At 69.4% G+C, this 56,665-nt stretch carries 50 protein-coding genes and 1 riboswitch (2 of these 51 only partly in view); of the genes, 26 read left to right on the top strand and 24 right to left on the bottom strand.

The window, feature by feature from the left end; all coding sequences use genetic code 11:
- Positions 1 to 2,313: the 3' portion of a transglycosylase domain-containing protein gene (locus ABZ893_RS21805; protein ID WP_361406219.1), read on the top strand. 432 nt of this gene lie to the left of the window's left edge; the window shows 2,313 of its 2,745 coding nt (coding positions 433-2,745); its start codon lies beyond the left edge, outside the window; it ends in the stop codon at positions 2,311 to 2,313.
- Between the two features lie 150 nt (positions 2,314 to 2,463).
- Entirely contained in the window at positions 2,464 to 3,966 is a 1,503-nt protein-coding gene (locus ABZ893_RS21810; protein WP_361406222.1) for a glycosyltransferase 87 family protein, read from the top strand.
- An 82-nt stretch (positions 3,967 to 4,048) separates the two neighbouring features.
- Here the strand turns inward: ABZ893_RS21810 and ABZ893_RS21815 are convergent, their stop codons facing one another.
- The 3 genes from ABZ893_RS21815 to ABZ893_RS21825 all read right to left on the bottom strand — a co-directional run bounded on the left by ABZ893_RS21815 (position 4,049) and on the right by ABZ893_RS21825 (position 6,752).
- On the bottom strand, positions 4,049 to 5,080 hold the full coding sequence (locus tag ABZ893_RS21815; protein ID WP_361406225.1) for an alanine racemase: 1,032 nt from the start codon (positions 5,078 to 5,080) through the stop codon (positions 4,049 to 4,051).
- Positions 5,081 to 5,199: 119 nt separating this feature from the next.
- Positions 5,200 to 6,321, bottom strand: coding sequence for a peptidoglycan bridge formation glycyltransferase FemX (gene femX / locus ABZ893_RS21820; protein WP_361406228.1), 1,122 nt, complete (start codon positions 6,319 to 6,321; stop codon positions 5,200 to 5,202).
- 116 nt (positions 6,322 to 6,437) lie between these two features.
- The gene (locus tag ABZ893_RS21825; protein WP_361406230.1) at positions 6,438 to 6,752 is read right to left on the bottom strand and encodes a hypothetical protein; all 315 of its coding nucleotides are present in this window, start codon (positions 6,750 to 6,752) and stop codon (positions 6,438 to 6,440) included.
- 265 nt (positions 6,753 to 7,017) lie between these two features.
- Here ABZ893_RS21825 and rpsF point away from each other — a divergent pair, with 265 nt between their 5' ends.
- The 4 genes from rpsF to rplI all read left to right on the top strand — a co-directional run bounded on the left by rpsF (position 7,018) and on the right by rplI (position 8,733).
- On the top strand, positions 7,018 to 7,308 hold the full coding sequence (rpsF, locus tag ABZ893_RS21830; protein WP_052578287.1) for a 30S ribosomal protein S6: 291 nt from the start codon (positions 7,018 to 7,020) through the stop codon (positions 7,306 to 7,308).
- Positions 7,309 to 7,383: 75 nt separating this feature from the next.
- Complete coding sequence (locus ABZ893_RS21835; protein WP_361406232.1) at positions 7,384 to 7,974, top strand: single-stranded DNA-binding protein; 591 nt, start codon at positions 7,384 to 7,386, stop codon at positions 7,972 to 7,974.
- 57 nt (positions 7,975 to 8,031) lie between these two features.
- Positions 8,032 to 8,268 (top strand): 30S ribosomal protein S18, encoded by a 237-nt coding sequence (gene rpsR / locus ABZ893_RS21840; protein WP_003949403.1) that lies wholly within the window; start codon positions 8,032 to 8,034, stop codon positions 8,266 to 8,268.
- A gap of 18 nt (positions 8,269 to 8,286) precedes the next feature.
- Positions 8,287 to 8,733 carry a 50S ribosomal protein L9 gene (gene rplI / locus ABZ893_RS21845; RefSeq protein ID WP_361406235.1) on the top strand — a complete coding sequence of 149 codons (447 nt, stop codon included), beginning with the start codon at positions 8,287 to 8,289 and terminating at the stop codon, positions 8,731 to 8,733.
- A 193-nt stretch (positions 8,734 to 8,926) separates the two neighbouring features.
- On the opposite strand, the gene ABZ893_RS21850 is transcribed toward rplI, so the two are convergent.
- Positions 8,927 to 10,264 (bottom strand): MATE family efflux transporter, encoded by a 1,338-nt coding sequence (locus ABZ893_RS21850; protein ID WP_361406238.1) that lies wholly within the window; start codon positions 10,262 to 10,264, stop codon positions 8,927 to 8,929.
- Positions 10,265 to 10,722: 458 nt separating this feature from the next.
- Here ABZ893_RS21850 and dnaB point away from each other — a divergent pair, with 458 nt between their 5' ends.
- Both dnaB and ABZ893_RS21860 read left to right on the top strand, forming a co-directional pair.
- Positions 10,723 to 12,195 carry a replicative DNA helicase gene (dnaB, locus tag ABZ893_RS21855; RefSeq protein WP_361406241.1) on the top strand — a complete coding sequence of 491 codons (1,473 nt, stop codon included), beginning with the start codon at positions 10,723 to 10,725 and terminating at the stop codon, positions 12,193 to 12,195.
- A 69-nt stretch (positions 12,196 to 12,264) separates the two neighbouring features.
- Positions 12,265 to 13,650: a serine hydrolase domain-containing protein gene (locus ABZ893_RS21860; RefSeq protein ID WP_361406244.1), complete on the top strand. Its 1,386-nt coding sequence runs from the start codon at positions 12,265 to 12,267 to the stop codon at positions 13,648 to 13,650.
- Between the two features lie 83 nt (positions 13,651 to 13,733).
- On the opposite strand, the gene ABZ893_RS21865 is transcribed toward ABZ893_RS21860, so the two are convergent.
- The 3 genes from ABZ893_RS21865 to ABZ893_RS21875 all read right to left on the bottom strand — a co-directional run bounded on the left by ABZ893_RS21865 (position 13,734) and on the right by ABZ893_RS21875 (position 15,715).
- Positions 13,734 to 14,186, bottom strand: a complete 453-nt coding sequence (locus ABZ893_RS21865; RefSeq protein ID WP_361406247.1) for a GNAT family N-acetyltransferase — start codon at positions 14,184 to 14,186, stop codon at positions 13,734 to 13,736.
- 113 nt (positions 14,187 to 14,299) lie between these two features.
- Positions 14,300 to 14,758 (bottom strand): MarR family transcriptional regulator, encoded by a 459-nt coding sequence (locus tag ABZ893_RS21870; RefSeq protein ID WP_361406250.1) that lies wholly within the window; start codon positions 14,756 to 14,758, stop codon positions 14,300 to 14,302.
- Between the two features lie 90 nt (positions 14,759 to 14,848).
- A complete protein-coding gene (locus ABZ893_RS21875) occupies positions 14,849 to 15,715 on the bottom strand; it encodes a GNAT family N-acetyltransferase (RefSeq protein WP_361406253.1) in 867 nt (288 codons plus the stop codon).
- Between the two features lie 179 nt (positions 15,716 to 15,894).
- On the opposite strand from ABZ893_RS21875, the gene ABZ893_RS21880 reads away from it, so the two are divergent.
- Both ABZ893_RS21880 and ABZ893_RS21885 read left to right on the top strand, forming a co-directional pair.
- Positions 15,895 to 16,527 (top strand): HAD-IB family phosphatase, encoded by a 633-nt coding sequence (locus tag ABZ893_RS21880; protein ID WP_361406256.1) that lies wholly within the window; start codon positions 15,895 to 15,897, stop codon positions 16,525 to 16,527.
- A gap of 370 nt (positions 16,528 to 16,897) precedes the next feature.
- The gene (locus tag ABZ893_RS21885) at positions 16,898 to 18,268 is read left to right on the top strand and encodes a globin domain-containing protein (RefSeq protein WP_361406674.1); all 1,371 of its coding nucleotides are present in this window, start codon (positions 16,898 to 16,900) and stop codon (positions 18,266 to 18,268) included.
- Between the two features lie 47 nt (positions 18,269 to 18,315).
- Here the strand turns inward: ABZ893_RS21885 and ABZ893_RS21890 are convergent, their stop codons facing one another.
- The 4 genes from ABZ893_RS21890 to ABZ893_RS21905 all read right to left on the bottom strand — a co-directional run bounded on the left by ABZ893_RS21890 (position 18,316) and on the right by ABZ893_RS21905 (position 21,044).
- The gene (locus tag ABZ893_RS21890) at positions 18,316 to 18,798 is read right to left on the bottom strand and encodes an NUDIX hydrolase (protein ID WP_361406259.1); all 483 of its coding nucleotides are present in this window, start codon (positions 18,796 to 18,798) and stop codon (positions 18,316 to 18,318) included.
- A gap of 225 nt (positions 18,799 to 19,023) precedes the next feature.
- The gene (locus ABZ893_RS21895) at positions 19,024 to 20,169 is read right to left on the bottom strand and encodes a cystathionine gamma-lyase (RefSeq protein ID WP_361406262.1); all 1,146 of its coding nucleotides are present in this window, start codon (positions 20,167 to 20,169) and stop codon (positions 19,024 to 19,026) included.
- A complete protein-coding gene (locus tag ABZ893_RS21900) occupies positions 20,166 to 20,657 on the bottom strand; it encodes a low molecular weight protein-tyrosine-phosphatase (protein ID WP_361406265.1) in 492 nt (163 codons plus the stop codon). The genes ABZ893_RS21895 and ABZ893_RS21900 overlap by 4 nt, the downstream gene beginning before the upstream one ends.
- Before the next feature lie 9 nt (positions 20,658 to 20,666).
- Positions 20,667 to 21,044 carry a phage holin family protein gene (locus ABZ893_RS21905; protein ID WP_361406268.1) on the bottom strand — a complete coding sequence of 126 codons (378 nt, stop codon included), beginning with the start codon at positions 21,042 to 21,044 and terminating at the stop codon, positions 20,667 to 20,669.
- 80 nt (positions 21,045 to 21,124) lie between these two features.
- Between ABZ893_RS21905 and ABZ893_RS21910 the strand changes: the two genes are divergently transcribed.
- From ABZ893_RS21910 to ABZ893_RS21925, 4 genes are all read left to right on the top strand, one after another.
- Positions 21,125 to 21,442 (top strand): cupin domain-containing protein, encoded by a 318-nt coding sequence (locus ABZ893_RS21910; protein WP_361406271.1) that lies wholly within the window; start codon positions 21,125 to 21,127, stop codon positions 21,440 to 21,442.
- Positions 21,443 to 21,635: 193 nt separating this feature from the next.
- Positions 21,636 to 21,848 carry a DUF5326 family protein gene (locus ABZ893_RS21915; protein WP_361406676.1) on the top strand — a complete coding sequence of 71 codons (213 nt, stop codon included), beginning with the start codon at positions 21,636 to 21,638 and terminating at the stop codon, positions 21,846 to 21,848.
- A 382-nt stretch (positions 21,849 to 22,230) separates the two neighbouring features.
- Positions 22,231 to 22,989, top strand: a complete 759-nt coding sequence (locus tag ABZ893_RS21920; RefSeq protein WP_361406678.1) for a helix-turn-helix domain-containing protein — start codon at positions 22,231 to 22,233, stop codon at positions 22,987 to 22,989.
- A 100-nt stretch (positions 22,990 to 23,089) separates the two neighbouring features.
- Positions 23,090 to 23,551, top strand: coding sequence for an SsgA family sporulation/cell division regulator (locus ABZ893_RS21925; protein WP_361406274.1), 462 nt, complete (start codon positions 23,090 to 23,092; stop codon positions 23,549 to 23,551).
- A gap of 77 nt (positions 23,552 to 23,628) precedes the next feature.
- On the opposite strand, the gene ABZ893_RS21930 is transcribed toward ABZ893_RS21925, so the two are convergent.
- Positions 23,629 to 25,008 carry a YibE/F family protein gene (locus ABZ893_RS21930; RefSeq protein ID WP_361406277.1) on the bottom strand — a complete coding sequence of 460 codons (1,380 nt, stop codon included), beginning with the start codon at positions 25,006 to 25,008 and terminating at the stop codon, positions 23,629 to 23,631.
- A 71-nt stretch (positions 25,009 to 25,079) separates the two neighbouring features.
- A riboswitch (TPP riboswitch) is annotated at positions 25,080 to 25,236 on the top strand.
- Here ABZ893_RS21930 and thiC point away from each other — a divergent pair.
- On the top strand, positions 25,229 to 27,013 hold the full coding sequence (gene thiC / locus ABZ893_RS21935; protein ID WP_361406280.1) for a phosphomethylpyrimidine synthase ThiC: 1,785 nt from the start codon (positions 25,229 to 25,231) through the stop codon (positions 27,011 to 27,013). Its footprint overlaps the riboswitch before it by 8 nt.
- Positions 27,014 to 27,137: 124 nt before the next feature.
- On the opposite strand, the gene ABZ893_RS21940 is transcribed toward thiC, so the two are convergent.
- From ABZ893_RS21940 to ABZ893_RS21950, 3 genes are all read right to left on the bottom strand, one after another.
- Positions 27,138 to 28,001: a hypothetical protein gene (locus tag ABZ893_RS21940; protein WP_361406283.1), complete on the bottom strand. Its 864-nt coding sequence runs from the start codon at positions 27,999 to 28,001 to the stop codon at positions 27,138 to 27,140.
- A gap of 183 nt (positions 28,002 to 28,184) precedes the next feature.
- Entirely contained in the window at positions 28,185 to 29,363 is a 1,179-nt protein-coding gene (locus ABZ893_RS21945) for a metallophosphoesterase family protein (protein WP_361406286.1), read from the bottom strand.
- Positions 29,364 to 29,581: 218 nt separating this feature from the next.
- A complete protein-coding gene (locus tag ABZ893_RS21950; RefSeq protein ID WP_361406289.1) occupies positions 29,582 to 30,694 on the bottom strand; it encodes a LacI family DNA-binding transcriptional regulator in 1,113 nt (370 codons plus the stop codon).
- Positions 30,695 to 31,106: 412 nt separating this feature from the next.
- On the opposite strand from ABZ893_RS21950, the gene hisC reads away from it, so the two are divergent.
- From hisC to ABZ893_RS21980, 6 genes are all read left to right on the top strand, one after another.
- On the top strand, positions 31,107 to 32,186 hold the full coding sequence (gene hisC / locus ABZ893_RS21955) for a histidinol-phosphate transaminase (RefSeq protein ID WP_361406292.1): 1,080 nt from the start codon (positions 31,107 to 31,109) through the stop codon (positions 32,184 to 32,186).
- Between the two features lie 229 nt (positions 32,187 to 32,415).
- Complete coding sequence (locus ABZ893_RS21960; RefSeq protein WP_361406681.1) at positions 32,416 to 33,948, top strand: cytochrome ubiquinol oxidase subunit I; 1,533 nt, start codon at positions 32,416 to 32,418, stop codon at positions 33,946 to 33,948.
- Positions 33,949 to 33,968: 20 nt separating this feature from the next.
- Positions 33,969 to 34,973 (top strand): cytochrome d ubiquinol oxidase subunit II, encoded by a 1,005-nt coding sequence (gene cydB / locus ABZ893_RS21965; RefSeq protein WP_361406295.1) that lies wholly within the window; start codon positions 33,969 to 33,971, stop codon positions 34,971 to 34,973.
- A 28-nt stretch (positions 34,974 to 35,001) separates the two neighbouring features.
- Positions 35,002 to 38,739, top strand: coding sequence for a thiol reductant ABC exporter subunit CydD (gene cydD, locus ABZ893_RS21970; protein ID WP_361406298.1), 3,738 nt, complete (start codon positions 35,002 to 35,004; stop codon positions 38,737 to 38,739).
- A gap of 262 nt (positions 38,740 to 39,001) precedes the next feature.
- On the top strand, positions 39,002 to 40,789 hold the full coding sequence (locus ABZ893_RS21975) for a GAF domain-containing protein (RefSeq protein WP_361406301.1): 1,788 nt from the start codon (positions 39,002 to 39,004) through the stop codon (positions 40,787 to 40,789).
- A 423-nt stretch (positions 40,790 to 41,212) separates the two neighbouring features.
- Entirely contained in the window at positions 41,213 to 42,262 is a 1,050-nt protein-coding gene (locus ABZ893_RS21980; RefSeq protein ID WP_361406304.1) for a peptidoglycan DD-metalloendopeptidase family protein, read from the top strand.
- Positions 42,263 to 42,335: 73 nt separating this feature from the next.
- On the opposite strand, the gene ABZ893_RS21985 is transcribed toward ABZ893_RS21980, so the two are convergent.
- From ABZ893_RS21985 to ABZ893_RS22010, 6 genes are all read right to left on the bottom strand, one after another.
- Positions 42,336 to 43,301, bottom strand: coding sequence for a Cof-type HAD-IIB family hydrolase (locus tag ABZ893_RS21985; protein WP_361406306.1), 966 nt, complete (start codon positions 43,299 to 43,301; stop codon positions 42,336 to 42,338).
- 86 nt (positions 43,302 to 43,387) lie between these two features.
- Entirely contained in the window at positions 43,388 to 44,326 is a 939-nt protein-coding gene (locus tag ABZ893_RS21990) for an LLM class flavin-dependent oxidoreductase (RefSeq protein ID WP_361406309.1), read from the bottom strand.
- Between the two features lie 153 nt (positions 44,327 to 44,479).
- The gene (locus ABZ893_RS21995) at positions 44,480 to 45,022 is read right to left on the bottom strand and encodes an RNA 2'-phosphotransferase (RefSeq protein ID WP_361406312.1); all 543 of its coding nucleotides are present in this window, start codon (positions 45,020 to 45,022) and stop codon (positions 44,480 to 44,482) included.
- Between the two features lie 124 nt (positions 45,023 to 45,146).
- Positions 45,147 to 46,088 (bottom strand): MerR family transcriptional regulator, encoded by a 942-nt coding sequence (locus tag ABZ893_RS22000; protein ID WP_361406315.1) that lies wholly within the window; start codon positions 46,086 to 46,088, stop codon positions 45,147 to 45,149.
- A gap of 443 nt (positions 46,089 to 46,531) precedes the next feature.
- Positions 46,532 to 48,313, bottom strand: a complete 1,782-nt coding sequence (locus tag ABZ893_RS22005; RefSeq protein WP_361406318.1) for an SDR family oxidoreductase — start codon at positions 48,311 to 48,313, stop codon at positions 46,532 to 46,534.
- Positions 48,313 to 49,155, bottom strand: a complete 843-nt coding sequence (locus tag ABZ893_RS22010) for a M24 family metallopeptidase (RefSeq protein WP_361406321.1) — start codon at positions 49,153 to 49,155, stop codon at positions 48,313 to 48,315. Before ABZ893_RS22010 ends, ABZ893_RS22005 begins: the two co-directional genes overlap by 1 nt.
- 243 nt (positions 49,156 to 49,398) lie before the next feature.
- Here ABZ893_RS22010 and ABZ893_RS22015 point away from each other — a divergent pair, with 243 nt between their 5' ends.
- From ABZ893_RS22015 to ABZ893_RS22035, 5 genes are all read left to right on the top strand, one after another.
- The gene (locus tag ABZ893_RS22015) at positions 49,399 to 50,439 is read left to right on the top strand and encodes an ABC transporter ATP-binding protein (protein ID WP_361406684.1); all 1,041 of its coding nucleotides are present in this window, start codon (positions 49,399 to 49,401) and stop codon (positions 50,437 to 50,439) included.
- Positions 50,429 to 51,334, top strand: coding sequence for an ABC transporter permease (locus tag ABZ893_RS22020; RefSeq protein WP_361406324.1), 906 nt, complete (start codon positions 50,429 to 50,431; stop codon positions 51,332 to 51,334). The genes ABZ893_RS22015 and ABZ893_RS22020 overlap by 11 nt, the downstream gene beginning before the upstream one ends.
- Positions 51,331 to 52,242 carry an ABC transporter ATP-binding protein gene (locus ABZ893_RS22025; RefSeq protein ID WP_361406327.1) on the top strand — a complete coding sequence of 304 codons (912 nt, stop codon included), beginning with the start codon at positions 51,331 to 51,333 and terminating at the stop codon, positions 52,240 to 52,242. The genes ABZ893_RS22020 and ABZ893_RS22025 overlap by 4 nt, the downstream gene beginning before the upstream one ends.
- 9 nt (positions 52,243 to 52,251) lie before the next feature.
- Positions 52,252 to 52,971: an ABC transporter permease gene (locus ABZ893_RS22030; protein WP_361406329.1), complete on the top strand. Its 720-nt coding sequence runs from the start codon at positions 52,252 to 52,254 to the stop codon at positions 52,969 to 52,971.
- Positions 52,972 to 53,044: 73 nt separating this feature from the next.
- A complete protein-coding gene (locus ABZ893_RS22035) occupies positions 53,045 to 53,269 on the top strand; it encodes a hypothetical protein (protein ID WP_361406332.1) in 225 nt (74 codons plus the stop codon).
- A gap of 332 nt (positions 53,270 to 53,601) precedes the next feature.
- On the opposite strand, the gene ABZ893_RS22040 is transcribed toward ABZ893_RS22035, so the two are convergent.
- The 3 genes from ABZ893_RS22040 to pheA all read right to left on the bottom strand — a co-directional run.
- On the bottom strand, positions 53,602 to 54,426 hold the full coding sequence (locus ABZ893_RS22040) for an HAD family hydrolase (protein WP_361406335.1): 825 nt from the start codon (positions 54,424 to 54,426) through the stop codon (positions 53,602 to 53,604).
- Positions 54,427 to 54,450: 24 nt separating this feature from the next.
- The gene (gene serS / locus ABZ893_RS22045; protein ID WP_361406338.1) at positions 54,451 to 55,722 is read right to left on the bottom strand and encodes a serine--tRNA ligase; all 1,272 of its coding nucleotides are present in this window, start codon (positions 55,720 to 55,722) and stop codon (positions 54,451 to 54,453) included.
- A gap of 786 nt (positions 55,723 to 56,508) precedes the next feature.
- On the bottom strand, positions 56,509 to 56,665 hold the end of the coding sequence (gene pheA / locus ABZ893_RS22050; protein WP_361406341.1) for a prephenate dehydratase. It continues 779 nt past the right edge of the window; only the last 157 of its 936 coding nucleotides appear in the window; its start codon lies off the right edge, out of view; it ends in the stop codon at positions 56,509 to 56,511.

The following is a 56,665-nucleotide window of genomic DNA, read 5'->3' on the forward strand; positions in this document are numbered from 1 at the left end:
GTCACGGGTGTGGGCGTCGGCCTCGCCGGAAGTCTCATGATCGCGGCCGGTGTCGGCTACGCCATGGTGAGCATCCCGAACGAGGCGGACGCGGCCAAGGCCCAGAACAACGTGTACTACTGGTCCAACAACAAGCAGATGGTCTCGACCGGTGGTGAGACGAACCGTCAGATCATCACGTACGACCAGATCCCCAAGGCCATGCGGTACGCCGTCATGTCCGCCGAGAACAAGACGTTCGAGACGGACAAGGGCGTCGACCCCATGGGTATCGCCCGCGCGGTCGTGAACATGGCCAAGGGCGGCCAGACCCAGGGTGGCTCGACCATCACCCAGCAGTACGTCAAGAACGCGATGCTCGACGATCAGTCGCAGACCATCACGCGCAAGATCAAGGAGCTGTTCGTCGCCATCAAGGTGGGCCGCACGGTGCCCAAGGAGAAGGTGATGGCCGGGTACCTGAACACCGCGTACTACGGGCGCGGTGCCTACGGCATCCAGGCGGCGGCCCGTACGTACTTCAACCAGGACGCCTCGAACCTGAACCCGAGTCAGTGCGCGTTCCTGGCGGCGGTGCTCAAGGGCGCCACGTACTTCGACCCGGCCGGCGCGCCGGAGATCGACCCGCTGCAGGCGACGGCCGAGAAGAACAGGGACCGAGCCACGAAGCGGTGGACCTGGATCCTCGACGAGGAGGTCAAGGACAAGCACCTGGACGCCGCGACCCGGGCGAAGTTCACGGAGTTCCCCAAGCTGCAGAGCCCGCGTGCCAACGCCGCGTTGGGTGGCCAGATCGGCTACCTCGTGGACCTCGCCAAGGCCTACGCGATCAATAACAGCGGCGGCAAGATCACCGCTCTCGACCTGCAGAAGGGCGGCTACGAGATCCACACCACCTTCGACAAGAACAAGGTGGACAAGCTCGAAGCGGCCGTGAAGAAGGTCCAGCAGCAGAACATCAACGAGAAGCTCCGCCCGAAGACGGACAAGTACGTCCAGTTCGGCGGTGCCTCGGTGAACCCGAAGACCGGCGCGATCGAGGCCATCTACGGCGGCGCCGACGCGACGAAGCACTTCACCAACAACGCGGACCAGACGGGTGCCCAGGTCGGCTCGACGTTCAAGCCGTTCGTGCTGGCCGCCGCGATGAGGGACGGAATCCGCGACCCCAAGCTGGGCGAGGAGCAGGACGACAACACGCGGACGATCGTCTCTCCGAAGAGCCTCTACAGCGGCAAGAACGAGCTCAAGATCAAGAAGTACGACGGTCAGGTGTGGACGGACCGGGAGGGCAAGGAGTGGCTCCAGAGCAACGACGGCCACCGTTCCTACAACCCGCCGACCTACCAGATCGATCTTCGTGAGGCGATGCGCGAGTCGGTCAACTCCGCCTATGTCCAGCTCGGTATGGACGTGGGCCTGGACAAGGTGAAGCAGGCCGCGAAGGACGCGGGCATCAAGGACGACAGCTTCGCCAGCGCCAACTACCCGTCGTTCTCCCTCGGTACCTCCGACCCGAGCGCGATCCGCATGGCGGGCGCGTACGGCACCTTCGCGGCCAGCGGTCAGCGCAACGACCCGTTCTCCGTGAGTTCGGTCGACCACGAAGGCGCGACGGTCTACCAGCACGAGCAGAAGCCCGCCAGGGCCTTCGACTCGTCGGTCGCCGACAATGTCACCGACGTTCTGAAGACCGTCGTCGACAAGGGAACGGGTACCAACGCCAAGCTGCTGGGCCGCGATGTCGCGGGCAAGACGGGTACGACCGACGGCAACAAGTCGGCCTGGTTCGTGGGGTACACCCCGCAGCTGTCGACGGCCATCACGATGTACCGGATGGACGACAACGAGAACAGCAAGCAGCGCCAGTTCCTGGAGATGTACGGCACTGGTGGCCAGGAGAAGATCCATGGAGCTTCGTTCCCGTCCGAGATCTGGCACGACTACATGTCGCAGGCCCTGATGGGACAGCCGGCTGTGCCGTTCCCGACGCCCCAGCCCATCGGCAAGATCGTCGGCGCCACCCCGAGCCCGAGCCCGACTCCGTCGCCGACCGCCTCCCCCACGGAGTCCCCGTCGACGGAACCGTCGCCCACCGAGTCCTCCCCCAGCCCCTCGCCGTCGCCGAGCGAGACGTGCAGCGGCTGGTCGTGGAACTGCAAGAACAACAACGGCGGGACGTCCAACGGCGGCACCGGCGGGACGCCGTCCAGCGGAGTCACCACCGCGCCGTCGACGCCGGGAGGCAGCAACGGCGGCAACAACGGCAACGGCAACGGAGGAGGAGGGTTCTTCGGAGGCCCGACGGGCTAGCCGAGGAGCGTTCCACCGCGTGTGTTTCACGTGAAACGCACCGTGTTTCACGTGAAACAGAGCGTGACGAAGGTCAAGTGAGGGCCGCCGCACCGAACGGGTGCGGCGGCCCTCGCCCCGTTCTCAGGTGCGTACGGCAGGATGTGCGACATGCCTAGTGCAGAGACCAAGCGCACTCACGTGCAACAGCCGGATCCGGTACGGCCGACCAAGGAGGACGAGGTCGCCGCTGCGGGGAGCGCGCTGATCGGCGGACCGATCGGACGATGGGCGCTGCTCGGGAGCTCCTGGTGGACCCCCGTGAGAGTCATCGCGCTGGTGATGCTGGGCATGTTCGCGCTGGGCATGGTGCAGAAGTTCCCCTGCTACGACGGCGGGTGGTTCTTCGGCGCGAGTTCGCAGTACACACACGCCTGCTACTCGGACATCCCGCACCTCTACCAGGGGCGTGGTTTCGCCGACGGTCTGGTGCCGTACTTCGACAAGCTGCCGGGCGACATGGACTACCTCGAGTACCCGGTGCTGACCGGTGTGTTCATGGAGGTCGCTTCCTGGATGACCCTGGGCGGCGGATCCATCCAGCATCTGGAGAAGATCTACTGGATGATCAATGCCGGGATGCTGATGATCTGCGCGGTGATTATCGCCGTCTGCGTCAGCCGCACCCACCGGCGGCGCCCCTGGGACGGCCTCCTGGTGGCCCTGGCGCCCGCGTTCGCGCTGACGTCCACCATCAACTGGGATCTGTTCGCCGTGGCTTTCACGGCGGCCGCGATGCTGATGTGGTCGCGGGGCCGGGCGATCGCCTTCGGCGTCCTGCTGGGGCTGGCCACAGCCGCGAAGTTCTACCCGTTCCTCGTGCTCGGTCCGCTGCTGCTGCTCTGCTGGCGGGCCGGACGGTGGCGGGACTTCGGCAAGGCTCTGGGGGCCTCGGTCGGCGCGTGGCTCGTCGTGAACCTGCCGGTGATGCTGCTCGCGCCCGAGGGCTGGTCGAAGTTCTACCGGTTCAGTCAGGAGCGCGGCGTCGACTTCGGGTCGGTCTGGCTGATCATCCAGCAGCGCTGGAACGTACAGATCACCCCTCACGACGCCAACAAATACGCGATGGTGCTGATGGTCCTGGCGTGCCTGGGCATCACGGCACTCGCCCTGACAGCGCCTCGCCGGCCTCGCTTCGCGCAGCTCGCCTTCCTGGTCATCGCCGCGTTCATCCTCACGAACAAGGTCTACTCACCGCAGTACGTCCTGTGGCTGATCCCCTTCGCGGCGCTGGCCAGGCCGCGCTGGCGGGACTTCCTGATCTGGCAGGCGTGCGAGGTCGCGTACTTCATCGGGATCTGGATGTACCTCGCGTACACCACGAGCGGTGACAAGCACCGGGGGCTGCCCGCGGACGGGTACCACCTGATCATCCTCGTCCACCTGCTCGGCACGCTCTATCTGTGCGCGGTGATCGTGCGCGACATCCTGATGCCGGAACGGGACGTGGTCAGACGCTCCGGGGCCGACGATCCGTCCGGGGGTGTCCTGGACGGGGCGAAGGACGTGTTCGTGCTCGGACACGCCGCCCATCCCGCGCGGCACGCGGCGCACAACGAGGAGCGGCCACAGGTCAGTTGGGGCTGGGAGACGGACGAGAGGCGTTCGCCCTGAGCGAACGTGCGGAAGGGCCGGACACCGTGAGGGTGTCCGGCCCTTCCGTTTGCCGTCAGGTCCGGCTGTCCGCGGAGTGCGGTCAGCGGTCGACGATCCGGTCGAACTGCGTGGTGGTGTGCCGCAGATGGGCCACCAGCTCCTCGCCCACCCGGGGCTCAGGGGCGTCGGACGGGACGAAGAGGATCGAGACCTGCATGTGCGGGGGCTCCGCGAACCAGCGCTGCTTGCCGCCCCAGACGAACGGCGACAGGTTCCGGTTCACGGTCGCGAGACCCGCGCGGGCCACGCCCTTGGCGCGCGGCATGACGCCGTGCAGCGCCTTGGGCGCCTCCAGGCCCACGCCGTGCGACGTGCCGCCGGCGACGACGACGAGCCAGCCGTCCGAAGCGACCTTCTGCTGGCGGTAACCGAAGCGGTCGCCCTTGGCGACGCGGGTGACGTCCAGGATCGCGCCGCGGTACTCGGTCGCGTCGTGGTCGCCCAGCCAGAGCCGCGTGCCGATCCGCGCGCGAAAGCGGGTCTGCGGGAACTGCTGCTGCAGACGGGCGAGTTCCTCGGCCTTGAGGTGGCTGACGAACATCGTGTGCAGCGGCAGCCTGGCCGCGCGCAGGCGGTCCATCCAGCCGATGACCTCCTCGACGGCGTCGGAGCCGTCGGTGCGGTCCAGGGGCAGGTGGATCGCGAAGCCCTCGAGCCGGACGTCCTCGATGGCGGCGTGGAGCAGAGGCAGTTCCTGCTCGCTCACGCCGTGCCGCTTCATCGAGGACATCACCTCGACGACGACGCGGGCGCCGACGAGGCCGTGCACGCCGTCGACGGAGGAGACGGAGCGGATCACACGGTCGGGCAGCGGCACGGGCTCCTCGCCCCGCCGGAACGGGGTCAGGACCAGCAGGTCACCGCTGAACCAGTCCTTGATCCGGGCGGCTTCGTAGGTCGTGCCGACGGCGAGGACGTCCGAGCCGAAGCGCGTGGCCTCGTCCGCGAGCCGTTCGTGGCCGAAGCCGTAGCCGTTGCCCTTGCAGACGGGGACGATCCCCGGGAACTGCTCGAGCACGTGCTTGTGGTGTGCCCGCCAGCGCGCGGTGTCGACGTAGAGCGTGAGCGCCATGGCCGGTCCCGGAACCTTTCTCGTGGCTGCGGTGTATCAGAGGTATGAAGAAACTTTGGAGCTACGTGAATTGTGCCGGGTCCGCCCGGACCGGGTGGACCCGGCCGGGCGGGCGGGGATCAGCGCCTCGACATGTAGATGTCGAGGGCCTTGTGCAGCAGCTTGTTGAGCGGGAAGTCCCACTCGCCGAGGTACTCGGCAGCCTGCCCGCCGGTGCCCACCTTGAACTGGATCAGACCGAACAGGTGGTCCGACTCGTCGAGCGAGTCGCTGATGCCGCGCAGGTCATAGACCGTCGCGCCGAGCGCGTAGGCGTCGCGGAGCATCCGCCACTGCATCGCGTTCGAGGGCCGGACCTCACGGCCGATGTTGTCCGAGGCGCCGTAGGAGTACCAGACGTGGCCCCCGACGACCAGCATCGTCGCCGCCGACAGGTTCACACCCTCGTGGCGGGCGAAGTACAGCCGCATACGGTTGGGGTCCTCGCTGTTGAGGGCCGTCCACATGCGCTGGAAGTAGGACAGCGGGCGCGGCCGGAAGTGGTCACGCACCGCGGTGATCTCGTAGAGGCGCTGCCACTCCTCGAGGTCCTGGTAGCCGCCCTGGACGACCTCGACACCGGCCTTCTCGGCCTTCTTGATGTTGCGGCGCCACAGCTGGTTGAAGGCCTTGTGCACGTCCTCGAGGGAGCGGTTGGCCAGCGGCACCTGGAAGACATAGCGGGGCTGGACGTCGCCGAAGCCGGCACCGCCGTCCTCACCCTGCTGCCAGCCCATGCGACGCAGCTTGTCGGCGACCTCGAAGGCGCGCGGCTCGATGAAGTCGGCCTCGATGTCCCGCAGACGCTTCACGTCCGGGTCCTGGATGCCCTTCTTGATGGACGTGGCCTCCCAGCGCCGGATGATCACCGGCGGGCCCATCTTCACGGAGAAGGCGCCCTGCTGCTTGAGGTGCGCCAGCATCGGGCGCATCCAGTCGTCCAGGTTCGGAGCGAACCAGTTGATGACCGGGCCCTCGGGGAGATAGGCGAGATACCGCTTGATCTTGGGCAGCTGGCGGTACAGGACCAGGCCCGCGCCGACGATCTCGCCGGTCTTCTCGTCGAACCAGCCGAGGCTCTCGGACCGCCACTCCGCCTTCACGTCAGCCCAGGCCGGGACCTGCATGTGGCTCGCCGCGGGCAGGCTCTGGATGTATGCCAGATGCTGCTCTCGGCTGATGGTCCTCAGGGTCAGGCTCATTCGGGGCGCTCCTCGGGCTGGTGTGTCCCCATGGGTACAGGGGCTCCGGCTCTCGCGCCGAAGCCTACTGCGCCCTGCGAGCGCCCCGACTGGGCCTATGCGACGTTGTCGGCGCGTCAGCCGATGAGACCGCCGAACAGACCACCGTGGGCCATGCCGATGAAGAAGCCGACCGCCGAGGCACCGAGACCCAGGATGAGTCCGAAGCGCTCACGCGTCGTCACCGAGATGAACTGGCCGTACATGCCGGTCAGGATGCCCACGAGCCCAGCCCAGGAGCTGATCAGATGGAGGTTGTGGAAGAAGGCGGTGATGACAGCGATCGCCCCGAGCGTCACGGTCACCGCGAGCAGCGCGTCCTGGACGGGATGGGGCTTCCCGTCCGTGGCGAGGAGAGATGTCGCGGTGTTGGGTCGCATTGCCTGTGCCATGGGGCACCTCCTGCGGAAGGCGGCGCATCGTAGCGCCATACACACCCGATGTGTACAGATTGCGGCCTCCACCCGTCGGATTTCAACCCGAAGCCGTGGTGCGGGTACTCTGTACCGTCTGCACCGGTGTCTGCCCATGCCCTGATCAGGGTTCCCCGTCAGCGGGACCCGATTGTCAGTGGCGGCCGATACCGTTGCGTACGCATCACGACCCTCCTGCCACGGAACGACCGTGGCCGCTGAGTCCAAAGGAGGTGGGTTCCACATGCGTCACTACGAAGTGATGGTCATCCTCGACCCCGATCTCGAGGAGCGCGCTGTCTCCCCGCTGATCGAGAACTTCCTTTCTGTTGTCCGTGAGGCCAACGGAAAGGTCGAGAAGGTCGACACCTGGGGTCGCCGTCGTCTCTCGTACGAGATCAAGAAGAAGCCCGAGGGCATCTACTCGGTCATCGACCTGCAGGCCGAGCCTGCGGTCGTCAAGGAGCTCGACCGCCAGATGAACCTGAACGAGTCGGTCCTCCGGACCAAGGTCCTCCGTCCCGAGACCCACTGAGCTTCCTAGCTCAGCGGCACTCGGGTTTCGAGTAGCAGCAAGCAGCCCGCAGCAAACCCGCCGAGAGGTTCCCCCATGGCAGGCGAGACCGTCATCACCGTCGTCGGCAATCTTGTCGACGACCCCGAGCTGCGCTTCACCCCGTCCGGTGCGGCGGTCGCGAAGTTCCGTGTCGCGTCCACCCCCCGCACCTTCGACCGTCAGACCAATGAGTGGAAGGACGGCGAGAGCCTGTTCCTGACCTGCTCGGTCTGGCGCCAGGCGGCGGAGAACGTGGCCGAGTCGCTCCAGCGAGGTATGCGCGTCATCGTGCAGGGCCGGCTGAAGCAGCGGTCCTACGAAGACCGTGAGGGCGTCAAGCGCACGGTCTACGAGCTGGACGTCGAGGAAGTCGGCGCCAGCCTGAAGAACGCCACGGCCAAGGTCACCAAGACCACGGGCCGGGGCGGCCAGGGCGGATACGGCGGCGGTGGCGGCCAGCAGGGCGGCGGCAACTGGGGCGGTGGCCCCGGTGGCGGTCAGCAGCAGGGTGGCGGCGGTGCTCCCGCCGACGACCCCTGGGCGACCGGTTCGCCGGCCGGCGGCGGCCAGCAGGGCGGCGGGGGCGGCTGGGGCGGAAGCTCCGGCGGCTCCGGTGGCGGCTACTCGGACGAGCCCCCCTTCTAGGCCTCACGGCCAAGGGTGGGCCGCACCCACACTTCTTGATCACACAGGAGAATCACCATGGCGAAGCCGCCTGTGCGCAAGCCTAAGAAGAAGGTCTGCGCTTTCTGCAAGGACAAGGTCACGTACGTGGACTACAAGGACACGAACATGCTGCGGAAGTTCATTTCCGACCGCGGCAAGATCCGTGCCCGCCGCGTGACCGGCAACTGCACGCAGCACCAGCGTGACGTCGCCACGGCCGTGAAGAACAGCCGTGAGATGGCGCTGCTGCCCTACACGTCCACCGCGCGATAAGGGAAGGGTGACCGAACAATGAAGATCATCCTCACCCACGAGGTCTCCGGCCTCGGTGCCGCCGGCGAGGTCGTAGACGTCAAGGACGGCTACGCCCGCAACTACCTGATCCCGCGGAACTTCGCGATCCGCTGGACCAAGGGTGGCGAGAAGGACGTCGAGCAGATCCGTCGTGCTCGCAAGATCCACGAGATCGCGACCATCGAGCAGGCCAACGAGATCAAGGCCCGCCTCGAGGGCGTCAAGGTCCGTCTGGCCGTTCGCTCCGGTGACGCCGGTCGTCTCTTCGGCTCCGTGACCCCGGCCGACGTCGCTTCGGCGATCAAGGCTGCCGGTGGCCCCGAGGTCGACAAGCGCCGCATCGAGCTCGGTTCGCCGATCAAGACGCTGGGCGCCCACGAGACGTCGGTGCGTCTGCACCCCGAGGTTGCCGCCAAGGTCAGCGTCGAGGTCGTCTCCGCCTAAGCACTGCGCTTGGCAGAGCTGAAGCAAAACGTTGGGCCGCACCCATTGGGGTGCGGCCCAACGCGTTTCTCGTGAGCTGTCAGCTTGTGCCGGTGGCCCGGTGGCCCGGTGGCCCGGTGGCCCGGTGGCCCGGTGGCCCGGTGGCCCGGTTTCACGTGAAACCGGGACCGGTGCGGGTCAGGGGAGAGCGGGGTCAGGGTGTGGCGCCGGTGACGATCCAGCGGCCGGAGCGTGAGCGCAGCCACAGGGTCAGCATCCGTACGGTCATCATCAGCGTCATGGCGCCCCACAGTGCGGTGAGCCCTCCGCCGAGCACCGGCACCAGCAGGGCGACCGGCGTGAAGACGGCCAGGGTGACGAGCATGGCCCCGGCGAGGTATCGACCGTCGCCCGCTCCCATCAGGACTCCGTCGAGGACGAAGACGATCCCGCAGATGGGCTGGGAGAGCGCCACCATCAGGAGTGCGGGCAGCGCCGCGTCCTGCACGGCCTGGTCATTCGTGAACAGTGGGATGAAGAGCGGTCGGGAGACGATCACCAGGAGTCCCAGGACGACTCCCGAGGCGATGCCCCACTGCACCATGCGGCGGCAGGCCTCGCGTGCTCCCTGCGGATCGTCGGCTCCCAGATAGCGACCGATGATGGCTTGGCCCGCGATGGCGATGGCGTCGAGCGCGAAGGCCATCAGGCTCCACAGGGAGATGATGATCTGGTGCCCGGCGATGTCCGCGTCTCCCAGCCTGGCGGCGACCGCGGTGGCGATCATGAGGATGGCGCGCAGGGAGAGGGTGCGCACGAGCAGCGGCGCGCCTGCCTGGGCGCAGGCGCGGATGCCTGCGATATCCGGCCGAAGGGAAGCTCCGTGGCGCCGGGCGCCGCGGATCACGACGTAGAGATAGACCGTGGCCATGCCGACCTGGGCGATGACGGTTCCCCAGGCGGAACCGGCGATGCCGAGGTGGGCGCCGTAGACGAGGCCTGCGTTGAGTGCGCCGTTGGCGACGAAGCCGCCGACCGCGACGTAGAGAGGGGTCTTGGTGTCCTGGAGGCCGCGCAGAACTCCGGTGGCGGCCAGGACGACGAGCATGGCCGGGATGCCGAGCGACGAGATCCGTAGATAGGTGATCGCGTAGGGCGCGGCCGTGTGTGAGGCGCCGAACAGGTCCACGAATGCGGGAGCTGTGGGCAGGACGATGGCGATGACCGCGGCGCCGAGCAGCAGGGCGAGCCAGATTCCGTCCATGCCCTGTCGGATCGCGGACTGGAGATCTCCGGCGCCGACGCGGCGGGCGACGGCGGCGGTGGTCGCGTATGCCAGGAAGACGAAGACGCTGACCGCCGTCATCAGGAGGGACGAGGCGACGGCGAGGCCGGCCAGTTGGGAGGTTCCCAGATGGCCGACGATGGCGCTGTCGGCCATCACGAAGAGTGGCTCAGCGACAAGTGCGCCGAAGGCGGGGACGGCCAGCGCGATGATCTCGCGGTCGTGCCGGCGCCGGGTGGCTTTGGGCGCCGCGGGAGCCTGTGTCATGGGCACCAATGTAATCTTCCACAGGTAAGAGATGCAATCGCCTTAGGATCCTTACATCTCGGCCTCTCCGGCGTGGCGTGGCACACCATTCGCAGCGATCTTGGGTCGAGTGCAAAAGTATTTTTCCTGCACAGCCGGTGGACTATAAAACTGCAGGTCAGGCACGTTTCTTCGCGGCCCCTGAGTGCTTGTTCACAGGGCTGTCCACCGTGTCGTGCACAGGTTTTGCGGAGTTCTCCACAGCGAGAGGCCCTTCATCCACACCGCCTGTGGATAACCAGATTGGCTGAAGGTGCCGAGGGGCCTACCGTGGTGCGGCGCCCGCCACGTCCTCAGGCCTCGGAAACCTCACAAAACCGACGCAACAGAACCGGAGTCGGGCCCCGTAATTGTCAGTGTCGTGCCGTAAGAAAGAGGGCACGGCTAGGTCCGCCCGGCGGACTGGAGGAGGTGGCCCGGTGAGTATCTCCGAGCCTTTGGACGACCCCTGGGCCGACAGCGGTCCCAGCGACCGTCTGCCCGCCTCCCGCCAGCGCCGCAACGGGGGGCGGGGACGCGAGGAGCAGCACGACCGCGGTGACGGCGGCTGGGACGACGGGGCCCCGTCGTTCGAGCGCGTCCCGCCCCAGGACCTCGACGCGGAGCAGTCCGTCCTCGGTGGAATGCTCCTGTCCAAGGACGCGATCGCCGACGTCGTCGAGGTGATCAAGGGCCACGACTTCTACCGCCCCGCCCACGAGACGATTTTCACCGCGATCCTCGACCTGTACGCGAAGGGCGAGCCGGCCGACCCGATCACGGTCGCGGCCGAGCTCACCAAGCGCGGCGAGATCACCAAGGTCGGCGGCGCATCGTATCTGCACACCCTCGTGCAGACGGTCCCGACGGCGGCGAACGCCGAGTACTACGCGGAGATCGTTCACGAGCGGGCGGTCCTGCGCCGGCTGGTCGAGGCGGGCACGCGCATCACGCAGATGGGATACGCGGCCGACGGCGACGTCGACGAGATCGTGAACAGCGCGCAGGCCGAGATCTACGCGGTCACCGAGCAGCGCACGAGCGAGGACTACCTCCCGCTCGGCGACATCATGGAGGGTGCCCTCGACGAGATCGAGGCGATCGGCTCCCGCAGCGGCGAGATGACCGGTGTGCCCACCGGATTCACGGACTTCGACTCCCTGACGAACGGTCTGCACCCCGGCCAGATGATCGTCATCGCGGCCCGTCCGGCCATGGGTAAGTCCACGCTGGCGCTCGACTTCGCGCGCGCCGCCTCGATCAAGCACAACCTGCCCAGCGTCATCTTCTCCCTGGAAATGGGCCGCAACGAGATCGCGATGCGTCTGCTGTCAGCGGAGGCACGGGTCGCGCTGCACCACATGCGCTCGGGCACCATGACCGACGAGGACTGGACGCGGCTCGCCCGCCGGATGCCCGAGGTGTCGGCGGCGCCCCTCTACATCGACGACTCCCCGAACCTGTCGATGATGGAGATCCGCGCGAAGTGCCGCCGCCTCAAGCAGCGCAACGACATCAAGCTCGTGATCATCGACTATCTGCAGCTGATGCAGGCCGGTGGTTCGAAGCGCTCCGAGAGCCGCCAGCAGGAGGTCTCGGACATGTCGCGAAACCTGAAGCTCCTGGCCAAGGAGCTCGAAGTCCCGGTCATCGCGCTCTCGCAGCTGAACCGTGGCCCCGAGCAGCGTACGGACAAGAAGCCGATGGTGTCCGACCTGCGTGAATCCGGTTCGATCGAGCAGGACGCGGACATGGTCATCCTGCTGCACCGCGAGGACGCCTACGAGAAGGAGTCGCCGCGCGCGGGCGAGGCGGACATCATCGTGGGCAAGCACCGTAACGGTCCGACGGCGACGATCACGGTGGCCTTCCAGGGCCACTACTCGCGCTTCGTGGACATGGCGCAGACCTGATTCCTCCCGCCGCCTCTGAGCAGGCGAAAAGCGGTCGACGGGCGGCGTGTGCCGGGGTGGACTTGGGGGATGACAACACCTCCTGAAGAACTGCTGCCCGCGACGCTTCGGGCGCTGCTGCACCGCATCGCCACCGCTCAGGCGGAAGGCCGTTCCCCTTCGCTGGTTGCCGCGGTCGTCCGCGACGGTGAGCTGGTGTGGAGCGGCGGTCGTACCTGTGTGGACGGGCACGCTCCGGACGAGAACGTGCAGTACCGGATCGGCTCGATCACCAAGACGTTCACCGCCGTACTCGTGCTGAGGCTGCGTGACGAGGGGCTGCTGGACCTCGGGGACCCGCTCGAGAAGCATCTGCCGGGTACGGGCGCAGACCAGGTCACGATCGCCGAACTCCTCGCGCACACCGGTGGGTTGGCGGCCGAGACGCCGGGGCCGTGGTGGGAGCGCTCGTCGGCCTCATTGCGTCCTCAGCTCTCCGATGTGCTGGGCGAGCAGCCGTTCCGGCATCCGGCCGGCAAGCAGCACCACTACTCCAACCCCGGCTACACGCTGCTCGGTTCGCTGGTGGAGGCGCTGCGCGGGGCGCCGTGGGAGGACGTCCTGCGCAGCGAGGTCCTGGAGCCGCTCGGCCTGCACCGGACGAGCGGGCAGCCGCTGGCCCCGTACGCGGGCGGCTGGGCCGTGCATCCCTGGGCCGACGTGATGATGCCGGAGCCGGCTGAGGACCTGGGGCTGATGGCTCCGGCGGGACAACTCTGGTCGACGGCGGCGGACTTGGGGCGGTTCGCGAGCTTCCTGATGGCGGGGGACGACCGGGTGCTGAGCGCGGAGTCCGTACGCGAGATGCGGACGCCGGCCGCGCCGACGCTGCCAGGGGACTGGGACTCCGCCTACGGGCTCGGTCTGCAGCTCTCACGCAGTCATGGGCGGCTGCTGGCCGGGCACGGCGGTTCGCTGCCCGGGTTCGTGGCCGGGCTGTGGCTGAGCGAGGAGGAGGGGTTGGCCGCGGTCACGCTCGCCAACTGCACGTCCGGCGTTCCGGCTTCGACGGTGAGCAAGGATCTCCTCCGTATCGTCGCCGACGCCGAGCCGCGCATTCCGGAGCCCTGGCGGCCGCTGCCGGAGGTCGACCCGGAGGTGCTTGAGCTAGCGGGCCCCTGGTACTGGGGGACGCAGACCACGGTGCTGCGGCTCACGGCTGACGCAGGCGTCTCCCTCGGGCCGCTGGAGGGCGGCGTGCGGGGCTCGCGGTTCCGGCCGAACGGTGACGGCACCTGGACGGGGCTCGACGGCTACTACGCCGGGGAGCTCCTGCGCGCCGAGCGGCGGCCCGACGGGTCGGTGAGCCATCTCGACCTCGGGTCGTTCGTCTTCACGCGTGAGCCGTACGAGGAAGGGGCTCCGGTTCCCGGCGGAGTGGATCCGGAGGGGTGGCGAGGGCTGCCCAGGTCCTAGTCGAGCTGTGGAGGCGTGGGGCTGTTTCACGTGAAACAGCCTCACCCCTTTCGATGACAGACGCCCAAGGCTTCGTCGTGATGTCAGAGCTGGAGCTTGAAGCCGATGTGGGATGCCTCGAAGCCCAGACGTTCGTAGAAGCGATGGGCGTCGGTCCGGGTCGCGTCGGAGGTGAGCTGCACCAACTGACAGTCCAGGCGGCGGGATTCGTCCACCGCCCATTCGATGAGCCGGGTGCCGAGCCCGCTGCCCCGCTCGTCCGCGTGGACCCGGACACTTTCGATGATCGAGCGCGTGGAGCCCTTCCGCGAGAGCCCGGGAATCACGGTGAGCTGCAGGGTTCCGACGAGGCGTTGCCCGCGCACGGCGACGACCAGGTGCTGGTTGGGGTCCTCGGCGATCCGCGTGTGTGCGTTCAGATACGGGGTGAGGTCGTCGGGTGACTCGCGGCGGGCACCCAGCGGGTCGTCCGCCAGCATCGCCACGATGGCCGGGATGTCGGCGGCTGTGGCGGGTCGTATCTCAAGATCTCCCATGGGCCGCAGCTTATGTGGCCACCTGGTCGTCAGGCCGAGGCTTAACCGGCGAACCGGCGAACCGGCGAACCGGCGAACCGGCGCCTGGCGGCATGGTCGAGTCGGGTGGCGGGTCAGGCCGGCATCCGGACGGCTTCCACCGCGCGTACCAGCGGGGCGAGCTCGGGGGTCTTCGCCGCCTCGTCGAGTGCCTCGCGCAGCGCGGTGTCATTGGTCGGCCGTGCTTCGGCGAGCAGAGCCAGGCCTGCCTCGCTCACGTCCGTGTAGATGCCGCGCCGGTCGGTCGGGCAGAGGTAGCGGGCCAGCAGGCCGCGGTCCTCGAGGCGGGTCACCAGGCGGGTGGTGGCGCTCTGGCTGAGGACGACGGCGTCCGCGACCTGCTTCATCTGCAGGTGCCCGCCTACTCCGTCGTGCTGGCGGCTCAGCACGTCGAGCAGCGAGTACTCGCGCACGCTCAGGTCGTGTTCGGCCTGCAGGGCACGCTCGATGTGGCCCTCGATCCTCCCGTGCAGCAGGGAGAGCGCACACCAGCCCTGAGCCAGGGCGGTGAGTGCGGGGTCTGTGGCGGTCATGGCTCTTGGTCCTCCATCCCGAAGCGACAGATCCAAGGGTAATCCACGTTCGAAATTGCCCGCGTCTGCAAGTAATGACCTTTTGTGAGTTCAGCCCGCAGCGACCGTCACCGGAGCGAACCGGCGGGTCCAATCTCCGGGGAGGTCAGGGACGCCAAGAGCCATCACGGCGTTGAAGCTCGTCGCTTCCACGCCGCGCTCCTTGATCCACGTCAGCAGTTCCTCGTGGCGGACGTCGATGTCGGTGCGCAGAGGGAGATTCGTGCCAGCGGCGAGCGACGTCACGAGGGCCTTCGCGGTCTCGGTGTCGCGGGCGATCAGCGGGCCGATGACGTGGGTGTCCATGTTGGGCCAGGCAGCCGCGTAACCGATGAGCTCACCGCCGTCCTCGGCCACGCGGAGCTGGTCGGCGAACGCCGGGAGGCGGGTGACCATGTGCGTACGGTCGGAGCCGAAGACGGCTTCGTCCAGCCGAAGGATGGCCGGGAGGTCCTCCGCCGTGGCCGGGCGCGTGGCGACGGACGGCGTGGGGCCGCCGGGGGTGAAATGACCGCGGACCATTTCCGCGCGCCCGATGGTCTTGAAGCCCAACTCCTCATAGAGCGGGCGGCCGTTGGAGGTCGCGTGCAGGGTGAGCGGTGTGGGCTGCGCCTGCTCGACGATGTGTCGCATGAGGCGGCGGCCGATGCCGCGGCGCGCGTGGCGCTGGGCGATGAGCACCATGCCGATGGCGCTCAGCGTGGGCCTGTCCGGCGGGCCGTAGTCGGTCACGACGCAGGCGCTGACCAGGCCGCCGTCGGGGTCGTCGATGCCGTGTCCGGTACCGGCCGCGAGCAGGAGGCCCCACTTGTGTTCCTCACGGGGCCAGCCGCGGTCCTCGGAGAGGTCGGCGCACGCGGTGACGTCGCGCCGGGTGAGCCGGCGAATGGGCAGGTCGGAGAGGGGAGGTGTCGACACGCAGGTCAGGCTGTCGGATCTGACGGCTCCACGTCCACCGCTTTGCGGGCGGCGGGCGGTCGTTTCGGTCACGTCATGTCGGGCGACACGGCTTGGCACGGTTTCACGTGAAACACCCTGCTGGGTATGCCCACGGGCTCTGACGAGGGCAGCGACCCCGGCTACTACCCTCCGCGTTCATGAAGCGACTGCATCTCTTCGACATGGACGGAACGCTGCTCTACGGGACCACGGCGTCCCTGGAAATCTCGCGCCAACTCGGGCTCGAAGCCGAGACGATGACCCTTGACCGTGAGATCGGCGCGCAGCGCATCAGCTCGCAGGAGTTCGCGCGACGCGTGCACGCGCTGTGGGCGGGACTCACCCTCGACCACGTGACGGCCGCGTTCGAGGGCGCGCCGTGGCTGACGAACATCCGGGAGACGTGGACGGAGATACGGGCGGGCGGCGACTACTGCGCGGTGGTCTCGCTCTCGCCGTCGTTCTTCGTGGAGCGCCTGACAGGGTGGGGTGCCCATGCAGCGTACGGCTCGCGGTTTCCCGCGGTGCCCTTCACCGAGCCGGTCGATCCCGCGGGCGTTCTCAGTGGCGCGTCGAAGGTCGAGATCGCGGACCGGCTTTGCGAGGAATTCGGCGTGAACCGGGATCATTGCATTGCTTACGGCGATTCACTGTCCGACGTGGAACTCTTCGGCGTCGTGCCGGTATCGGTCGCGGTCAATGCTGATGAGCATGTCACGGGACTGGCGACGTACTCGTATGCCGGGCGGGATCTGAGTGAGGCGTACGAATTGGTGCGGCACGCCGGTTAATCGAGGGATCGCAGGGCCAATTCCCTTGCCGAATTCGCTGGTTGACCAGGGAGACTTGTGTGTTCGGCGGCTGCCGGTAGTGTCGACTCCGGTCCGCGGCAGGGGTGCCGGGGGCAACCAAGGTCGCGCACGCAGGCTGGACAGCGTATCGGGGCGGAGGGATCGAGGACCCGCACTTTCCGCCAATCAGTGCGTGCGGCCACTCTGGATGGCATGTTGCCGGATGCGAACTGCGGGCAATGTCACATTCCTTCCTTACTTGTCCGTAGCCGCCGCGAATGCGGTTTGACTTGGGCCGTTGCACTCTGGCGCGGCAGAAACGGGGGAAAGACCGGCTTCCGATCGTGGGAGCACGCAGACCGACCAAATGATGTTCGAGGCGAGGCACAGCATGGACGCTCCGACCACTGAGTCGGCCGACTCCGGTTCCGGCGGGGGCGGTTGGTTCACGCCGCGCCCGGGACCGGCGGCCGGCGCGAGCACGGGCCAGGAGGCGCCGTCAGAAGGGCGCGAGGCCACGCCGCTACGGCCCGTCGGCCGGCCCGAGCGAATAGCGGACGCACGGTCCGAGACAGTGCCTGCACAGAGTCTCGCCCCGGCCGTGGAAGCCGCCCGCGAGCGAGAGGCTTCCCCCGACGCCCGGCTCGTCCGCCGGACGTTGCAGGAGGTCGCCCAGTACGGTGACAAGGTCACCTCGTACTTCTACGCCCTGCTCTTCGTGCGCCACCCCGAGCTGCGGCCCATGTTCCCCGCCTCGATGGACGCCCAGCGCGACCGGCTCTTCAAGGCGTTGCTGACGGCGGCCGAGCACGCGGACAACAAGAGCGTCCTCGTCCCGTACCTGAAGAACCTCGGCCGTGGACACCGCAAGTACGGCACGCAGCCCGAGCACTACCCCGCGGTCGGCGAGTGCCTGATCGGCGCGCTGACCCAGTACGCGTCGACGACCTGGGACAAGGTGACGGAGGCGGCCTGGGTCCGCACGTACACGACGATCTCCCAGGTCATGATCGACGCCGCGGCGGAGGACGAGCTGCGCGCGCCCGCGTGGTGGTACGCGGAGGTCGTCTCGCACGACCTGCGGACCCCGGACATCGCGGTGGTCACGGTCCGGCCCGATCAGCCGTACCCGTTCCTCGCCGGGCAGTACACGAGCCTGGAGACGCCGTGGTGGCCGCGGATCTGGCGGCACTACTCCTTCGCCTCGGCGCCCCGGTCCGACGGGCTGCTTTCGTTCCACGTGAAGGCCGTACCGGCCGGCTGGGTGTCCAACGCGCTCGTGCACCGCGCCCGCCCCGGCGACGTGCTCCGCCTCGGTCCGCCGGCCGGTTCGATGACGGTGGACCACCGCACCGACAGCGGCCTGCTGTGCCTCGGCGGAGGAACCGGGATCGCGCCCATCAAGGCCTTGGTCGAAGACGTCGCCGAGCACGGCGAGCGGCGTCCGGTCGAGGTGTTCTACGGCGCCCGTACCGACCACGACCTGTACGACATCGACACGCTGCTACGGCTCCAGCGGAGCCACTCGTGGCTGTCGGTACGCCCGGTCATCGACCAGAAGGCCCACGTGCAACTACCCGACGCGGTGCGCGGGTACGGCCCGTGGAACGAATTCGACGCCTATCTGTCGGGTCCGCCCGGCATGATCCGCAACGGCATCGACGCCCTGCGGGACATCGGGATTCCGGTGTCCCGCATCCGCCATGACTCCGTGGAGGAACTGGTCGCGGCGGGCAACTGAGGGGGCAGCGGCATCTGCCCCAGGGAGCCCCGCTCCCGACCCCTCCGTCAGCCCAGATCCGGGGCGTGCATCGCCCGGACGCCTTCGATGTTGCCGTCGAGGTAGTGGCGCAGTGAGAGCGGTACGAGATGGACCGAGGCGATGCCGACGCGGGTGAAGGGCACCCGCACGATCTCGTACTCGCCGCACGGCTCCTCGATCTCGGGGCCGTGCCGCTCGCTGAGGTCCATCGACTCGAGCCGGCAGACGAAGAAGTGCTGGACCTTCACGCCGGTGGCGCCGCCGTCCTCGCCGATGTGCTCGACGGTGTCCACGAAGCAGGGCACCACGTCGATGATCTTGGCGCCGAGCTCCTCGTGGACCTCGCGATGCAGGGCTTCGACGACAGTCTCGTCCTCGGGTTCGACCCCGCCGCCGGGGGTCAGCCAGTACGGATCCATGCCGGGCTTGGTCCGCTTGATCAGGATCAGGTCGTCGCCGTCGAGCAGGACGGCGCGTGCGGTGCGCTTGACCACGGGTCGGACGGTCATGGGAGAAATGTGGCCCCGCTGGTTCCACGTGAAACATTCCCCACCGACCTGGCCCCCAGGTCAGTGCCGATCGACGACCGCAAGCAGTAGCGGCGCGTGACCCGTGCGCCCGTGCCATGACCAGGGAGCCGGTCCGTACGACGGTGGCGGGCGCCCTGCCACCACGCGAGATGGAGTGCTGACGCGCAGTCAACTGGCCGCGTCCACCGCCGTGGAAGACGTCCCTCAAAGGCCCTGGGCGGCCGTCTCGTCGAGTGCGCGCAGTACGTCCGCCACCAGGTCGTCCGGGTCCTCCGCGCCGGCGGAGAAGCGGATGAAGCCCTCCGGGACGTCGTCTCCGCCCCAGCGGCGGCGGCGTTCGGCCGTGGACCGTACTCCGCCGAAGCTCGTCGCGTCGTCCACCAGGGTCAGGGCTTCCATGAACCGCTCGGCGCGGGTGCGCGTGGGGAGCGTGAAGGAGACCACGCATCCGAAGCGCCGCATCTGGCGCGCGGCGACCTCGTGTGAGGGGTCGTCGGGCAGGCCCGGGTAGCGCAGATTCTCGACGTCGTCGCGGTCGCGCAGGGCACGGGCGAGGGCGAGCGCGTTGGCGTTCTGCCGCTCGGCCCGCAGGTGGAGCGTGGCGAGGGAGCGATGCGCGAGCCAGGCCTCCATCGGGCCCGGGATCGCGCCGACGATCTTGCGCCATCTCCGTACCGACGCGGCCAGCTCCGCGTCGCGGCAGGTCACGTAGCCGAGAAGGATGTCTCCGTGGCCGGTGAGCTGCTTGGTGCCGCTGGCCACGGAGAAGTCGGCGCCGAGCTCCAGGGGGCGCTGCCCGAGCGGTGTGGCCAGGGTGTTGTCGACGGCGACCAGGGCGCCACGCTCGTGTGCCGCGTCGGCGAGCCGGCGCACATCACACACATCGAGGCCGGGGTTCGACGGCGTCTCGATCCACAGGAGCTTCGCGCGGTCCAGGGCGTCGAGCTGCGCGTCGCCGGCGGTGGGAGCCATGTGGACCTCGACGCCGTACGCCCTGAGCTGTTCGGCGACGAGCGGGAACACCTGGTAGCCGTCGCTCGGCAGTACGACCGTGTCGCCGGCCTTGAGCTGGGAGAACAGCACCGCCGAGATGGCGGCCATGCCGGAGGCGAAGACGAGGGTGTCGACGTCCTCGTGCCCCGGCGCCTCGAGTTCGCCGATGGCCCGCTCCAGGTGGGTCCACGTCGGGTTGTCGTCCCGGCCGTAGGTGTAGGGCCCCGAGACATCGCCCGGGAGGTGGAAGTGTGCGGCGAAGACAGGGCCTGGGAGCGTCGGTTCGTTCTTGTGGGCCTCGGGCAGTCCCGCCCGCACCGCGCGCGTGCCGTCGCCGAGCTGTGCCGATTCCGTCATGCCGATCGTCCCTCCGCCGCCGTGCTCACCGCGTCGAGCAGCCCGTCGCTCGCCGCCTCGACCATTTTCAGACACTCCTCGAACCCGTCGATGCCTCCGTAGTACGGGTCCGGCACATCAAGATCCGTACCCGCCGACGGGTCGTACGAGCGCAGCAGCCGGACCTTCTCCGCGTCCTCGGGAGTCGGTGCGAGGCGGCGCAAGGTGCGAAGGTGGCCGGCGTCGAGGGCGATCACGAGGTCGAGGCCGGCGAACCACGAAGCACGGAACCGGCGTGCCTCGTGGTCGGCCTCGTAGCCGGCGGCTTCGAGCACCGAGACGGTGCGCGGGTCGGCGCCGTCGCCCTCGTGCCAGCCGTCGGTGCCCGCGCTGTCCACCTCCACGAGGCCGTCGAGACCGGCCTCGTGGACCCGTGCGCGGAAGACCGACTCGGCCATGGGCGAACGGCAGATGTTGCCGGTGCAGACGAAGCACACACGGAAGGGCATCGGGCGGGCTCAGTCCTCGTCGGGCAGGGCGACGTGCAGCGCCCAGGAGACGACCGAGATGATCAGGCCGCCCAGGACGGCGGTCCAGAACCCCTCGACGTGGAAGCTCAGGTCGAACTTGCCTGCCAGCCACGAGGTCAGCAGCAGCATCAGGGCGTTGACCACGAGGGTGATCAGGCCGAGGGTCAGGATGAACAGCGGGAACGTGAGCACCTTGACGATGGGCTTCACCAGGAAGTTCACCAGGCCGAAGAGCAGCGCCACTATGAGGAGCGTGCCGACCTTCTTGCCGGTGCTGTCGCCGGTCAGCGTGATCTTGTCGAGCAGCCACACGGCGACAGCCAGGGCCCCCGCGTTGGCGATCGTCTTGACTACAAAATTCTTCATGTGTCTGATCGTGGCAGACGAGACGGGATCATGAGAGCGACCGGGTCAGGCCGTTCACAGGCAAGGGGCGGACAAGAGGGATGAAGGCATTCCGGCTGGACGAACTGGAAGCGGAGCGCGCCGCGAACGACGGCGCCTATCTGCAGTTCCTGCGGGAGCGGAACATGTCGGTCGGGCTGTACGCGCTCGACGCGGGGGACCAGGACCCGCAGCGGCCGCACCAGCAGGACGAGGTGTACGTGGTCGTCAGCGGCCGTGCGTCGCTGACCGTCGGCATGGAGACGACCCAGGTGGCGCGCGGCAGCGTCGTGTACGTGCCGGCCGGGGTGACGCACAAGTTCCATCACATCAGCGAGGACTTGAGGGTTCTGGTGGTGTTCTCTCCACCTGAGAGCTGAGGGCGCGTCTCGGGGTCCCCTAAGGGTTCGCTCAGGGAACGACAAGGGGTCCGAGGGCCCCACGGGGCGCCTCGACGTGCCAGCATCGAATGCAGACGGGCCGGTCCTGCGGACACGCGGACCGGCACTCAGGCAACAGACATTCAGCCGCATCGAAGCGGTGCGGCTCCGGAGAGAGGTCAGGACGATGGCGGTGCGGGAGATCTTCGAGGGGATGCCGTGGTGGGTCAAGTGGATCGCGGTGCCGGTCATCGCCCTGGTCGTCTTCGGCGGGCTGATAGTCAGCGTCCTGGGCATCGTGATCCACCTGCTCTTCAAGGTGCTGCTCTTCGTGGCCCTGGTCGGTGGACTCATCTACGTCGTAAGGAAGTTCATGACGGGTTCGTCCTCGCGCAGCGACTGGTAGCGCCGGTCAAGCGCGGTTCGCTCGCGCGGGGGAAGTTTCCCCGCGCGGCCCTTCCGGAGTGGTGGCCAGGGCTAGAGTCCCGGACTCGACGGTCGCACCCCCGCGATCCCGAGAAGCGGGGGCCCACCCGCTTCGGGAGTGAATCTTGGCCACGGCTGAACCCCTTTCCGCCGCCCCGCTGTCCGCCGACACCACGCACCGTGACACGACACGTTCCGGTACCCGGCCACCTGCCACCAGGTCCCCCGCCACCAGGCCGGCCGGCACCAAGCCTCCCGACGCCACGTCCCCGGACCCGGCACGCCCATCCCCCAAAGGCCACCCGCACGTCTGCGAAGAAGGCCACGACGAGGCTGGGGCCGACGAGGCTCGCGCCGAGGGTCTGACCGCCGCCCCGCCCACCCTCATCGGCTCCGTCCAGCGCGCGATGCGCCTCCTCGAAGCCGTCGCATCGCACAGCGACGGCGCCCCCGCGAAACAGCTCGCCCGGGAGGCGGGCCTCGCGCTCCCCACGACGTACCACCTGCTGCGCACGCTCGCCCACGAGGGCTATCTCCGCAAGGAGAAGGGCGTGTTCACGCTGGGAGCGGCGACCGAGCAGCTGAGCAGCAGCGCCGCACAGCAGAATCGCCGAGGCATGATCACCGATGGCCTGCGGCACTGGCGCGACGCCATCGGCATCCCCGTGTACTTCGCGGTCTACCGGGAGGGCGAGATCGAGGTCGTCTCCGTCGCCGACACGCCCGGGAATCCCGCGGTTTCGGAATGGGCCGACTTCCGCGAGACGGGACACGCACATGCCATCGGCCAGTGCCTGCTGTCCCAGCTCGACGACGAGGGCCGACGGGGCCACCTCGATCGTTACCCAGCGTATTCGATCACCCCGTACACGGTGCGTGACGACCGGACGCTGCTCCGACGCCTTGCGGGGCTTGGGCGGATGCAGCCTGTGGTGGAGCGTCAGGAGTATGCGCTGGGCACGGTTTGCGCCGCTTTTCCCATCACTGTGGGGTCCACAGCAGCCACGATCGCGGTCTCGTTGCCCGCTCATCAGGCCGGCCGGCTGCTGCCCGCGGCACGTCAGTTGCAGCACGAAGTGGGCAAGCTGATGGGGACACTCGCCTTCTCTATCAGCATCTGAAAACTCACTCCTTGTGATCTCGCATGTACTTTAAGCAAGATGCGAAGAGCGTCGGGACGGTTGTTCCCGGCCGATCGACGGCAATTTGACGGGGTAGGCGATGCGCGAGTCGGCACAGTCGGTACAAGCAGAGGTCATGATGAGCTTCCTCGTGTCCGAGGAGCTCTCCTTCCGCATCCCGGTGGAGTTGCGGTATGTCGCCGCTGATCCCTATGCCGTGCGGCTGACCTTCCACCTGCCCGGGGACGCCCCGGTGACCTGGGCCTTCGGAAGGGAGCTCCTGGTGGACGGGATCGCGATCCCCTGCGGTGACGGCGATGTGCGGATCGAACCGGTGGAACTGGTGGGCAGCGAGGGCGAGATGCCGGGCGAGGTGCACATCAAGCTCCAGGTCGGCGGCGACCAGGCGCTGTTCAGGGCGGGCATCGCTCCGCTCATCGCGTTCCTCGACCGCACCGACAGGCTCGTCCCGCTCGGTCAGGAGCGGGCGCTGGCCGACTTCGAGACGCATCTCGACGAGGAGCTCGACAAGATCCTCGCCGAGGAGCAGAGCGCGGGCTGACCTGCACCGGGATTCCCCGAACGTTCAACTGACGTAACGCTTCAGCAGACCGGTGCCCTTGGAGTGCCCGCAGGGGTTCAGCGCTTGCGGCGCCGGCCTCTGCCTCCGCGTACCGCACCAGCCGCGGCAGGTGCAGCGGATGTCGGGGAAGCCGGGCGGTCGGCAGGGGACACGCGGTCGGCGGAGACCACCAGGGCCGCGAGTGCCGTCGTCACCGGAACCGAGGCGACGAGGCCGATCGAGCCGACGAGGGTCCGGACGATCTCCTCCGCCACCAGTTCGCTGTTGGCGACGGACCCCACACCGCTCTGCGCGATCGAGAAGAGCAGCAGCAGCGGCAGCGCCGCGCCCGCGTACGCGAGGACCAGGGTGTTGACCACGGACGCGATGTGGTCGCGGCCGATGCGGATGGCCGCGCGGTACAACCCGCGCCGGCCCATCGTCGGGTCCGCCTGGTGCAGCTCCCACACAGCAGAGGTCTGAGTGACCGTCACATCGTCCAGCACGCCGAGCGAGCCGATGATGACGCCGGCGAGCAGCAGACCGCTCATGTCGATGGACGGATAAAGGCCGTGGATCAGGCCGGTGCTGTCGTCCGTGTTGCCCGTCAGCGCCGCCCAGCCGATGAACAGCGAGCCCAGCAGGCCGATCAGGAACAGCGACACGAGTGTGCCGAGCACCGCCACCGAGGTGCGGGCCGTCAGTCCGTGGCACATGTAGAGCGCGATCAGCATGATGGCGCTCGCCCCGACCACGGCGACCACCAGTGGATTCGACCCCTGCAGGATCGCGGGCAGGATGAAGAAGGTCAGCACCATGAAGCTGACGGCCAGGGCGATGAGCGCCATGACGCCCCGCAGCCGTCCCACGACGACCACGACCAGTGCGAAGATGCCGGCCAGCAGCGCCATCGGGAACCGGCGGTTCACATCGGTGACCGAGTACTGGAGTTCCTTGGGCGCGTCGGGCGCGTAGGCCACGATCACCTGCTGCCGTTCGTGCAACTGCCGTGGTGAGTCCGGCTGCACGATCTCCGTGAACGTACGGCCCGTGTCCTTGCCGCTGTCGATGCGGACCGTTGCCTTCCCGCACGTGCCCTTTGCCGGTTGCCCTGCCGAGGGGCCTCCAGAGGTCGGCGTGCCCGGCGCGGGAGCGCCGCCCGAGGCGTTCACGGAGCCGCAGTCGACCTTGTCGACACGTGTGACGGTGGCCTGCTGGGTCTGCCGGTCGAACCCGACGCCCGAACGGGAGTGGGGTGGTGCGCCACCGGGCCACAGCACCACGAGACCGACGACGACCGCCACGGAGAACGGGATGAGTACCGCGGCGATGACCTTCCGCAGATGCCGGGAAACGGGCGCGGCGGGGCCGTGGCTGTGGGAGTGCCCGTGGCCCGAATGCCCTTGATTCTGCGGGGGAAGCGACGGCGGGAGCGGGGGCTGCTGCGTGCTGGTCACCGCCCGATCATCGCAAGAACGGCAGGGGCCCTCTGTTCAGCGCGCCAGATATGACGCTAGCGTGGGGGCACCTTTGCACACGCGGGAGCTCGGAGCACCGGGCTGAGAGGGCGCTGACCTCCGCTTCGGCGATGTTTCACGTGGAACATCGTCCGACGGAAGCCGCTGCGTCGACCGCCGAACCTGTTACCGGGTAATGCCGGCGTAGGGAGTAGGTCTCATGACCACATCGGACGCACGCACGCCTGCCTCCAACCAGTCCGCAGGGACGGGCGAGGCCGGGAAGTCCATCGGCTGGCACAAGGGGTACGTCACGGGCTCACGCCCCGACCTCCAGGTGCCGGTCCGCCAGGTGCACCTCACCAACGGCAAGGCGGTCACGCTCTACGACACGTCCGGGCCGTACACCGATCCGACCATCGACACCGATGTCCGCAGGGGCCTCGCGCCGCTGCGGGAGAACTGGATCATCGGCCGCGGCGACACCGAGGAGTACGCGGGCCGCCCGGTCCGCCCCGAGGACGACGGGATCAAGCACACCTCGCCGCGCGGCGGCCTGCGCAACCTCGACGCGGTCTTCCCCGGCCGCCCCCGGCAGCCGCGCCGCGGCCGCGGCGGCCAGGCGGTGACCCAGCTCGCGTACGCCAGGCGCGGGGAGATCACGCCCGAGATGGAGTACGTGGCCCTCCGGGAGAACGTGGAGCCCGAGGTCGTCCGCGAGGAGATCGCCGCGGGTCGCGCGGTCCTGCCGGCCAACGTCAACCACCCGGAGATCGAGCCGATGATCATCGGCAAGCGATTCCTGGTGAAGGTCAACGCCAACATCGGTAATTCCGCGGTCACTTCGTCCATCGAGGAGGAGGTGGAGAAGATGACGTGGGCGACCCGTTGGGGCGCCGACACGGTCATGGACCTCTCCACGGGCCGCAACATCCACACCACCCGCGAATGGGTCCTGCGCAACTCCCCCGTCCCGATCGGAACGGTCCCGCTCTACCAGGCGCTGGAGAAGGTCGACGGCCGCGCCGAGGAGCTGACCTGGGAGATCTACAAGGACACGGTCATCGAGCAGGCCGAGCAGGGCGTCGACTACATGACGGTCCACGCCGGTGTGCGCCTGCCGTACGTCCCGCTCACCGCGAACCGCAAGACGGGCATCGTCTCGCGCGGCGGCTCGATCATGGCGGCCTGGTGCCTCGCGCACCACAAGGAGAGCTTCCTCTACGAGAACTTCGAGGAGCTGTGCGAGATCCTCGCGGCGTACGACGTCACGTACTCGCTCGGCGACGGCCTGCGGCCCGGCTCCATCGCGGACGCCAATGACGAGGCGCAGTTCGCCGAGCTCCGCACGCTCGGTGAGCTCAACTCCATCGCCAAGCGGCACAACGTACAGACGATGATCGAGGGCCCCGGGCACGTCCCGATGCACAAGATCAAGGAGAACATCGACCTCCAGCAGGAGATCTGCGAGGAGGCGCCGTTCTACACGCTCGGCCCGCTGACCACCGACATCGCACCGGCCTACGACCACATCACCTCCGGCATCGGCGCCGCGATGATCGCGTGGTGGGGCACGGCGATGCTCTGCTACGTCACGCCCAAGGAGCACCTGGGCCTGCCGAACCGTGACGACGTGAAGACCGGCGTCATCACGTACAAGATCGCGGCCCACGCGGCGGACCTCGCCAAGGGCCACCCGGGCGCCCAGGAATGGGACGACGCGCTGTCCGACGCGCGGTTCGAGTTCCGCTGGGAGGACCAGTTCAACCTGGCCCTCGACCCGGTCACGGCAAGGGAGTTCCACGACGAGACCCTCCCGGCCGAACCCGCGAAGACCGCCCACTTCTGCTCCATGTGCGGGCCGAAGTTCTGCTCGATGAAGATCTCGCAGGACATCCGCCGTGAGCACGGCGGGACGAAGAGCGAGATCGAGGCGGGCATGGCGGAGAAGTCCAAGGAGTTCGCCGCCGCCGGCAACCGGGTCTATCTGCCGATCGCGGACTGACAGGTCTGGCTGCCGATCGCCGACTGACAGGTCTGGCTGTCGGTCGCGGACTGATCTGGCCCGTATACGGGTGAGCGGGGCGCTCGTGCGTGAGCGTCCCGCTCAGGGGGAAGTGCCGTGCGCCCTAGTCCGGCTGGTGGTCCGGGCCTCCGTAGTCGGGGCTGCTGAAGTCCGGGCTGGAGTAGCTCGGGCGGCCGGAGGAGCCGCCTTCCGTCGCCGGGCTGCTGAACCCCGGCCTGTTGTACCCGAGGTGCGGTATACGGTTCACGGCTCCGGGAGGGCCGCCGCGGGTCGCGGGGGCCGTCGGAGGATCCGCGAGCGCCTCCCGGAGGAACGGCACTATGCCGCGCTCCAGGAGCACCAGACCCCAGGCCTCTCTGGCCCGGTCGACCTCCTCACTGGAATCGTTGTGCGCGCCGGCCTGCAAGGACGTCGCACCGTTGCGCAGGGCGGTGAGCAGCAGTGCGACACCGGCGACGAGGATGCCCGCCGCAGTGAGCGCGGCGAACACCCAGCCGGCCGTCAACAGGGTCTGGGCGAAGGCCTGTTCCGGGTTGAACAGCTTCAGCAGGTACCCGACGAGCAGGAAGATCACGGCGGCCGTCCCGGCAAGCACGGGAGCGAGCACAGCGACGACGGCAGTCACGCCGGCTCCGGTCTCGGTCGCCTCTCCCATGGCTGGGGCCAGGCCGGTCGTGCCCTCGCCGGACTCGGCCGGAACACCCTCCTCGTCCTGCCTGGGCACGGGCTGCGGCGCGGCCCGCAGATCCGCGCGGACCTTCACGTAGTTCTGGTACTCGGTGGCGGCCGCGGCCGTGATCAGAGCGGTGGCGTTGAGCGCCATGGTGCGTAGTTGTTCGGGGTTGAGCCGCTGGCCCAGGGCGGCGAGATCGGGCCGGTCGGGTGCGGTACGCAGCGCCTCATCGAGGATCCGCTCGAACTCGGGGCGGTCCTCGTTCAGCAGGTGCGGAGCGCTGTTCATGTGCATCCCCCGATGCTCCGTAGGGCTTGGGGGCTCGCATGGTTGCGAGCCGTCTGGCAGAAACGGAGGGGAGCCTGCTACGGATAAACCGATGGTAGAGCGGTGAAGGCACGCGGTGACAGGGGATTTCCCGAATTTGGCCCGGTGGTCCGCCTGCGCCCCCGTGCGCTGCGTCTGCCCGGGTAACCGCTAGCTATCCATGGGGAGTTGCTGGACCAGCAGCTTTCCGGCCATGGTCACGCCGCCGTCCATCGCGATCGCGAGTCCGCCGGCGTACACGTGCGGGCCTTCGACCAGGGGGCGGCTGTCCTCGGAGCCGTCCGCCGCGTCCTCGGTGCCGACCTCGCCGAGGAGGTACGGGATGGGGCTGTGGCCGTGGACGACGCGCGTGCCGCCATAGGCGCCGAGCAGTTCGCGTACGGCGTCCGGGCCGGATTCATCGCGGAAGGCGAAGCGCTTGGTGAACTTGCGGAAGAGGTCCCAGCACTCGTCCGCGTCGTTACGGGTGAGGGTCTCGCGGACCGTGTCGTTGACCGCTTCGATCGAGTCGCCGTAGTCGAGGTACGTGGTCGTGTCGGAGTGCATCAGGAGGTGGTCGTCCTCCAGCTCGATCGCGTCGAGCCGGGACATCCACTGCAGATGGACGTCCTGGAGCCGGTCCATGTCGGCCTTCTGCCCGCCGTTGAGCAGCCAGGCCGCCTGGAAAGTGGCAGTGCCCGCCCCGGAGTTGACCGGCGTGTCGCCGAAGCGCTTGGCGCCCAGGAGGAGCAGTTCGTGGTTGCCCATCAGGGCCTTGCAGTAGCCGCCGGCGGCCGCGGCCTCCGCGGACAGCCGCATCACGAGGTCGATGACGCCGATGCCGTCGGGCCCGCGGTCGGTGAAGTCGCCGAGGAACCACAGCCGGGCGGTGCCCGCCGACCAGTTGCCCTCGGCGTCGATGAGGCCCTTCTCGTGCAGGGCCTCGGTCAGTTCGTCGAGGTAGCCGTGCACGTCGCCGACGACGTACAGCGGACCGAGACCGTCCGCGGACCGGGGCGCCGGCTCGGCGTCGATGTGCACCTGGACCGTGTCACCCCGATGGATGACCGGCAGATCGCGCTGTGTCGGCGTGTAGCCCTCGGGCTCGTCGGCCTCGGGGGCCTCCGCTGAGGCTTGCGGGTACGCGGACGCCGGGAACGGACCGTCCTTGTACAGGACGTGCCGCCGGGGGTCGGGCTGTGCGGGTACCGGCACGGACAGGACGGGGGCCTCGAGGTCGGGGCCGGGCTCCTGGACGTATGCCGGTACGTCGTGGACGTACGCCGGAACGCGGAAGTCGCGCAGCGTCGCCGTGCGCACCTCGGGTCCCTGACCGGCCCCCTGAGTCATCGACCCCTCCACCACCATTGCGCCGCCTCTGCACCCGATCGGACTGCCTGGTCGCAGCGGCCCGCGGTGTCGTCCGCCCATCATAGGAATGCGGCTCGCGCTGTGTGGTGCACCAGGGGTGGTGAATCGGATCCGGGCGGCAGTTCGCCGTGCTTTTCTCCCGAATTGGTACGGGCTTTTCCGGGTGGTCTTCGGGGAGACCACCCGGAAGCCGTCGTTCAGTCCTTGCGCGGGGAGCGGGGCGGGCTGACGGTGGTGCGCGGCGGACGGCGCTGGGACGAGGTCCTCACGATCAGTTCCGTCGGCACCACTTGTTCGACCGGCCGGTCCGACGCGACGCCTTCGATGGCGTCGATCAGGAGCTGGACGACCGCCGTACCGATCCGCCGCGGTTTGAGCGACAGGGTGGTGATGGGCGGTTCGGTGGTGGCGTACACGGTCGATTCGCTGCAGCAGACGAGCAGCAGGTCGTCGGGGACGCGCAGGCCGTACCGGCGGGCGGCGGCGAGCAGGTCCGTGCCGTTGGGGTCGAACAGTCCGTACACGGCGTCGGGCCGGTCGGGGCGGGCCAGGAGCCGGTCGGCGGCGACGGCCCCCGCACACGGGTCGTGCGCGGGATAGGACTCGTACACGGGTTCCTGTCCGATCCGTTCGCACCAGTGGAGGTACGCGGAGGTGGACAGATGGGTGTACGTGTCCGTGGTCGTGCCGGTGAGCAGTCCGATGCGGCGGGCCCCCGCGTCGGCGAGGTGGTCGAGGATGCCGAGGACGGCGGCCTCGTGGTCGTTGTCGACCCAGGCGGTGACGGGGAGGGTGCCGGCGGGGCGCCCGTCCGAGACCACGGGCAGGCCCTGGCGGACCAGCTCGGTGACGACCGGGTCGTGGTCGGAGGGGTCGATCACGACGGTGCCGTCGAGGGCGACGTTCGACCACACGTCGTGGCGTGAGGTGGCGGGCAGAATGACTAAGGCGTAACCGCGGGCCAGTGCCGCCGATGTGGCGGCTCTCGCCATTTCCGCGAAGTACGCGAACTCGGTGAAGGTGAAAGGTTCATCCCCGTAGGTCGTCACGGTCAGGCCGATGAGGCCGGACTTGCCGGTACGGAGCGTTCGGGCCGCCGCGGAGGGGCGATAGCCCAACCGGTCGGCGACCTCGCGGACATGGCGTCGGGTGGCGTCCGGGAGCCGGCCCTTACCGTTGAGCGCATCGGAGACAGTCGTGATGGAGACCCCGGCGGCGGCGGCAACGTCTCTGATCCCTGCGCGTCCTTGCCGGGTGCTCCGGCGGGTGGTCTCCGCCCGGCTCACCTGGTGCTTCCCTGCTGCTGTCATGGCGAGCCGATAGTAGGGCTCATGCGGCGGGGTGGCGGGAATGCATATGCACCTGTTGGCAGGCACGTTTCTGCATGGCCTGGACCAGTCAATGCCCATGGAAAGCAAGGAAGTTCGGCGTTCAGGCGTTAGGACGGCACTTGTCGGCGCGCATAGGCCTGCCAAGTCGGCGATGTTGCGAGTAGGTCTCAACTCACCTTCACGGGGGACGCGCGCCACGGCGCGTGCCACCGGCGCGCGACGGACCGGGGAGCGCTCCCCCTCGTCCGTACGCCTTCGCCTGGCCGGTGGCGGACCTCGTGGGTGGTGGCGGACCCTGGAGCGGATGACGCGGGGCCCTGGCCCATTGGGGTCTGCCGTGAATCCTCTTAAGGTGAGCAGTATTGAAATGGTGGTCGCGAGGAGGACTGCGGTGAGCGAGACGAGCCCCAAGCTGCGTGCCGAGCTGGAAGGCATCCCCGTCTACAAGCCGGGCAAGCCCGCTGCGGCCGGTGGTCCGGTGGCGTACAAACTGTCCTCGAACGAGAACCCGTATCCGCCGCTGCCCGGTGTGATGGAGAGTGCTCTCGCGGCGGCCGGGTCCTTCAACCGCTACCCCGACATGGCCTGCACCGGGCTGATGAACGAGCTGGCGGAACGCTTCGCCGTGCCGGTCACGCACGTGGCGACGGGCACCGGCTCGGTCGGTGTGGCGCAGCAGATGCTCCAGGCGACGAGCGGTCCCGGCGACGAGGTCATCTACGCCTGGCGGTCCTTCGAGGCGTACCCGATCATCACGCAGATCTCCGGGGCCACGGCGGTGCCGGTGCCGCTGACGTCCGGTGACGTCCACGACCTCGACGCCATGGCCGACGCGATCACCGACCGCACGCGCCTGATCTTCGTGTGCAACCCGAACAACCCGACCGGCACGGTGGTGCGCCGGGCCGAGCTGGAGCGGTTCCTGGACCGGGTGCCGAGCGATGTCCTGGTCGTGCTCGACGAGGCGTACCGCGAGTTCATCCGGGACGCCGAGGTACCGGACGGCGTCGAGCTCTACCGGAACCGGCCGAACGTCGCGGTGCTGCGGACGTTCTCCAAGGCGTACGGCCTCGCCGGGCTGCGGGTCGGTTTCGCCATCGCGCACGAGCCGGTGGCCGCCGCGCTGCGCAAGACGGCCGTGCCGTTCGGCGTGAGCCAGCTCGCCCAGGACGCGGCGGTCGCGTCGCTGCAGGCCGAGGACGAGCTGTTCGGCCGGGTCGGCTCGCTGGTGTCCGAGCGCACGCGCGTGGTCGCGGCGCTGCGGGAGCAGGGCTGGACGGTGCCGGAGACGCAGGCGAACTTCGTGTGGCTGCGGCTGGGGGAGCGCACGACGGACTTCGCGGCGGCGTGCGAGCGGGCCGGTGTGGTCGTGCGGCCGTTCGCCGGCGACGGGGTGCGGGTCACGATCGGGGAGACCGAGGCCAACGACGTCTTCCTGCACGCGGCGGCGGCGTTCTTCAAGGAGATGTAGCCCGGCCCTTCGGCGGTGGGTGCCGGGGTTGGGGTGACATGGGGGGTTTCCCGAAGTTAAGGGGGACCCCCCTTTGGGTTGTCCGGAGCTAGTAGTACATAATGCTTGTGAATGTGAACGCGTTCACAAGCGCGTCCGGTTCACCCGAAGATCAGTGGGATTAAAGGGGCATACTGCCGCTGTGACCACGGCGACGTAAGGAGATGACGCAGTGGACTCCACCACGGTGATGGCCCTTGCGCCGGAAACTCTGGCGCGATGGCAGTTCGGCATCACGACCGTCTACCACTTCCTGTTCGTGCCCTTGACCATCTCGCTCGCCGCTCTCACGGCGATCCTGGAGACGGCATGGGTGCGGACGGGCAAGGAGCACTACCTCAGGGCGACCAAGTTCTGGGGCAAGCTCTTCCTGATCAACATCGCCATGGGTGTCGTCACCGGCATCGTGCAGGAGTTCCAGTTCGGCATGAACTGGTCCGACTACTCGCGCTTCGTCGGTGACATCTTCGGTGCACCGCTCGCTTTCGAGGCGTTGATCGCCTTCTTCTTCGAGTCGACCTTCATCGGCCTGTGGATCTTCGGCTGGGACAAGCTCCCGAAGAAGCTGCACTGCGCGACGATCTGGATGGTGTCGATCGGCACGATCCTGTCGGCGTACTTCATCATGGCCGCCAACTCGTTCATGCAGCATCCGGTCGGCTACAAGATCGTGAACCGGGACGGCGTCAAGCGTGCCGAGCTGACCGACTTCCTCGCCGTGCTCACGCAGGAGACGGTGCTGGTCAACTTCTGGCACGTCATCAGCGCGTCCATCCTGGTCGGCGGCGCCTTCATGACCGGCATCTCGATCTACCACCTGCGCAAGAAGCAGCACGTCCGCACCATGCGCAAGTCGCTGCGGCTCGGCCTGGTCACGGCCATGGTCGGCACGCTCCTCACCGTCGTCAGCGCGGACACGCTCGGCAAGGTGATGTACGAGCAGCAGCCGATGAAGATGTCGGCCGCGGAGGCGCTGTGGGACACCACGAAGCCCGCCCCGTTCTCGATCTTCGCGTACGGCGACGTCGCCAAGGGCCACAACACCGTGGCCATCGAGATCCCCGGAGTGCTGTCGTTCCTCGCCAAGAACGACTTCAACGCCGAGATCCCCGGCATCAACGACATCAACAAGGCGGAGCAGGCGAAGTACGGTCCGGGTGACTACCGGCCCAACATCCCCACCGCCTACTGGTCGTACCGCTGGATGATCGGCTTCGGCGGGGTCTCGATGGCGCTGTGCACCGCGGGTCTGTGGCTCACACGGCGCAAGTTCTGGCTGGCGCCGGCGCATCGCACCGGCGAGGACGACGTGCCCAAGCTGATGCTCACCAAGAACACGGAGCTGACGCCGAAGCTCGGCAACTGGTGGTGGCGCCTCTCCCAGTGGACGCTGATCTTCCCGCTCATCGGCATCTCCTGGGGCTGGATCTTCACCGAGACCGGGCGCCAGCCCTGGGTGGTCTACGGCGTGCTCCGGACCAGGGACGCGGTCTCCCCCGGTGTCTCGCAGGGCGAGGTCATCACCTCGCTGACCGTGTTCACGCTCATCTACGCCATCCTCGCCGTCATCGAGGTGAAGCTCATGCTCAAGTACGTCAAGCAGGGGCCGCCCGAGCTCACCGAGGCCGATCTCAACCCGCCCACCAAGATCGGCGGGCCGGGATCCGGAGCGGATTCCGGCGGCGACTCCGATGCCGACCGGCCCATGGCCTTCTCGTACTGAGCCTGAGGAGCTGCTGAGGCATGGAACTTCACGACGTCTGGTTCGTCATCATCGCGATCCTCTGGATCGGCTACTTCTTCCTGGAGGGCTTCGACTTCGGGATCGGGATCCTGACCAAGGGATTCGCCCGCGGCCGCACCGAGCGGCGCGTCCTGATCAACACCATCGGACCCGTCTGGGACGGCAACGAGGTGTGGCTGCTCACGGCCGGCGGCGCGACCTTCGCCGCCTTCCCCGACTGGTACGCGACGCTCTTCTCGGGCTTCTACCTGCCGCTGCTTGTGATCCTGCTCTGCCTCATCGTGCGCGGTGTCGCCTTCGAGTACCGGGCGAAGCGGCCCGAGGAGAAGTGGCAGACCAACTGGGAGCACGCGATCTTCTGGACCTCGGTGATCCCGTCGTTCCTGTGGGGCGTGGCCTTCGCCAACATCGTGCGCGGCGTGAAGATCGACGCGCACAAGGAGTACGTGGGCAACATCGGGGACCTGCTCAACCCGTACGCGATCCTCGGCGGTCTGGTGACGCTGACGCTGTTCACCTTCCACGGTGCGGTGTTCGCCGCGCTCAAGACGGTGGGCGACATCCGGGTGCGGGCGCGGAAGGCGGCGCTCGGGCTCGGCCTGGTGGCCGCGGCCTTCGCGCTGGCGTTCCTGATCTGGACGCAGGCCGACAAGGGTGACAGCTCGTCGCTCGTCGCGATGATCATCGCCGTCGTCGCCCTGGTGGCAGCCATCGGCGCCAACCAGTTGGGGCGCGAGGGCTGGTCGTTCGCCCTGTCCGGCGTCACGATCGCGGCCGCCGTCGCGATGCTCTTCCTGACGATGTTCCCGGACGTCATGCCGTCGTCGCTCAACCCGGCCTGGAGCCTCACGGTCTCCAACGCCTCGTCGAGCCCCTACACCCTGAAGATCATGACCTGGTGCGCGGCGATCGCGACGCCCATCGTGCTGCTCTACCAGTCGTGGACGTACTGGGTGTTCCGCAAGCGCATCGGTACGCAGCACATCGCCGACGCCGCGCACTGAACCCTGCTGACATGAGGGTGTGTTTCACGTGAAACCGATCGACCAGCGTCTGCTCCGGTACGCCAGGGCCACTCGTCTCTTCCTGATCGCGGTGGTCGTGCTCGGCGTCGCCGGGGCGGCTCTGGTCATCGCTCAGGCGATGCTCATCGCCGAGGTGGTCGTGGGTGCCTTCCAGCACGGTCTCGGCGGGGCCGGGCTGCGGACCCCGCTCGTGCTGCTGGCCCTGGTGGCCGTCGGGCGCGGGCTGGTCTCCTGGCTGACCGAGCTGGCCGCCCATCGGGCCAGCGCGGCGGTCAAGTCGGAGTTGCGCGGACGGCTCCTGGAGCGCGCCGCCCAGCTCGGACCCGGGTGGCTCGGCGGGCAGCGGACCGGGTCCCTGGTGGCGCTCGCCACGCGCGGTGTGGACGCCCTCGACGACTACTTCTCGCGCTATCTGCCGCAGCTGGGGCTCGCCGTGGTGGTGCCCGTGGCGGTGCTCGCCCGCATCGTCACCGAGGACTGGGTGTCCGCGGCGATCATCGTCTGCACGCTTCCGCTGATCCCCGTCTTCATGATCCTCATCGGCTGGGCCACCCAGTCGCACATGGACCGTCAGTGGCGGCTCCTGTCGCGCCTGTCCGGGCATTTCCTGGACGTGGTCGCCGGTCTGCCGACGCTAAAGGTGTTCGGCCGGGCCAAGGCGCAGGCCGAGTCGATCCGCCGGATCACCGGCGAGTACCGGCAGGCGACGATGCGGACGCTGCGCATCGCCTTCCTGTCGTCGTTCGCCCTCGAACTTCTCGCGACCCTGTCGGTCGCGCTGGTCGCCGTGACCATCGGTATGCGTCTGGTCCACGGCGACATGGACCTCTACGTGGGTCTGGTCATCCTCGTCCTCGCGCCCGAGGCGTATCTGCCGCTGCGGCAGGTCGGGGCGCAGTACCACGCGGCGGCCGAGGGGCTCGCCGCCGCGGAGGAGATCTTCGCGGTCCTGGAGACCCCGGTGCCGCCGTCCGGTACCGGCGCGGTGCCCGAGGCCACCGGGATCGCCTTCGACGGAGTGACGATCCGCTACGCGGGGCGGTCCGAGGCGGCCGTCTCCGACGTCAGCTTCGAGGTCGCCCCGCGTGAGACGGTGGCGCTCGTCGGCCCCAGCGGCGTGGGCAAGTCGACGCTGCTCGGCGCCGCGCTCGGGTTCGTCCGGCCCGAGGCGGGGCGGGTCCTCGTCGGGGGCGCCGACCTGGCCGGGCTCGACCGGGAGGCGTGGCACGCGCGCGTGGCCTGGGTGCCACAGCGGCCGCAGCTGTACGCCGGGTCGATCGCGGACAACGTACGGCTCGCGCGGCCCGACGCGTCGCCCGAGGAGGTCGACGAGGCGCTGCGGGAGGCGGGGGCGCAGGAGTTCGTGGGCGCGCTGCCCGAGGGTGCGGGGACGCTGCTCGGGGAGGACGGTGCGGGGCTCTCCGCCGGGCAGCGGCAACGGCTCGCCCTGGCGCGGGCGTTCCTCGCCGACCGGCCCGTGGTGCTGCTCGACGAGCCGACGGCCGCGCTCGACGGGGGGACCGAGGCGGGGATCGTGGAGGCGGTGCGCAGGCTGGCCGTGGGCCGGACCGTGCTTCTTGTGGTGCACCGGCCCGCGTTGCTGGCGGTCGCCGACCGGGTGGTGCGGCTGGGGGCGGCGGAGGGGGTGCCTGGGCCGCGGGGTGAGGCGGTTGAGGCGGGGGCTTACGTAGAGGGTGATCGGGGGGCGGGGGTCTTCGGGGAGGGCGGTCGGGAACTGGGCGTCTTCGTAGAGGGTGGTCTGGAGTCGGGTGTCCTCGGGGAGGGCGGTCAGGGGGCGGGCGTCCTTGGGGAGGGCGTTCGGGAGCCGGGTACCCATGTGCGTGAGTCCGGCGTCTACGTAGAGGGGGGTTCGGAACCTGCCGTCCACGTGCGTGAGCCTGTCGACTCCGTAGAAGGTGGTCCGGAACTCGCCGTCCACGTGCGTGAGTCCGTCGTCTCCGTGGAGGACGATCACGCACTCGCCGGGTCCCGGGCCGGAGGCAGTGTTCTCGCGCGGGTGCGGCGGGCTGCTCGTGCGCGGCGGGGGCGGCTTGCGCTCGCGTTGTTGCTCGGCGCGCTCGCTCTCGGCAGTGCCGTGGGGCTCATGGCGACGTCCGGGTGGCTCATCTCGCGGGCCTCGCAGCAGCCGCCGGTGATGTACCTGATGGTCGCCGTCACGGCGACCCGTACCTTCGGGATCGGCCGCGCCTGCTTCCGGTACGCCGAGCGGCTCGTGTCGCACGACGCCGTACTGCGGATGCTGGCCGACACCCGGGTCGCTGTGTACCGGCGCCTCGAGCGGCTCGCGCCCGCCGGTCTGCGTACGACGCGCCGCGGTGATCTGCTCTCCCGGCTCGTCGCCGACGTGGACGCCCTTCAGGACTACTGGCTGCGCTGGCTGCTGCCCGCGTCGGCCGCCGCGCTGGTCGGTGCCGGGTCCGTCGCGTTCACGGCCTGGCTGTTGCCGGCCGCCGGTGCCGTACTCGCCGTGGGCCTGCTGCTCGCGGGGGTCGGCGTACCGCTGCTCTCCGGAGCCGTCGCCCGCCGGGCCGAGCGTCGGCTTGCCCCCGCGCGCGGGGTGCTCGCCATGCGCGTGACCGAACTCCTCACCGGCACCGCCGAACTGACCGTCGCCGGAGCCCTGCCCGCGCGCACCGCCCAGGCGAAGGCCGCCGATTCCGTGCTCACCCGTATCGCCCGGCGTGCCGCCACCGCCACCGCGCTCGGCGACGGTCTGACCGCGCTGATCACCGGCCTCACGGTGGCCGGCGCGGCGCTCGCCGGGGTCCAGGGCGTGCGGGACGGACAGCTCCACGGCGTCGCGCTCGCGGTGGTCGTCCTGACGCCGCTGGCCGCGTTCGAGGCCGTGATGGGTCTGCCGCTCGCGGTGCAGTACCGCCAGCGGGTCAAGAAGAGCGCCGAGCGCGTTTACGAGGTCCTGGACGCCCCGGAGCCGGTGCACGAGCCGGCGGCGCCCGCGCAGGCGCCGCAGACGCCCTTCCCGCTCCACGTGCGTGGGCTCGCCGCCCGCCACGACGGGCAGGGCCGGGACGCGCTCCACAGGGTCGACCTCACGCTGGAGCGGGGCCGCAGGGTCGCCGTCGTCGGCCCGTCCGGGTCCGGCAAGACGACGCTCGCGCAGGTCCTGCTGCGGTTCCTGGACGCGGGCGAGGGGACGTACACGCTGGCCGGTGAGGACGCGTACGGGCTCGACGGGGACGCTGTGCGGCGGCTCGTCGGGCTCTGTGCGCAGGACGCGCACCTCTTCGACAGCTCGGTGCGCGAGAACCTGCTCCTCGCGAAGAAGGACGCCACCGAGGACGAACTGCGTGCGGCGCTGGCCGCGGCCCGGCTCCTGGAGTGGGCCGATTCGCTGCCCGACGGGCTCGACACCCTCGTCGGCGAACACGGCGCGCGTCTGTCCGGAGGCCAGCGGCAGCGGCTCGCGCTCTCGCGCGCGTTGCTCGCGGACTTCCCCGTCCTCGTACTCGACGAGCCGGCCGAGCACCTCGACCTGCCGACGGCCGACGCGCTCACGGCGGATCTGCTGTCCGCGACCGAGGGCCGGACGACGCTGCTGATCACGCACCGGCTCGCCGGGCTCGACGCCGTGGACGAGGTGATCGTTCTCGACGAGGGCAGGGTGGTGCAGCGCGGGGCGTACGCGGAGCTGGTGGCCGTGGACGGGCCGCTGCGCACGCTGCGGGAGCGTGAGCGGGAGGCGGAGTTGCTGGTGGCTGGATAGTCCCGGCCAGCGCGAGCTGCTGGTGGCTGGACAGCCCTGCCGCGCTCCCCGGAGGCACCGGGCTCCGGACTGGCGTCCCCGGAGGCACCGGGCTCCGGACTGGCGTCCCCGGAGAGGTTCGGCTCCCGACTGCCGTCCCCGGAGACGGCTCAGCTCCGGACCGCCGTCCCCGGAGACGCTCGGTTCCCGACCGTTGTCACCCGGTAGCCCGACTTTCCTCGCTAAATGGGACTAATCCATGGGGGCTGACTAGTCTCGAGGCATGTCAGCAGCTCCGGCACCCGGCGCCGTCCCGCCGTCCGACGGCGATCGGGATTCCGGTTCCGCCGTCGACCCCTCCCCGACGGTCGGCCCCTCGCCGTCGGACTCCGCCGATGCCGTGGCGGCGGCGACGCGGGGGTTGCACGGGCTGTCCGCCGAGCTGACCGCGCGGGTGCCGCAGCTGCTCGAAGCGATGCGCTCCGTAGGGACCGGCCCGGAGCTGCACTTCACCCTCGACCGCATCTGCGAGACGGCCGCCGAGCTCGCCGACGCCCGGTACGCAGCCATCGGCGTCGTCTCCGAAGGCGGCGAAGGGCTGTCGGACTTCGTCCACCACGGCGTCGACGAGGAGACGGTGACACGCATCGGGCGGCTGCCCGACGGGCACCACGGACTGCTCGGCGCGCTCATCCACGAACCGGACCCGCTGCGCCTCGTCGACCTGGCGGACGACCCCCGCGCCTGCGGACTTCCCGCCCACCACCCGCCGATGCGGACCTTCCTGGGCGTCCCCATCCGCGTCCAGGGCGAGATCTTCGGCAATCTGTACCTCGCGGAGAAGCGTGGCGGCGCCGAGTTCAACGACTACGACCTGAACATGGTCCGCGTCCTCGCCACGGAGGCCGGCATCGCCATCGGCAACGCGCGCCTGTACGAGTCCGCGAGGCAGCGCGAGCGGTGGATCGATGGATCGGTGGCCGTCACCACCGCGCTGCTGTCGGGCGGCGACGCGGAAGAGGCCCTTCAGGTCGTCGCCGAGCAGGCCAGGCACCTGTCCGGCTCGGCGGCCGGTCTCGTGCTGCTGCCCGCGGAGGAGGGCGGCATGGAAATCGTGGCGGTCTCGTCGGACAGGCCGTCGCAGGCCCTCGGCGTGATCATCCCGGCCGAGAGCGAGATCATCGCCGAACTCCTCGCCGGCGCCGCGGTGTTCGTCGACGACCTGGCCACCGACCCGCGCGTCCTGACCCGCGTCGCGCACGACTACGGGCCGGCCATGATGCTGCCCCTGCAGAGCGACGGCCGCGTCCTCGGGACGCTCGTCACACCACGCGCGCGTGGCGCACGGCCCTTCACCGAGACGGAACGGACCCTCGCCGCCCAGTTCGCCTCGCAGGCCGCGCTCGCGCTGATGATGGCGGAGGCGCAGCGCGACCGGGAGCGGCTCGCGGTGTACGAGGACCGCGACCGGATCGCCCGTGACCTGCACGATCTCGTCATCCAGCGGCTGTTCGCGACCGGGATGATGCTGGAGAGCGCCCAGCGCAGGTCCGTCGTGCCCGAGGTGAGGGTCGGTGTCGGCAAGGCCGTCGACGAACTGGACGTCACGATCCAGGAGATCCGCACGGCCATCTTCGCGCTCCAGCAGGGGCCCGCCGAGGCGCCGTCGGGGCTGCGCACGCGGGTGCTGCGCGAGATCAACATGGCGGCGGTCCCGCTCGGCTTCAAGCCCACGCATCACTTCGTCGGCGCGGTGGACAGCCTGGTGGGCGAACTCACGGCGAAGAACCTCATCGCGGCCCTGCGCGAGGCCCTGTCCAACGCGTTCCGGCACGCGCGGGCCGCCCGGATCGACGTGATCGTCGACGCGACGGTGGCCCTGCCCGACGGGCGGCGCGGCGTCCGGCTCACGGTCGCCGACGACGGCGTGGGCATCCCCGAGGGCGGCCGGCGCAGCGGCCTGAAGAACCTCAAGCGGAGGGCCGAGTCCCTGGGCGGCGACAGCTGGTACGGGCAGGGCATGGGGGAGGACGGGGGCGGGACGACGGTGGTGTGGGAGGGGCCGCATTGAGGGGGCGGAGGCGGTTGGCGGGCAACGTACTGAGGGTGCCGTCCGGGGATGGCGTCAGCCACGCGGGCGGCGCGGGAGGCGGGCGCTGGGTGTGCCGGAGGCGGCTGGCGGGCGCGGGCGCTGAGTGGGCTGATGGCGGTGGGCGAGCACCGTACTGAGGGTGTTCGAGCGGCTGGCGGGCACCGTTAGGAGGGGCCGACGGCAGCTGCCAGCCCACCGCGCTGAGGGTGCCGACGGCAGCTGGCGGGCAAGCCACTGAGGGTGCCGCCGGTCACCGGACAGAGCGTCACGACATGCCCGTCGTAAGCGAACTGACTCGGACCCTGTTCGGCGGTACGCGTATGCGCCGTCCGGGGCACCCGGTCCCCCGGGCGTACGAGTTCAACAGGCCGTCTCCGGGTGCCTGCGGCAACGATCCGAGACATGCGTCAACGCAGTGTCCGACCATTAGTCGTACCGATCCTGCTGTGCGCGCTCATCGCCTTCGCCGGCACCCGCACGGAGGCTTCCGACGGTTCCGAAGGATCCGCGGGGGCCGGGACGAGTGCCCAGGTGGCGAAGCTCTACGAGGAGGCGTCCGCGGCCTCCCAGCGCTACGAGGCGGGGCAGCGCGAGGCCGCCGCGCAGCAGGCCAGAGTGCAGAAGCTGGATCAGTTGCTCGCCGATGAGCGCCGGCAGATCTCCGTGTTCCATGACGATCTGGGCCGGATCGCGCGGGCGCAGTACCGGAGCGGAGGCGACGTTCCGCTGGCGGCGCAGATGCTGCTCGCCGACAGCCCTGAGGACCTGATGCGCGGTCAGCGTGCCGTGTGGCAGGCGGACCTGGCCGTGAACAACGCCGTCGCCAAGAGCCGCCGGGCCGAGCGCAAACTCGCCGACGACCAGAGCGCGGCCGAAACCACCCGCCGCTCCCTCGATGCGAAGGCCGCTCAACTCGCCTCCCTGAAGCAGGGCATCGACGACAAGCTCAAGACGGCTCAGGGACAGCTTCAGGGTGAGGCCGACGAGTCCGTGGCGGCAGGCAAGTGCCGGGGCGCGGCGCGCCTGGACCAGTCCGGAACGCCCACCACGCGCGCGTGGGTGCCGCCCGTGGAGGACTACACGCTGTCCGCGGGCTTCGACAGCGCGGGCGATCACTGGGCGCAGCGGCACACCGGGCAGGACTTCGCGGTCCCCATCGGGACACCGGTGCGGGTGGTCGGCGCGGGCAAGGTGGTGAAGGTGTCCTGCGGAGGCGCCTTCGGCATCGAGATCGTCGTGAGCCATCCGGGCGGCTACTACACGCAGTACGCGCACCTGGCCGCCGTCCTGGTCGACCAGGGCGAGACGGTGCGTGCCGGGCAGTGGATCGGTCAGTCGGGGACGAGCGGCAACTCGACGGGACCGCACGTGCACTTCGAGGTCCGTCTGACTCCGGATTTCGGGTCGGCTGTCGATCCGATGCCGTGGTTGACGGAGCGGGGGGCGCTCTAGGGAGTGCGTTGCTCTACGCGGGGCGGTGCCGATGCCAGGGGGCGTCGGGCGTCGGCGCGCAGGACCGTTTCTGCTACGTCGTCTCAGGCGTGCCCTGCGAGCGCGTGCCCGGCGTGACGGTGCCCGCGCCCATGGAGCCGTCACCAGAAATCCCCCGCGCTGCCAGAATCTGCTCGATCACGGCGGCCACCCCGTCCTCGTTGTTGGCCACGGTGTGTCCGGACGCGGCGGCGAGGACATCCGGGTGCGCGTTGCCCATGGCGAACGACGTGCCCGCCCAGGCCAGCATCTCCATGTCGTTGGGCATGTCCCCGAAGGCGACGACCTCGGCGGCGGTGATGCCACGCTCGGCGCAGCACAGCGCGAGGGTGCTGGCCTTGGAGACGCCGGGGCCGCTGATCTCCAGGAGCGCGCTGGGGCTGGAGCGCGTGATGGCGGCGCGGTCGCCGACGGCGGCGCGGGCCAGGGCCAGGAACTCGTCGGGGGCGAGCTCGGCGTGGTGCGCGAGCAGCTTGAGAACGGGCTGGTCGGCGCAGGGCGAACCGTCCGACAGCAGCTTCTCGGCCGCGGCGACGCTCTCGCCGGGCTCCATGTGCAGCGGCGGATACGCCGGCTCGTGGTGGAGGCCTCCGGTCCGCTCGACCGCGAACGAAGTGCCGGGCGCGGCGGCACGCAGGATGTGCACGACGTCCAGGGCCGTCTCCGGGGCGAGGTCCCTGACCTTGACGAACCGGTGGCGGCCGGGGCCGCCGTGCAGGTCCACCACAGCCGCGCCGTTCCCGCAGATTGCCAGGCCGTGGCCGTGCACGTGATCGCTCACGACGTCCATCCAGCGGGCCGGCCGGCCGGTCACGAAGAACACCTCGATGCCGGCCTTCTCGGCGGCGGCGAGCGCGGCGACCGTCCGCGGCGAGACGGACTTGTCGTCCCGCAGGAGCGTGCCGTCCAGATCCGTGGCGATGAGCCGGGGCGCGGGGGCGTTGGCGGCCGGGATCCAGGGCCGGGGAGTCGCTGAGGTCACCGCACCATTGTCCCGCATATGCGTGCACGGTCGGGCGGCGGGGCGCGCAGATGAGTACGTTCCTCACACGTGCGCCCCGCCCGTTTCGCCGGGTTGTTCCGGCCTCAGCCGAGCTGCACGAGGGCCTCCGTGGCGATGCTTTCGAAGACCTTCTGATCGGCGGCGAACTCCGAGTCGGGGATGGGCCAGTGGATCACGATCTCGGTGATGCCGGCGGCGGCGTGCCTGCCCGCGAAGTCGACGAAGGCGTCCAGGGACTCGAGCGGACGGTTGCGGTCCGGGGTGAACCCGGTGAGGAGGATCTTGTCGATCTCGGCGGCGTCCCGGCCGATCTCGGCGCAGGCGGCGGCAAGCTTCCCGGCCTGTCCGCGAATGGCTTGAATCGACTCCTCGGGGGTGCCCGTGGCGAAGAGTTTCGGGTCGCCGGTCGTGACCCACGCCTGTCCGTGCCGGGCGGCCAGCTTCAGCCCGCGCGGTCCGGTGGCGGCCACCGCGAACGGCAGCCGGGGCCGCTGCACACAGCCCGGAATGTTCCGCGCCTCCTGAGCCGAGTAGAAGGCGCCCTCGTGCGTCACCGCGTCCTCGCTCAGCAGCTTGTCGAGCAGCGGTACGAACTCGGCGAAGTGGTCGGCCCGTTCGCGCGGGGTCCACGGTTCCTCGTCGGCCTTCAGGAGCGTCGACGCGTCGAAGCCGTCGCCGCCCGCGCCGATGCCGAGGGTGATGCGGCCGCCGGAGATGTCGTCGAGGGAGATCAGGTCCTTGGCGAGGGTGACGGGGTGCCGGAAGTTCGGCGAGGTCACGAGCGTGCCGAGGCGCATCCGCTCGGTGACGGAGGCGGCGGCCGTCAGCGTCGGCACGGCGCCGAACCATGGCCCGTCGCGGAACGCCCGCCAGGACAGGTGGTCATACGTGTACGCGGTGTGGAAGCCCAGCTCCTCGGCGCGCTGCCACGCGGCACGGCTGCCCTCGTGCCAGCGGCGGTAGGGCAGGATCACGGTGCTCAGACGCAGGGCGGACGTGGACTGACGGGGCTGATCGCTCATGCCATCGAGCGTAAGCGGAGGGCGGTGCGGGGCGGGGTGTGGGCGTCGGCGTGGGGCGTCGGGGCTGAGGGACAGCGGCAGGGGCTGCCGGGACGGTGGTGCGGCGGGCCGGCGCACCGGGCTCGGCCCAGGGGCCGGGGCGGAACCCCGCGCTCAGCCGGGAAACCGCAGGTAGCGGGCCGGTACGGCCTCCGTGAGCCAGACCCCGTTGGCGCTGACGCGGAACGTGTGGCCGTCGCGGTGCATCGCCGCCGCGTCGATGGAGAGCACGACGGGGCGCCCGCGCCGGGCGCCGACGCGGGTGGCGGTCTCGCGGTCGGGCGAGAGGTGGACGTCGTGCCGGCGCATGGGCCGCAGGCCCTCCGCACGGATGGAGTCGAGGGCCGAGGCGACGGTGCCGTGGTAGAGGTGCGCGGGCGGGGTCGCCGTGGGCAGTCCCAGGTCTACGGCGACGGTGTGGCCCTGGCTGGCGCGGATCCGGGACCCCTCGATCGCGAAGCGCCGCTTGTCGTTGGTCGCGACGACGTGGTCGAGCTCGTCCCGGGTGATGCGGAACCCGTGTGCCGCCGCCGCTGCGAGCAGCGTGCCGATCTCGACCCAGCCGCCCTCGTCGAGGGTCAGCCCGATCCGCTCGGGCTGGTGCCGCAGGTGCTTCGAGAGGTACTTCGACACCTTCACGGTGCGTCGTTCGTCCATCCCGTCAGAGTGGCGGGCGTCTCACCACTTGCGCACGCGATTTTCCTCCTCGCAGGTTTGATCCACAGCCAAGTCCGGTTATCCACAGGGAATTTGACGATTCTGTGGACAACTCGTACCCGTTTTACGGCTTTTGAGTAACAGAGTCTGTATCGCGATGCTTTGAGGCCATCGCGTCCAATGACCTTGCTTGTACTTCCCGTTCGGTCGCCGCAGCGATGAACTCGGCCGTGCTCTCGACCCCAACAAGACGCTGCACGGCCCGAATCGTGTCCGCCGGCAGCGCGACGGAATGGGCCTCCTCGGCGAGAGAGCTGACCGGACCCTCGGACAGGGTTCGGTGGAGGTGCCGGGTGGCGAACAACTTCATCGCACGCGCCAGTTCGGCGTCGACCGACTGCTGCGCGAGCGGCCGGAGTCTGCGGACGAGCGAGGCCGCCTCCGCCGCCTCCGCGTCCGTCGGCGGCAACGGTCCGAGGTAGCGGGCGAAGACGTGCTCGGTCGTGAACTCCAGGAAGCGCGTGGCGATGTGCTCGATCTGCGCCCTCAACTCCCGGAGATGAGTGGCGATCGCGGCCAGCGGAACCCCGGACGCGTGCAACTCGGCCGCCACCGCCAGCTCTTGCGGGCTCGGCACCAGGAACTCGTCGTCGATCCCTGGGATCTGCTCCAGGATCCCGAGCGCTACGGCGTCGGCGATCGCCGCCTCGTCGTGGCTGCCGCCGAACCGCGCCGCCAGTTCCTCCCGCGTGACCCGGTCGGCCTTCTCGTCGGTCCACGGCCCGTCGACCTCGGCGACGAGCCCGAGCACGCCCCCGAGCCCGCGCCCCGCGTCCCACGCCTCCAGCAACTCCTTGATGGAGGCCAGGGTGTAACCACGGTCGAGCAGGTCGGCGATCTGCCGCAGCCTGGCCAGGTGCGTGTCCCCGTACACATTGGCCCGACCGCGCCGCTCGGGGCGGGGGAGCAGGCCACGGTCCTGGTAGGCGCGGATGGTGCGGACCGTGGCCCCACTGAGGTGCGCCAGGTCCTCGATCCGATACTCGGCGACAGCCTGCTCCGTCACCCTTCACACCCCTCTGCCGTGCTGTGTGGGACGGCAGAGTCACCGTCCCCTGACCGCGTACGGCCTCGGGAGGCCGACCGGTCGACCGCGCCCGCCGCCGCCCTGACCACCGCGAACGGGCCCGATACCTGACGGTCCCGGGCGGCGCCCCCTCCTGCGGATGGTACGGGCGGCATGGGGAGCGGTGTATTGCCGCACCCTCAGCCACCTCCGGCCGGCCGGCGCAGTCAGACACCTCCCGCTGGCCCGGGCAGTCAGCCAGCCGCACCGGCCGACCAGGCAGTCAGCCGCACCGGCCGACCGGGCAGCACTCCGAGCCGCCGGCGCCCGGCCGGCGCTCCCGAGTCACCGACGGCCCGAGGCCAACCCTCGCCCCGGCCGACCACGTGCCATCCCGGCAGCACCCCTCGCCCCGGCCGACCCACCCGCCCGCCCCGTCCCGCCTACAACGGCGGCTCCATCCGTGCGAGCGCGCGCAGCGTCCTGGGCGCGAAACGGGACATGAGGTGGGCGCCGCGTGCCTCGGGGGTGACGGGGACGACCGCCTGATTGCGCACGACCGCGGTGAGGATCGCGTCGGCGACCTTCTCCGGCGGGTAGTTGCGCAGGCCGTACAGGCGGGTCGACTTCTTCTGGCGGCGCTTCTCCTCCTCGGCGTCGACCCCGGCGAAGTGGGCGGTCGCCGTGATGTTCGTGTTCACCAGGCCGGGGCAGATGGCGGAGACCCCGATGCCCTTGGCCGTCAGCTCGGCGCGCAGGCACTCGCTGAGCATGAGGACCGCCGCCTTCGAGGTGCTGTAGGCGGGCAGCGCTCTGGAGGGCTGGAACGCGGCGGCGGACGCCGTGTTCACGATGTGGCCGCCCTGGCCGCGCTCGGCCATCTGCTTGCCGAAGAGACGGCAGCCGTGGATGACACCCCACAGATTGACGTCGAGGACCTTCTTCCAGTCCTCCGCGGTGGTGTCGAAGAACGACCCGGACAGGCCTATGCCCGCGTTGTTCACCAGCACGTCGACGATGCCGTACTCGGCGGCGACCTTCTCGGCGAGCTTCTCCATGGCCTGCTCGTCCGAGACGTCGACCGTCTCGGCCCAGGCCTGGGGAGCGCCGATGAGCTGGGCCATCTCGGCGGTGCGGGCCGCGCTCTCGGCGTCCCGGTCGACGGCCACCACGCGCGCGCCGGCCTCGGCGAACGCGAATGCCGTGGCACGCCCGATCCCGCTGCCCGCGCCCGTGACGAGGACGAGCTGGCCGCCGAACCGGTCGGCGTACTTACCCGTGGCGGTCGGCCGCTGTGCGGGTACGCCCACTTCCTGCTTCTCGTTCGCCTGGACGAACTCGGTGATCCACGCCGCCAGTTGATCGGGTCGCGTACGCGGCACCCAGTGCTTGGCGGGCAGGGTGCGGCGCACCAACTGCGGGGCCCACAGCTCCAGTTCGTCGTAGAGCTTCTCGGACAGGAAGACGTCGCCGAGGGGCAGGATGAGCTGTACGGGAGTGTGCGCGTACGCGTCCTCGCGGGGGCGGCGCAGGCGCGCGCGCACGTTGTCCCGGTAGAGCCAGGCTCCGTGGGCGGCGTCCGAGGGGAGGGAGGCCGTCGGGTAGTCGCCCGCCGGGACCTTCTCCACACGCTCGAGGATCTTCGGCCAGCGCTTGCCGAGCGGTCCGCGCCAGGCGAGCTCGGGCAGCACGGGCGTGTGCAGCATGTAGACGTACCAGGACTTGGCGCCCTGGCCGAGGAGCTGGCCGACCCTGCGGGGCGTGGGCCGGGCCACGCGCTTCTTGATCCAGTGCCCGAAGTGGTCGAGGGACGGGCCCGACATCGAGGTGAAGGACGCGATCCTGCCCTCGGTGCGCTTGACGGTGGCGAACTCCCAGGACTGCACCGAACCCCAGTCGTGGCCGACCAGGTGGACCGGCTTGTCCGGGCTGACCGCGTCGGCGACCGCGAGGAAGTCGTCCGTGAGCTTCTCCAGCGTGAACCCGCCGCGCAGCGGGGTCGGAGCCGTCGACCTGCCGTGCCCCCGCACGTCGTACAGGACCACGTGGAAGCGGTCGGCGAGGCGCTCGGCGACCTCCGACCACACCTCCTTCGAGTCCGGGTAGCCGTGCACGAGCAGGACCGTCGGCCGGTCCGGGTCGCCCAGCTCGGCCACGCACAGCTCGATTCCGCCGGTGCTGACCCAGCGCTCCCGCGCTCCGGCCAGCCCCTTGGTTCCCGCCATCAGTTGCCCTCCGCCCAGCGCCGCACGTGCGGCAGATCGTCGTCCAGCCAGAACGCGCTCTGCTCGGGATCCTTGGAGTCGGTGACGACCAGGATCTCCTCGAACTTCGCGCCCGTACCCCGGAAACCGAGGTGCGGCTCCACCGCCCACAGGCCCGGCTGCGGCGGATGGTCGGAGAACTTGTACGGCGACCACAGGGGGGACCAGCCGTCCCGGTGTCCGTGGATCGCATCGCTCGCGAGTCCCTTCAGGGACTGGGTGCCGAAGCCGAACAGGGTCGGCGTGAGCCGGCGGTCCTTGACCCGGTCGACCTTGTGCGCGATGACCCCGAACGGGTATGCGCGATGCCGGTTCGCATAGCCCTGGCGGACCATGAGGTGGTCCACGTCCTCGTAGATCTCCCGCAGGGAACGGCGCTCGCGCACCTCACGGACGATCAGCTCGCGGTGCGCCTCGAGGTCGGCGAGCAGCTTGTCCTGCACGGGGTTGGGGCCGAGGGAGCCGGAGTACCCGATGTCCGCCGTGTATCCCTTGTACACCGGGGCCATGTCGAGGATGAACGGCATCCCCGGCTCCAGCTTCCGGTTCGTCGGGAAGAACTGGAGCGGGATCCGGAAGCCGGCGAACGCCGTACGGTCGCCGAACCAGGCGAACGGCAGGTGGAACCAGTCGCGCACGCCGCGCTCCCGAAGCCACTCCCGCTGCATACGGGCGGCCTCGCGCTCCGTCACGCCCGGCTCGAGCCGGGCCGCGACAGCCTCCGCGCACTCGTACGCGAGGGACTGGACTTCTCTGAACCCCCGCAGCTCCGCTGAGAGTTCACGTACCACTGCTGGGGTCATGCCACCGTCCGTCCGTGTCCGGTCCGTTGCCGTACGCGCTCGTAACTTGACACTGATGAATGTGACAATGCTTGGCGGCGGCGTCAAGGGGTGTGAGCGGTGGCCTGTGGAAAACCCAGGGATCTCACGGAGGAAGACTCAGGGAGGAACCCTTAGGGACCCGTAGTACTCCAGTCTGAGACCGGTCCAACCCCCTGGTCTGACGACTGCTGTGGTCCGCGCCACTACCTTCGAATCGTGACTGTGATCGCGACCGAAAGCCTGAGCAAGCGGTTCCCCCGGGTGACCGCGCTTGACCGGCTCTCCATGGACATCGGGCCCGGTGTGACCGGGCTCGTCGGAGCCAACGGAGCCGGCAAGTCCACGCTGATCAAGATCCTTCTGGGTCTGTCCCCCGCCACCGAGGGCCGCGCCGCCGTGCTCGGACTCGACGTGGCGACCGAGGGTGCCGCCATCCGTGAGCGTGTCGGATACATGCCGGAGCACGACTGCCTGCCGCCCGACGTCTCGGCCACCGAGCTCGTCGTCCATATGGCACGCATGTCGGGCCTGCCGCCCACCGCGGCCCGCGAGCGCACCGCCGACACGCTCCGCCACGTAGGGCTCTACGAGGAGCGCTACCGCCCCATCGGCGGCTATTCGACCGGCATGAAGCAGCGCGTGAAGCTCGCGCAGGCTCTCGTCCACGACCCGCAGCTCGTCTTCCTCGACGAGCCGACCAACGGGCTCGACCCGGTCGGCCGGGACGACATGCTGGACCTGATCCGCCGCGTCCACACGGACTTCGGCATCTCGGTCCTCGTCACCTCGCACCTCCTGGGCGAGCTGGAGCGCACCTGCGACCACGTGGTCGTGGTCGACGGCGGAAAGCTCCTGCGCTCCAGCTCCACCAGAGACTTCACGCAGACCACGACGACCCTGGCGATCGAGGTCACCGACTCCGACGAACACCCCGACGGCACGCGCGCGTTGCGTGAGGCCTTCGCCACGCGCGGCATCGAGACCACGACCGGCGGCGAGCTGCCCGGCGCCGGCCACACGGTGCTGATCACCACCGGCAGCGACGACACCTACGACCTGGTGCGCGACATCGTCGCCGACCTCGGTCTCGGGCTCGTCCGTATGGAACAGCGCAGGCACCACATCGCCGAGGTCTTCCGAGCCGAAAGCGCTACCGAAAGCGCTGCCGAAAGCGCTGAAAGAGCCGAGATCACCGCGAGTACCGAGAACACCGACGGCACCGACAGCCCGGAGCGGAAGGAGGCGGTCCCCCATGGCGGTTGAGCAGTCCCTCACCCCCGCCGGTGAGCAGACCCGGATCCACAACATCGGCTATCGCCACTACGACGGCCCCCGCCTCGGCCGGGCCTACGCCCGCCGCTCCCTCTTCGCCCAGAGCCTGCGCGGCGCGTACGGCCTCGGCCGCTCGGCCAAGTCCAAAGTGCTGCCGATGCTGCTCTTCGTAGTGATGTGCGTCCCCGCCCTGATCATGGTCGCGGTCGCCATCACCACGAAGATGAAGGACCTGCCCGTCGACTACACGCGGTACGCGATCCTCCTCCAGGCCGTCATCGCGCTCTATCTCGCCTCCCAGGCACCGCAGTCCGTCTCGCGCGACCTGCGCTTCAAGTCGATCCCCCTGTACTTCTCGCGCCCCATCGAGCGCGTCGACTACGTGAGAGCCAAGTACGCGGCCATGGCCTGCGCGCTCTTCGTCCTCACCGCGGCCCCGCTGATCGTCCTCTACCTGGGCGCGCTGCTCGCCAAGCTCGACTTCGCCGAACAGACCAAGGGGTTCGCCCAGGGACTGGTCTCCGTGGCTCTGCTCTCGCTGCTCTTCGCCGGCATCGGACTCGTCGTCGCGGCGGTCACGCCCCGCCGCGGCTTCGGCATCGCCGCCGTCATCGCCGTCATGACCATCTCCTACGGAGCGGTCTCCACCGTCCAGGCCATCGCGCAGTCGCAGGACAACGCCGGCGCGATCACCTGGCTCGGCCTCTTCTCACCGGTCACCCTCATCGACGGCGTGCAGACCGCGTTCCTCGGCGCCACCTCCGCCTTCCCCGGAGCGCACGGCCCCTCCGCCGGCCAGGGCGTCGTCTATCTGCTCGTCGTGTTCGGACTCATCGCGGGCTCCTACGCCCTCCTGATGCGCCGCTACCGGAAGGTCGGACTGTGACCACTATCGACATCGACCACGTCTCGCGCTGGTTCGGCAACGTGGTGGCGGTCAACGACATCACGATGACGATCGGCCCCGGCGTCACCGGCCTGCTCGGTCCGAACGGCGCGGGAAAGTCCACCCTCATCAACATGATGGGCGGCTTCCTGTCCCCGTCGAACGGGACGGTCACCCTCGACGGCGAGCCGATCTGGCGCAACGAACAGATCTACCGCCACATCGGCATCGTCCCCGAGCGCGAGGCGATGTACGACTTCCTCACCGGCCGCGAATTCGTCGTGGCGAACGCCGAGTTGCACGGCCTCGGCACGCGCGAGGCGCAGAAGGCCCTGGCCACGGTCGAGATGGAGTACGCGCAGGACCGCAAGATCTCGACGTACTCCAAGGGAATGCGTCAGCGCGTGAAGATGGCGTCCGCCCTGGTGCACGAGCCGTCCGTGCTGCTGCTGGACGAGCCGTTCAACGGCATGGACCCGCGTCAGCGTATGCAGCTCATGGACCTGCTGCGGCACATGGGAGCCGAGGGCCGCACCGTCCTCTTCTCCTCCCACATCCTCGAAGAGGTCGAGCAACTGGCGTCCCACATCGAGGTGATCGTCGCCGGACGTCACGCGGCGGGCGGCGACTTCCGCAAGATCCGCCGCCTGATGACCGACCGCCCGCACCGCTACCTGATCCGCTCCAGCGACGACCGGGCCCTCGCGGCCGCGCTGATCGCGGATCCGTCCACGGCGGGCATCGAGGTCGACCTCAAGGAGGACGCGCTGCGCGTCCAGGCCGTCGACTTCGTCCGGTTCACCACCCTGCTGCCCCAGGTCGCCAAGGCCCAGGGCGTCAGACTGCTTACGGTCTCGCCGTCCGACGAGTCCCTCGAGTCCGTGTTCTCGTACCTGGTCGCGGCGTAGGAGGCCCTGATGTACGACCCCACCGTCGCCCGGCTCACGTACCGGGCCCTGCTCGGCCGCCGACGGGCCCTCATCCTGTGTGCCCTGCCCGTCCTGCTCATCGTGATCTCCGCGCTCGTGCGCGGCCTCACCGGGGCGGACGACCAGATCGCCGCCGATGTCCTGGGCGGTTTCGCGCTCGCCACGATGGTGCCGATCATCGGCGTCATCGCGGGCACGGGCGCGATCGGCCCCGAGATCGACGACGGCTCCGTCGTCTACCTCCTCGCGAAGCCGATCAAGCGCCCGACGATCATCTTCACCAAGCTGATCGTGGCCATCGCCGTGACCATGGCCTTCTCCGCGATCCCCACCCTCGTCGCGGGCCTGATCCTCAACGGGAACGGGCAGCAGATCGCCGTCGCCTACACGATCGCGGCCCTCGTCGCCTCCATCGCGTACGCCGCGCTCTTCCTGCTCCTCGGTACCATCACGCGCCACGCGGTCGTCTTCGGACTCGTCTACGCCCTGGTCTGGGAGGCGCTCTTCGGGTCGCTCGTGGCCGGCGCGCGCACCCTCAGCGTGCAGCAGTGGTCCCTCGCCGTCGCCCACAAGGTCGCGGGCGGCGATCTCATCACCTCGGACGTCGGCCTTCCGCTCGCCACCGTCCTGCTCGCCGGGGTCACCGTCCTGGCCACCTGGTACGCGGGCCAGAAGCTGAGAACGCTGAAGATCGCCGGCGAGGAGTGACGGTTCTTGACACCGCCTTCACCCTCCCGTCAGGACACTGGTCGGGAGGGTGACCTGTTCCAGAGGAGTGGAGATGGCGACAGAGCCGGAGCGCGAGCGGGACGAGTCCTGGGACGACGTGGAACTCGACGAGGACTTCATACGGGCCGCCGGGACCACGGAGCCGTCCGCGCGCGCCCGGATGCTCGCCGCCCGCTGGCGCAACGAGGCCCCGGAGCCCGAGCCGTGGCGCTCCGACGAGCCGCCCGCCGGCTGGTTCTTCAGCCGTGCCCGACGCCGCAAGTGGCGTCGCCGGTAGGACGATTCCCGCCTGATTTTATTCGGTGGCGCTCAAGTCCCGGCAGGGGCACAGTAGTTGTGTGACCGCGCCATACAATGGCGCCCTCCTGCTGGGAGAGGAGCGAGACGATGCCGATCGGCAGTGCGTCGCGTTCCCGGCAGGGCAGCCCGCGGCTGGCTCCGGAGTAGTTACTCACTCCGTTCGAGCCCGCTCACGGGGAGGCTGCCCGGGGCGGCCGCTTCGAGCGCGCACCCTCAGGGGTGCGCGGGCCGCCCACCCAGACATTTGATGCCGTGCCCCGAGGGGGGCACGGCACCGGCATCCATGAGCGGCCCCGCGAGAGGGGACCGTCAGCCCAGCAGTCGTTCCAGAACGAGCGCGATGCCGTCGTCCTCGTTCGACGCCGTGACCTCGTTCGCGACGGCCTTGAGTTCCTCGTGGGCGTTGGCCATCGCCACACCGTGCGCGGCCCAGCCGAACATCGGGATGTCGTTGGGCATGTCGCCGAAGGCGATCGTGTCGGCCGCCTTCGCGCCCAGCCGGCGTGCGGCGAGCGAGAGACCGGTGGCCTTGGAGAGGCCGAGCGGCAGCAGCTCGACGATGCCTTCGCCGGCCATCGTGATGCCCACCAGGTCACCGGCGACGGCCAGGGCCACGGAGGCCAGCTCGTCGTCGCTCATGCCGGGGTGCTGCACGTACACCTTGTTCAGCGGCGCCGCCCACAGCTCGGCGACGTCCGTGAACGGGGTGACGGGCAGCGGCCCCTCCTGCACCTGGTAGCCAGGCCCGACGACGACCTCGCCGTCCATGCCGTCACGGCTCGCGGCCAGCGCCAGCGGCCCGGTCTCCGCCTCGATCTTGGAGAGCGCGAGCCCGGCGAGCTGCCGGTCGAGTGTCACGGACGTCAGCAGCCGGTGCTCGCCGGCGTGATAGACCTGCGCGCCCTGCCCGCACACCGCGAGGCCCTGGTAGCCGAGGTCGTCGAGGATGTGCCGGGTCCAGGGCACGGCCCGCCCGGTCACGATGATGTGCGCGGCCCCCGCGGCCGTGGCCGCGGTGAGCGCGTCCCGCGTCCGCTCGGAGACCGTGTCGTCGGGCCGCAGCAGCGTCCCGTCGAGATCTGTCGCGATGAGCTTGTACGGGAACTGCTGATCGAGCGGAGCAGGGTGGGTCACTTGGTGATCGGCTCCAGAGTGCGGTTACTTCGGGTCAAGAGTCGTTCGTCCGCCGAGGTACGGACGCAGCATCTCGGGCACCCTCACGGAGCCGTCGGCCTGCTGGTGATTCTCCAGGATGGCCACGATCGTGCGGGGAACCGCGCACAGCGTGCCGTTCAGCGTCGCCAGCGGCTGGACCTTCTTGCCGTCACGCATCCGGACGGAGAGGCGGCGGGCCTGGAAGCCGTCACAGTTCGACGCGGAGGTCAGCTCGCGGTACTTGCCCTGCGTCGGGATCCACGCCTCGCAGTCGAACTTGCGCGAGGCCGAGGAGCCGAGGTCGCCCGTCGCCACGTCGATGACCTGGAAGGGCAGTTCGAGGCCGGTCAGCCACTGCTTCTCCCACTCCAGGAGACGCTTGTGCTCGTTCTCCGCGTCGGCCGGGTCGACGTACGAGAACATCTCGACCTTGTCGAACTGGTGCACGCGGAAGATGCCGCGGGTGTCCTTGCCGTACGTGCCGGCCTCGCGGCGGAAGCACGGGGAGAAGCCCGCGTAGCGCATCGGCAGCTGGTCCGCGTCGAGGATCTCGTCCATGTGGTACGCGGCGAGGGGGACCTCGGAGGTGCCGACCAGGTAGTAGTCGTCCTTCTCCAGGTGGTACACGTTCTCCGCGGCCTGGCCGAGGAAGCCGGTGCCCTCCATGGCGCGCGGGCGCACCAGCGCGGGCGTGAGCATCGGGGTGAAGCCGGCCTCCGTGGCCTGCGCGATCGCCGCGTTGACGAGCGCGAGCTCAAGGAGGGCGCCGACGCCCGTCAGGTAGTAGAAGCGCGAGCCCGACACCTTGGCACCACGCTCGACGTCGATGGCGCCGAGCGCCTCGCCGAGCTCCAGGTGGTCCTTGGGCTCGAAGCCCTCGGCGCCGAAGTCGCGGATCGTGCCGTGCGTCTCGAGGACGACGAAGTCCTCCTCGCCGCCGACCGGGACATCGCTGTGCACGATGTTGCCCAGCTGGAGGGCGAGGCGCTGGGTCTCCTCGTCGGCCTCACGCTGCTCGGCCTCGGCGGCCTTGACGGCGGCGGAGAGCTCGCCGGCCTTCTTCAGAAGCTCCTGCTTCTCGTCGCCGGAGGCCTTGGGGATCAGCTTGCCGAGCGCCTTCTGCTCGGAGCGGAGTTCGTCGAAGCGGAGCCCGGACGACCTGCGTCGCTCATCGGCGGACAGGACGGAGTCGACGAGGTCGACGTCCTCTCCACGGGCGCGCTGGGAGGCGCGAACACGGTCGGGGTCCTCACGGAGCAGGCGAAGGTCAATCACCCCACAAGGCTACCGTTGCGCGGTTCCAGCGCACGAACCGATATCCCGTGCGTTACTTTATGCCCGATATGCCGGGCTCGGAATTCCATGAAGAGCGCGGCCGAAATGGATCTTCCCCGGACCGGCTGACCGCTGTGGATGCCGGTCAATGGAGGGCGTTCCATTCCCTGGAACGGAGCAGGTCGGGCGTGGCCGCTTGACCGAATCCCCTTGTGCGCGAGGGGATTTGAGGGCCGGGTTGTCCACAGGAATGCGGCTCCCGAAGGGTTATCCACAGCCTGTGTGCAAGATCTGTGGATGTCGGAAGTGATCGTTCCGAAAGCGCTGTACGCAGCTGAGAAATCCTGTTTCAAACTCACTCCACACGCACTTTCGAGTGGAAATGGGTCGCCCTATGGAGTTGATCAAAGGAAAAGAGTGGACGAGGGGTGACGTGCGCACCTGTGGACGGACTTGCGAGCTGTAGGGCGATTTGTCGACGATGCGACGGGATGATGTCGACTTGTCCCCAGGTCGAGAAGCCAACCTGTGGATAACTTCTGTGGATGGCGAATATCAGCAGGTAGGACTGATCCTCAAGGCGCGGAGCTGCCCCTCAAGGCGTCGATCACCGGCCCTCAGGACAGCGAAATCCGGCCGCCTAGTCGCCGGGCCAGCCAGGCCACGCAGGCCCAGCCTTCCAAGCTCAGCCACCCCGGCTCCGGACACAGCAGAATCCGGCGCCCCGAGGCACCGGACCCGCTAACGCGACCGCGTCAGATCAGCGGCGGACGCGCCGCCGTCGGATCAGAAACGCCCGTCCTGGCACCGCGCGAGCCAGTCCGACGCCGCCATGAAGTCGCTGTCGGTCGTCCCCGCCCGCGGAGCCCGTACGTCCGCCACCGTGACCTCGGCCCGCGGATACGAGCCCAGGAAGCGCACCTCCGGGCAGACCCGCTTGAGC

Origin of the sequence: Streptomyces sp. NPDC046821 (assembly GCF_040645335.1) — a bacterium.
Classification (GTDB): Bacteria; Actinomycetota; Actinomycetes; order Streptomycetales; family Streptomycetaceae; genus Streptomyces.

Coding starts and splice junctions, on each gene's coding strand:
- ABZ893_RS21950 (WP_361406289.1), bottom strand. CDS start 30,694: ATGACAGCAGCAGGGAAGCACCAGGTGAGCCGGGCGGAGACCACCCGC.
- ABZ893_RS21865 (WP_361406247.1), bottom strand. CDS start 14,186: ATGGGAGATCTTGAGATACGACCCGCCACAGCCGCCGACATCCCGGCC.
- ABZ893_RS22010 (WP_361406321.1), bottom strand. CDS start 49,155: ATGACCCCAGCAGTGGTACGTGAACTCTCAGCGGAGCTGCGGGGGTTC.
- ABZ893_RS21945 (WP_361406286.1), bottom strand. CDS start 29,363: ATGACTCAGGGGGCCGGTCAGGGACCCGAGGTGCGCACGGCGACGCTG.
- ABZ893_RS21890 (WP_361406259.1), bottom strand. CDS start 18,798: ATGACCGTCCGACCCGTGGTCAAGCGCACCGCACGCGCCGTCCTGCTC.
- thiC (WP_361406280.1), top strand. CDS start 25,229: ATGACCACATCGGACGCACGCACGCCTGCCTCCAACCAGTCCGCAGGG.
- ABZ893_RS21825 (WP_361406230.1), bottom strand. CDS start 6,752: ATGGCACAGGCAATGCGACCCAACACCGCGACATCTCTCCTCGCCACG.
- ABZ893_RS21990 (WP_361406309.1), bottom strand. CDS start 44,326: ATGAGCGATCAGCCCCGTCAGTCCACGTCCGCCCTGCGTCTGAGCACC.
- ABZ893_RS22035 (WP_361406332.1), top strand. CDS start 53,045: ATGGCGACAGAGCCGGAGCGCGAGCGGGACGAGTCCTGGGACGACGTG.
- ABZ893_RS21885 (WP_361406674.1), top strand. CDS start 16,898: ATGTTCGAGGCGAGGCACAGCATGGACGCTCCGACCACTGAGTCGGCC.
- ABZ893_RS21995 (WP_361406312.1), bottom strand. CDS start 45,022: ATGGACGAACGACGCACCGTGAAGGTGTCGAAGTACCTCTCGAAGCAC.
- femX (WP_361406228.1), bottom strand. CDS start 6,321: ATGAGCCTGACCCTGAGGACCATCAGCCGAGAGCAGCATCTGGCATAC.
- ABZ893_RS21870 (WP_361406250.1), bottom strand. CDS start 14,758: ATGACCGCCACAGACCCCGCACTCACCGCCCTGGCTCAGGGCTGGTGT.
- rpsF (WP_052578287.1), top strand. CDS start 7,018: ATGCGTCACTACGAAGTGATGGTCATCCTCGACCCCGATCTCGAGGAG.
- ABZ893_RS21910 (WP_361406271.1), top strand. CDS start 21,125: ATGAAGGCATTCCGGCTGGACGAACTGGAAGCGGAGCGCGCCGCGAAC.
- ABZ893_RS22005 (WP_361406318.1), bottom strand. CDS start 48,313: ATGGCGGGAACCAAGGGGCTGGCCGGAGCGCGGGAGCGCTGGGTCAGC.
- ABZ893_RS21835 (WP_361406232.1), top strand. CDS start 7,384: ATGGCAGGCGAGACCGTCATCACCGTCGTCGGCAATCTTGTCGACGAC.
- ABZ893_RS21975 (WP_361406301.1), top strand. CDS start 39,002: ATGTCAGCAGCTCCGGCACCCGGCGCCGTCCCGCCGTCCGACGGCGAT.
- ABZ893_RS21860 (WP_361406244.1), top strand. CDS start 12,265: ATGACAACACCTCCTGAAGAACTGCTGCCCGCGACGCTTCGGGCGCTG.
- rpsR (WP_003949403.1), top strand. CDS start 8,032: ATGGCGAAGCCGCCTGTGCGCAAGCCTAAGAAGAAGGTCTGCGCTTTC.
- ABZ893_RS21880 (WP_361406256.1), top strand. CDS start 15,895: ATGAAGCGACTGCATCTCTTCGACATGGACGGAACGCTGCTCTACGGG.
- ABZ893_RS21815 (WP_361406225.1), bottom strand. CDS start 5,080: ATGGCGCTCACGCTCTACGTCGACACCGCGCGCTGGCGGGCACACCAC.
- rplI (WP_361406235.1), top strand. CDS start 8,287: ATGAAGATCATCCTCACCCACGAGGTCTCCGGCCTCGGTGCCGCCGGC.
- ABZ893_RS21900 (WP_361406265.1), bottom strand. CDS start 20,657: ATGCCCTTCCGTGTGTGCTTCGTCTGCACCGGCAACATCTGCCGTTCG.
- ABZ893_RS21940 (WP_361406283.1), bottom strand. CDS start 28,001: ATGCACATGAACAGCGCTCCGCACCTGCTGAACGAGGACCGCCCCGAG.
- cydB (WP_361406295.1), top strand. CDS start 33,969: ATGGAACTTCACGACGTCTGGTTCGTCATCATCGCGATCCTCTGGATC.
- ABZ893_RS21905 (WP_361406268.1), bottom strand. CDS start 21,044: ATGAAGAATTTTGTAGTCAAGACGATCGCCAACGCGGGGGCCCTGGCT.
- ABZ893_RS21850 (WP_361406238.1), bottom strand. CDS start 10,264: ATGACACAGGCTCCCGCGGCGCCCAAAGCCACCCGGCGCCGGCACGAC.
- ABZ893_RS21810 (WP_361406222.1), top strand. CDS start 2,464: ATGCCTAGTGCAGAGACCAAGCGCACTCACGTGCAACAGCCGGATCCG.
- ABZ893_RS22030 (WP_361406329.1), top strand. CDS start 52,252: ATGTACGACCCCACCGTCGCCCGGCTCACGTACCGGGCCCTGCTCGGC.
- ABZ893_RS21980 (WP_361406304.1), top strand. CDS start 41,213: ATGCGTCAACGCAGTGTCCGACCATTAGTCGTACCGATCCTGCTGTGC.
- ABZ893_RS21960 (WP_361406681.1), top strand. CDS start 32,416: ATGGCCCTTGCGCCGGAAACTCTGGCGCGATGGCAGTTCGGCATCACG.
- ABZ893_RS21925 (WP_361406274.1), top strand. CDS start 23,090: ATGCGCGAGTCGGCACAGTCGGTACAAGCAGAGGTCATGATGAGCTTC.
- ABZ893_RS22020 (WP_361406324.1), top strand. CDS start 50,429: ATGGCGGTTGAGCAGTCCCTCACCCCCGCCGGTGAGCAGACCCGGATC.
- ABZ893_RS21895 (WP_361406262.1), bottom strand. CDS start 20,169: ATGACGGAATCGGCACAGCTCGGCGACGGCACGCGCGCGGTGCGGGCG.
- ABZ893_RS21985 (WP_361406306.1), bottom strand. CDS start 43,301: ATGCGGGACAATGGTGCGGTGACCTCAGCGACTCCCCGGCCCTGGATC.